A 57,671-nucleotide genomic window follows, 5' to 3' on the forward strand; every position below is an offset into this window, starting at 1 on the left:
CGGCGGACATGACGAAGATCTCGTTGATCAGTACCAGGGCCGCGGCCGCCAGGATCACCCAGATGAGCGAGCCGAACATGGCCGGGTCGATGAGCATGCCGAAGGACACGAAGAACACCGCGGCGAAGGCGTCCCGGAGGGGGGCGATCCTCTTCTCCATCCGGTCCATGACCTTGGTCTCCGCGAACACCATGCCTATGAAGAAGGCCCCGATGAGGGCGGGGACCCCGCACAGCTGGGCAAAGGCCGCGGACACGCATATGATCCCCAGCATGAACAGGACGAACATCTCGTCGCTCTTCATTTTGGCCAGCCGCGAGACCACCTTGGGGATTACGAACAGGGCCAGGACGGCGAAGAACGCGAAGAACGCGACCATCCCCACGACCATGCTTGTCAGCGAGAAGCTCCCGCCCGAGGGGACCACCAGCCCGCCCACGACGGTCAGGAACAGCATGGAGATGAACTCCTCGAGTATGATCATTCCCATTATGTACTCGGTCTCGGAGCTGTTCAGGCGGCCGAGCTCCATGAGGGTCTTCATGGCCACGGCGGAACAGCTCATCGCCATTACCGCGGCCAGGAATATGGCGTCCACCAGGGGCCACCCCAGCGCCGCGGCCAGGAGGAAGCCCACGAACAGGTTCATCCCCACATCTATGATGGAAAGGATCACCGCGGGGCCCTTGACCTTCTTGATCTTGTCGATGGAGAACTCCAGTCCGACGAAGAAGATGAGGAGTATGAGGCCCAGCTGGGAAATGGTGTCGATCAGGCCCACCTCTTCGATCACCCCGTTGTAGACGAACGGGCCGATCTCGAAGTGGATGTACGGGCCGACCAGAATGCCTGCGGCTATGTAGCCCAGAATAACGCTCTGCTTGCCCTTGTTGGCGATGGTCGCCCCTATGAAGGCGACCAGCATCAGGACCCCTATCTGTAGCAACAGGCTGCTATCGCTCATGACCACCTTTGAGGTGTTGGAGGTCTGGGTAAAGTGTCCTCAGGTGAGCCCGCCCGCGTTCGCGGAAACGCTCCGCTAACGGCTAATGGCTGATGAGGCGGCCGCCTACGGTCCACCTACTCGAATCCCGTGCATCCCGAGAGAAGTAATCCGGACGTGGCTTTAATAATTTTCGAACGATAGTGCTGGCCTGTCACTGGGGTGGCCCGTCGAACGTTCCATCGGCAGCGAAAAAACAAGCGGGCGCGGTGTGCGAAGATGGCAGCACCGGCAAAATGGATATATCCAGGACGGTCATTGGGCAGCATCCGGTCGGTGAAAGGGTGAGGTTCAAGCTGGCAGGGCGGAAGAGGGCCGAGGGTGCCGATGTCGATCCCAGAAGATGGAGCGAGCGGGCGGAGGCGAGGCTGCGCTCCCTCACATACCGCCAGAAGATCGCCGCGCTCGTCCTCGCCGCCATGGTCCTTTACGGCGGCTTCATCGCCCTGGACGGGCTGGGGGTCCGTTCCTGGCTGGACTCCAGTTTCGGCGAGACGCCCGACCTGAAATATTATCAGGAAAGGACCAAGGTCATCCTGAACGGCGGGATGCTGTACCGGGACCTGGACATAGAATCGCCGCCGCTGATCAACTATTTCCTGGTCCCCGCCCAGCTGCTCGGGGGGGAGTGGTGGTCGTATGAGATATACTTGTCATTGTTCCCGCTGCTGACCGGCCTGGTCATCTACACGGTGATGCGCCGCTGGGACGACTACTACGCCTTCCTGGTGGCGTTGATCTACATCGCCAACCCCTATTTATTGCCGGACGCTACTTGGGGGATCCAGGACGAGCCCATCGTGGCGTTCATATATATTCTCCCCATCCTGCTGTTCCTCCACGGCTATCGCCGTACGGCGGGGGCGGTGACCGCGGCGGGGTTCTGGACCAAGTTCCTTCCCATCGTGCTTTACCCGGTGTTGCTCATCAAGCTCGACAGCGTCAAGGAGAAGCTCATCAACATCGGAGTGGCCGTCGCCACGTCCCTCCTAATCGCAGCCCCGTTCCTGCTGGCCGCTCCCATGGAGTTCCTTCACTTCCCCTCCTACTATCTTCTGGAGCGGGAGGGTAGCGCGGGGTTGTCCGTCATCTCCCTGCTGTCGAAAGGCGGCCTGCATATCGACGGCCTCATAGGGGCGGGACTGACCGTCGCCGTCCTGCTGCTGTCCTACTACCTCATACACAGGTGGAAGCTGGATATCTGGAGGGGCGCGATGCTCACCACCGTCATGTTCCTCTGCACCTATCCCATGGCCCACCTGAACTATTTCGTGATGCTGTTCGTGTTCTTCCTGGTGTGGGCGGTGAGGGATAAATGGCTTATCGTCCGGCTCGCCCTCATGTACGTCCTGCTGCTGTTCAGCGAGGGCTTCTCCCTGAACTCCGTGCCGGGAATGGCCACGGAATGGAACTGGCTCATCGCCCTGCCCATGATGCTCGCGAACATAGTACTGATGGCGGACACGACCAGGATATGCCTCAAGACCAAGTGCTTCCTGGATCGGGAGCCTCAGGGCGAGCGGGACAAGAAGGGCGAGGGGGCCCCTGAATCAGCTTAGAAGGTCTCATCATACCCCGGCGGGTCCGCTGACCCTCTTATCATCACGGAGGGGTATCCCCCCTCCCCTTGACGACCGACTGGTTATATTATTCCTTGTGCGGAGCAACATTGAACTAGGCGTGGCTGCCAATGAGCATCGATGCCCGGTGCGGTGGTGCTCCTGAACGTGGAGGTGGGGAAGGAGAAAGAGGTCGCGCAGCGCTTATGCTCCGTCGAGGGAGTGGAGAGGGCCTACGCCGTCTACGGTGTGTACGACGTGGTGGTCATCGTCTCCTCGGAGACCCTCGAAGGGCTGGAGGCCCTGCTGATGCAGAAGGTGAGGAACTTCGCGGGGATCAAGAGCACCATGACCCTACTGATCAGCCACGAGTGCATCGTGGAATAGGTCCGGGGCGCTGGTCATGACTAAATAGCCGGCCGTTGTTGACAGGAACATGGAGGCGACCTCCGATCCGCTGCTGTTCCTGGCCATGGTGGCGTTCATCTCGATGTCCGGAGCGCTGATGCCCGGGCCGATGTTCGCCACGGCCGTCCACCGCGGCCTCGAGGACGGGCGTGCGGGGATCAAGATGGCCGTCGGCCACGCCATCGTGGAGATACCGCTGATCATCGCCATATTCTTCGGGCTGGAAGCCATATTGAGGAACGAAACGGTGTTCGCGGCCATCGGCCTGGTGGGCGGCGTGTTCCTTCTCCACATGGGCGCATCGATGTTCCGAGCCAAGCTCGACGAGCCGGGCAGGAAGGACTCGAAGCACGGCTCGGTGGTGGCGGGCATCATACTGACCGCGGCGAACCCCTACTTCATACTGTGGTGGGCCACCGTGGGCGCGTCCCTGGTCGTGCTGGCCTCCGGGTTCGGCCTATGGATCGTCCCGCTCTTCGCCGCGGTCCACCTTGCCTGCGATTTCGGGTGGTTCTTCGTCGTCAGCCTCGCCGTCAACAGGTCCAGGACATTCTGGACCGGAAATAGGTATAGGTATCTTTACGGGGCCTGCGGGACCATCCTCATCGTCTTCGCACTGTACTTCATCTATAGCTCCATCGCGGGGCTCGCCGGTTGAGGCCGGCTCAGGCCGCCCTTCCGCCGGCACGCACCGGGCGGCCGCCTCGGCGAGCTTTCTGCTCAGCCCCTCCCCTCTGGCGATTATGCCCGAGAGGTCCAGATTGATAACGGATAGGTCCACCGCGCTGTCGGCATCCAGCCCCTCCTTGTATGCGGGAAGGCAGTCGTCGGCCCCGAGGTAGCCGTGGGCGAGGGCGGCGTACAGCGAGGTGTAGCCGACCTTGTCCCTCTCCCGGACGCCGACCAGGGAGGGGCAGTCGGCCCGGTGCACCCGGCAGCCCCGGGAGTCGGCGATAAAGCTGGGCAGCGTGGACACGGTCTCGGGGATGTCCTTGAACACCACGTCGCCCACGATGATGAGTTCGCTGCCCTCGCCGGTGACCCTCTTAGCCTTCAGGTTCATGGGGATGGGGGCCCGCGACAGCACCCTGTCGTTCAGGATGGCCGTAAGGTCGACGGGCGGGAACCCTCCCTTGATCCTTCTCTCGATCATGTTAGTGATGGTGTCCAGGACGAACTTGGGCAGCGCCATGGGGAGGCTGATCTGCCTCATGTCGAAGTCCACGTCCACCGCCTTGACCATGAGCCGGTCGCCGTCCACGGCGAGTTCGGCGACCGCTCTCCGGAGGTCCACGTGCAGATACTGGTCGAATTCGTACAGGACGGTGTCGCGCTCCTTGACCTCGGGCTTCCTCGCCTTCTCTCTGCTGCCCATCCAGGCCGGGAAGAAGGGATTCATCCCCCTGGACGTGGTGGTGAGGAGCCTCGTTCGCGCGGTGGCCTTGACCCGCACGTCCACCATGGTGTCGAATATCTCGATGGTGCCCCCGTCGATAAGCCGGACGTTGGGCTTGTCGGGGGTGACCAGGGCGTCGTAGTCGACCCAGGCCCGGGCCACTTTCGTGGTCCTCCTCTCCAACCCCAGGGCTCTTAGGTGCGAGGGGAAGTCCAGCAGTCCCCGTAGACTGTCCAGGAGCTCCCTGGCGTCGTCGACGTCGACCCGCCCGCCCCCCCGGATGGTCCTGGGAACGGAAGGCCACACGTCGTCCAGGATGCGGCGGATGGACTCCTCCGACAGCCCGATGGCCATGTCCCCGTCCCCGATGAAATCTTTGATCCCCCGGGGGTCGCCCGGCGTCTCGTTCTGGAAGGATAAGGCCGCGGCGAGACAGCTGTTGTTGATGATCCCGAAGTGGCCGGCGGTGACGGTCGGCCCCGGGGCCCCGTCCGGTTGGCCGACCATTTCATGAGGGATCATGGATGCCAGGGGTACCTCGAACTCGGGCACCTCCAGCGTAACCCCGGGAAATCCGGGGAATAGCGACACCGGGATGTCCCTGTCCAATTTGACGATATCAGAGGATAGCATTGACGAGGGGAGGGAGAAGGTCGAGACCCCCATGGCCCTGGTGACCTCGCCGAGAAGGTTGGAGCGGATCTCCGCGGACAGCACCTGATTGACCAGCGGGAGCACCCATCGCGGAGGAGCGTGCCTGCCCCCCACGCGCAGTTCCTCCACCCCCATCTCCACGAGCTCGACGGACACCTGCCGGGACTCCTGATCAAGGAGGACCTTGGCGAGGATGTTGGCGGTGACGTTCACCGGCACCCTGACCTTGCCGGCTAGCGTCAGCACCACGGCGAAGCTGGCCCTCAACCGCACCCGGTCCTGGGGCACCAGGTCGATCATGGGCGGCTCTCTCAGCCGGATATCGTAGTCGACCCGGGCCAGGCCGGTGAAGGGGAGCTGGGAGCGCGGGACCACGGAGCCTTTGAACCTGGAGAAGAAGGAGGCGTGATAGGCGGCGGCGAGGGCCCTGTTCAGCATGCGTTCGTTCGCTTCCACCAGCACGTCGTAGCCGCCGGTCCTCATCTTTCGCCGCCCCTGTGCATGTCCCACCGCGAAGGGGGCTGCCATCCTTACTGAGAAGGACGTGCCAGCCTGTTCCGCTCCTCCGAATATCATGGGTCCCGGGAGTATATAACGAATGGGAGCGGAGAGTTCCGCTGCGCACGGTCGAGATGGCCAGAACTTACCTTGCAGGCAGGACTGTCTCTGCAGCCGCTCGGGGACGGTTGTAATTTAGATGAGCAAGAAGCTCTGCTCAACAGAAAAGGGCAGTCCGCATCTGGGAAAGAAAGGTTGTCTGGCCGGGGACTCCCCCGGCCATTTTTTAAAGCAGAACGGCTCGAGCTCGACCGTTCAGTCTCCCCGGCCGATCTCCATCATCCTCTCCAGCGGGGCCCTGGCCTTCGCGGCGATCTCCGGATCGACCTTGATCTCCGGGGACATGGTCTCCAGGGCGGCGAGGACGTTGTCGAGGGTGATCAGCTTCATGGTGGGGCAGACGGCCCCGGGCACGGGATAGAACGTCTTCCCGGGGTTCTCCTTACCCAGGCGGTACAGCATCTCTTGCTCGGTGCCGATGATGAACTCGGTCTTGTCCGATTCCTTCACCAGGCTCATCATGCCCTCGGTGGAGCGGGCCGCATCGGCGATGTCGATGACCTCAGGGCGGCATTCCGGGTGCACTACCACGAAGGCGCTGGGATGCTCGGCCTTGAGCTTCTGCACTTTATCCACGGTGATCGCTTCATGAGTGGGGCAGAAGCCAGGCCAGGGAATAATGTCCTTCTCGGTGGACCGCTGGACGAACGAAGCGAGGTTCTCGTCCGGGATGAATATGACGAGGTCCGAGTCGAGCTTGTTGACCACCTTCACCGCGTTGGAGGAGGTGCAGCAGACGTCCGCCTCGGCCTTGCACTGGGCGGAGGTATTAACGTACGCCACCACCTCGGCCTTGGGGAAGTCCTTCTTCAGCATCCTGACCCCCTGAGGGTCGCACATGGCGGCCATGGGGCACTTGGCCTTGGTCTCAGGGTGAAGCACGATCTTGTTCGGGTTGAGTATCTTGGCGCTCTCGGCCATGAAATCGACGCCGCAGAACACTATGACATCGGCGTCGGTCTTGGAAGCCTGCATCGCCAGGCCCAGAGAGTCGCCTACGAAGTCAGCGATGTCCTGTATCTCGGGGACCTGGTAGTTATGGGCGAGGATCACGGCATTCCTCTCCTTCTTCAGTTCTAGGATCCTATCCTGGGGCCGCATGTGCGGTGTGATGTTGGGTGGATTATAAAAAGTATCCTCTCCCAGAAGTCAGTTGGTAGTGTGCTGAAGGCGGCTCCTCGCTGTTATGGGCATTTGCATATGACTCGACATGAGGTGGATATCTTGAGCTAACTCACCCGACCGCTTCTTTGATCACGCGTCGAGGAACGGAAATAGGTGCTGGTCCGAGCGCTTCGGAACCAGGACGAGAAATGAAGGAAGACATCGGAGAGGGGGCGAGAGGCAACGGAAGATACAGGGGCAGTAACCGCGGTCCCGCGGATGCCTTCGATCGGAGAGTGATAGCGCTCCGATCACGGGACCTATGGACCTCCACCTTCAGGTGCTGTCCGCCCACATGGAGCATTTCATCCTCTATGCACGCTCAGGTCCTGCCTGACCTGCCCTCACTCATGAGGCGCGGCCGCCGGAGATGCCACATTTAATATCGATGAGCGCATGACCAGCTCCTGGAGGGCAGGACATGAAGGCGTCTCGGGAAGAACGGGCTGCGGATTATTTCAATTGCACTGCCAGGGAACGGGCCATTTTCGAAGCTGGCATCAAGCTGGCGGCGGTGTACCACCAGTTCATAGGCACCCCCGTCAGCTCGGCGAACGTGGAGAGCCTGGAGCGCGCCATCGAGGAGGGTGTGAAGGTCCAGCCGTTCGTGGAAAGCGTCACGGTCAGCATCAACAGGGAGCAGCTGCGCTCGAAGAGGAACGAGTACGACTATCAGTCTCTCACCGGCGACATGTTCGACGTGACGGTGACGATCAATATCGACGGGGTGTGCGCTACCGGCCGCCTGCGGTACGTGGAGGATATAAAGTACCCCCTCATGTACGTCGAGAGCATCGTTGACCGATGACGCAAGAATGACCGACTTGCTGATATAGCTGTCCTCCATTGTGGGGAGAGAAGGACATAACTCGGGGCGGTGTCGGGAGTGCTTTGCTTAACACCTTGCCGCTGCCTCTCGCCAACGAGGAACATGTTGAGAAACCTATTAAGAACGGAAAGCCATACGGGACGGCTCTGAATGGCAGGTTTGCTCTGATTATTGGGGAAAGACGCTCGGTGACATTGATGAACACTGGAATGAAGATCGGCATAACAGGTCTCCCAGGAGCGGGAAAGACCCACGCCTTGCTCAAGGTCATAGAGATGCTCGAGGCAGAGGGGGTGAAGGTCGGCGGGATGGTCACCGAGCCCATTGTCGAGGACAATAAGCGCACCGGTTTTGCCATCATCGACTGGTCCAACAAGTCCAAGGGCGTGTTCGCCCACGTGGACATACAATCCAAGTTCATGGTCGGGAAGTTCGGCGTGGACCTTCAGGTCCTCGAGGACGTGGGGGTCAAGGCGCTTATGAAGGCGTGCGAGGACGCTGACGTCATCGTCATCGACGAGGTAGGGAGGATGGAGGTCGAGTCGGAGCCGTTCATCGAGGCGGTCAAGTTCGCCTTGGACGTGGAGAAGCCGTTGTTGCTGACGCTCCACAAGAAGTCCCGGAACCCCCTGTTGCAGGACATCCGGAGAAGGGACGACGTGAGGATATTGGAGGTAACTCCCATCAACCGCAATCTTTTACCATATAAGATAATGAAGCTCATGAAAGGAGAGCTCCTGTGAGCCCGGAAGGCTCCTCCACCATCATCGAGGGTGCCACCGAGCTGGTAGTTCCCGCCGCTCATTCCGTTCACGGCCCTGGCAAAAGGGTCGGACATGTCTTTTACAATGAACAGATGGCGTTCAACCGGGACGTGTCGATCATGCTCCTGGCCGCCTGCCCGCAGGTGAGGAGCGCTCTCGACGCCATGTCCGGGACCGGCGCGCGCGCCACTCGCCTCGCCAAAGAGGCCCGCCCGGACCTGCAGATCGTCGCCAACGACCGTGACGTCGAGACGTGCGGCTACATCAATGCCAACATCCGGTTCAACGAGCTGTCGAACGTGCAGGCGAGCAACGAGGACCTCCGCTGCCTCCTCGCGCGGAGGGTGTTCGACTACATCGACCTCGACCCGTTCGGGACCCCCGTGCCGTTCGTCCCCGCGGTGATGCAGGGGCTGAAGCGCCGCGGCATGGCCGGGGTCACCGCCACGGACACCGCGCCCCTGGCGGGGACGTATCCCAAGAAGTGCCTCCGCCGCTATGGCGCGAGATCGGCGCGCTCCCCCTTCGGCCACGAGACCGGGCTGAGGATCCTCATCGGCCACCTGGCAAAGGAGGCGGCCAAGGAGGACAAGGGCCTGGAGTGCGTGCTGTCGTTCTACGCCGACCACTACTTCCGCACTTACGTAAGAGTGCTGGACAGCGGTGCGAACGCCGACACCACCATCGCCAAGCTGGGGTACATCGAATATGACCGGGACACCGGAGAGAGGGTTGTCTCGGCGGAGAGGCCGTCGGAGCGGTCCATCGGCCCGCTGTGGCTCGGTCCCCTGCATGACAAGGAAGTGCTCGCCGCCATGAGCGCGAGCGAGAACCTGCACACCCAGCAGCGGTGCGCCAAGTACCTGGAGACCTGGAAGCAGGAGCTGGACATCCCGTTCTTCTATGACAACGATGAGATCGCTTCCATGCTCAAGGTGTCCCCGAAAAGAATGGACCGCCTGTTCGAAGCGCTCTCCGCGTGCGGTAGGGTGTCGAGGACGCACGCCTCCCCAACGGGGTTCAAGACCGACCTTTCGCTCAGGGAGCTGTTGGACGTCTACAGGAGCGTCGCCTGACGCGGCGGCGCCTCACCCCTTCAACTTGTCCAGATCGCCGATGTAAAACGAAATCTCTCCGCATTGCGGGCATACTGCTACCTTGGGCTTCTTGACCGTGTCGCCGAAAACTCCCTTCTTAGTGATCTTGATCCCATAGCCCTGCATATCGACCTTCACGTCCAGGTCCTCGATCATCATGGTGTTGCATCTCAAACATGTCCTCATCGTCGCCCCTCCGGAGATCGTTTCCCGCGCACCATTATTGATGTCATTCGAGAGCGCGGTCTCGACCAAAAACGTGTATTTAAGATATAAAGATAGAATAAAAATTAATAATAGAGCACTGCAGGGCCAATTGTTTTTATAACTGAAACTACTGACAGTGCTAGTGACTTCATGCCTACTTTGGCGGTGATTGGATCTCAGTGGGGAGATGAGGGGAAAGGCAAGATCACTGACTATCTGGCCGAGGATGCCGATCTGGTAGTGCGCTATCAGGGAGGGGCCAACGCCGGACATACCATCAAGGTCGGGGAGGAGGTCTTCGCCCTTCACCTGCTGCCGTCCGGCATCATCAGGGAGAACGTGATCTCCGTGGTGGGCAACGGGCTCGTAATCGACTGTGATGAGCTGGAGGTCGAGCTCGAAGCTCTCAGGAAGACCGGACGCTCCGGAAAGGGGCTCAGGCTTTCCGATCGCGCCAACGTGGTCATGCCGTACCACCGCATCCTGGACGGAGCGGAGGAGAGAGCCCGTGGCTCCAAGACCGTCGGCACCACTGGCAGGGGCATCGGCCCGTGCTATTCGGACAAGATCGCCAGGGCGGGCATCCGTATCGGGGACCTCCTCGACGAGGAGCTTCTCAGGGATAGGATCGCCACTATCGCCCCGGTAAAGGAGCGGTTCGCCGAGTCCCTGGGAGCAGAGCTGGGCTTGGACCAGGAAGCGCTGGTGGCCAAGCTGCTGAGCTTCGGCAAGAAGTGGGAGCAATACATCACCGACACCTCTGTTCTGGTGAACGATGCCATCAAGGCCGGGAAGAAGGTCATGTTCGAGGGCGCCCAGGGCACCATGCTGGATATCGACTACGGCACCTATCCATATGTCACTTCGTCCAACTGCACCTCCGCGGGCATCTGCACCGGCGTGGGAGTGCCGCCGTCGGCGGTGGGCGAGGTCATCGGGGTCACCAAGGCCTACACTACCAGGGTCGGCGCGGGACCGTTCGTGTCCGAACTCACCGATGAGGTGGGAAAGCACCTCCAGACCAAAGGCGGGGAGTTCGGCACCACCACCGGCCGGGCCAGGCGGTGCGGGTGGCTCGATCTTGTAGTAGTGCGGCACGCCGTCCGCCTCAACGGGATGGCCTGCATAGCGCTGACCAAGCTGGACGTCCTAAATGATCTGGACACCATCAAGGTCTGCGTGGCGTATGACGTGGACGGCAAGCGGGTGGAGAACTTTCCCAGCAACGTGCGCCATCTCGAGAGAGCGAAGCCCATCTACGAGGAGCTGGATGGCTGGAAGAGCTGGGAGGGCAGCACCGCCGAACTATGCAAACGCGGGTACGAGGCTCTCCCCCAGGGCATGAGGTCCTACATCCAATACATCGAGAGGAGCACCGGCGTCCCCGCGGGCATCATTTCTGTCGGAAAGGGCCGCGACGAGACCATCGACCGACGCCACAAGAAGTGGTGAGAGGGCAGAAGGAAGGATAGAGGTCGGTTCTACCTCCGGCCCCTTCTCCATATCGCGTACAGCACGATGCCCAATATCGCCGCGGAGGATGCCGCCGCGATCGCCCATGGAGGCTCTGGATCGGTATCCTCACCGCGGTCGGCCACCGCCTTTCCTCCATAAGCCTGCCACGACTCGCTGTGTATGCTGAGGTAATGAACGGTCACGTCGGTGCGGTAGAAGACGTCCTCGCCCATCAAGGGCATATTGCCGTCGAAATAGATGTCCTGGAGCGATGTGCATTCTGAGAACGCGCTCGACCCCAGGGTCGTGACGGTGTCGGGGATGCGGATCGAAGTGAGCGCCTTGCAATCCCAGAACGTCCCTTCGCCTATAGATACGAGCCCTCTTCCGAGATCAATATGGGCCAGGGACGAGGCCTCATAGAACGCGTACGGGCCAATATCCGTCACCTTGCTCAGAGATATAGACCCCAGCGACGCGCACCTGTAAAACGCCGAGCCTCCCACGGACGTTATATCTCCCTTCATGGTCAGATCGGAGATCGACGACCCGTATCCGAATACCCGCTCCTCTATCGCCGATATGCCGCTGCCGACCACGACCTTCTCCACCGAGTTGCAGATGTAGAACGCCCCTCCGCTCATGCACTTGACCGTGTCAGGGATCATGATCTCGGTGAAAGAATGGCAATCGCGGAAGGACTCGAACCCGATGAACTCAGTGTTCCGAAGGTCTACATCGGTCAGCTTGTTGCTGTTCCTGAACGCTTCGTCGCATATCACCCTCAGGGACTCCGGGAACGCTACCGTCAAGAGCGACACGCAATCATAGAACGCCCGCACACCGATACTTTCCACGCCCTCTCCCACGATCAGGGACGATATGCCGGTCCCCCTGAACGCTTCATCGCCTATCGACTTCACCGGTACGCCTGACACCTCCGAGGGGATCGATATTTTAGTGCCTGCCACAAGGCCGTGGACCACCGCCTTCCCGTCGATCACGTAGTAAGAGATCGAGCTGTCCGCGTCGGAATATATCATGAGATCGAGCGCGGCCGGGAGGGAGCCCCATCCTTCCGCGCCTTCCAGCACGTATATCTCTACCCCATCGGGGATGCCGTCATCCCCCAGCGTCGGACGGTCGCCAAGGAAGTACACCCTCTCCAGATCGGCGCAGTCACTGAACGCCGTATCAGATATCGAAGTGATGGAGGAGGGTATGACCAGCGTATCGGCCGTACACCCGGACAGGGATGTCACCGTCCTCAAAGGGTATCCCTCTAGAGCGGATTGGATGAACACGGTCCCGGAGCCTCCCGTCAGGCCGAGGATCTCGGAAGCGTAGTCGGCGGACGTAGCCCCGGATGTTCTGTATTTATACACGCCACCGGGGGACGCGTACTCGGACGGCGATAGGCCCTCTGCAGGCACGGTGATGTGGACCACGGACAGCACGAGCATTGCCAGGACCAGGAACGCGAATACGAGGCTCCTTCTCGGCATACCCTTACCTTCCTTCCCGGCCGGAGGGACGATGTCTTCCGCGGGTCGGGCGCCTTTCCATGCCGCAGAGCGATCCCGGAACGAAGCTCCTGCCGCCCTTCGCGCCTGCGATCGTCTCGGCCGGGTCGTTCCATTTCTTCGATCTGCATCTGGGGCAGGACTTGGGAAGCGCGTCCCCGTACAGCTTCCATTCGTGCCCGCATCTGGCGCATTTTCCTAGCGAGATCATCTTATCCCACCGAGAGGATCTGCACGCGGGGCATGATGTGGGCGGGGACGACCTCGGCCTCCAGGTGTGGCCGCATTTCCTGCATGTGCACTGTCGGCTGAGCGACATCCATTTGGTGGACTTGCACGACGGGCACCTCTTCGGGGACGGAGATCTGGATATCCACGAGTATCCGCATAGGTGGCATTCGAATGAGTGGTACCCAATCTCGACCCATGTCGACATCCCGCAATGGGGACATCGCTCATCGCTACTCACCCAAGTGGTCCCGCAATCTGCGCATGTACGTTGCTCCAAGGCCGCCTCCGACCACCGTCCACTGTGGCACTTCGGACAGCGCTTCGGCGGATGGCTGCCCTTGGACAGCCAGGTATGGCCGCACCTGCCGCAGTGGAGGGTCCTGGCGCCTACGTTTTGGGACGGCCCGGGAAGATCACAGGAGAGCCGACCATCCACCATCATACAGCCCCAACCTTGTATCTTTTCGGCAGGATGTAGATCTCCCCGTCGGCATCCGTGCCCACGCGCGCTTCCACCTCGTACACGTCGCGGACGAGGTCCTCGGTTATCACCGTCTTGGGATCCCCGATATTGACGATCTCCCCCCTCCTCATGATGATGCAGGTGTCACAGTACCTCGCCATCAGCGATATGTCGTGCTCCGCCACCAGGACGGTCATGTCCGTCTTCGACATGGCCTGCAGATATTCCATCACCTGCAGCTTGTATTTCATGTCAAGATGCGACGTCGGCTCGTCGACTAGCATCAGCTTCGGCTCCTGGACGTATGCCTTGGCGATCATGGCGCGCTGGCGTTCCCCGGAGGACAGCGTGGACACGTGATTGTGCCTGAGCTGGTCTATCCCGAACGTGCGGAGCGCCTTGCGGACGATCATTTCGTCGTCCTTGGTCTCCCACCATATCCTGTTCCCGTACGGGTACCTGCCGAGCATGACCATCTCCATCACGGTCATGCCGAAGGTCGGCCCCGATTCCGCGGGGACGGAGGCAACGAGCTTGGATATCTCCGAAGGTCTCAGCCCGGCGATGTCCCTGCCGGCCACGTGGATCGATCCAGAGGTCACGCCATGTATCTTGGAGATGCACTTCATCATCGTGGACTTGCCGCACCCGTTCGGGCCTATCAGGCCGACCATGAGACCCCTGGCCAGGTCCAGGTTGATATCCTTAAGCGCCTCGAACCCGTCGAAGCTCTTATGAAGCCCTTTGATGCTCAGCGCCGCCTCATCCATTATACTCACGTCCTTTCTTCATGAGCATGTAGGCAAAGACCGGTGTACCGATCATTGCCGTTATCGCTCCCACGGGGAGCTCCAGCGGAGATATGACTGTTCTGGCCAGCAGGTCGGCGAACAGCATGAGCATGGCCCCCAATACGATGGATGCCGGCATGATCAGCCTATGGTCCCCTCCGAGCGCCATCCTGCAGGCGTGAGGGATAACGAGCCCCACGAAGCCGATGATGCCGACGAACGCCACGCAGACCGCCGTGAGCACGGACGCCACGACCATCATCGATCTCTTGAACCTCCGGACGTTCAGGCCGAGCTGCTGGGCCTGTTCCTCCCCGTTTATGAACAGGTTGAACTCCCGGGCCCACAGCATGGCGATCAAGGAGATCCCCATCGCCGGCACGAACACGATCCAGGCGTTCTCCCAGGTGATGTTGGCGAACGACCCGAAGAGCCACCACATCGCGTCGGTGAGGTAGTCTTTTCCCAATGACAGGAATATCGTCTGGACCGACGAGAAGGCAAAGCCCACTATCACTCCGGCGAGGATGTAATTGGTGGACGACCCCCCGGAACCTTCGGCGACGGTCATGGTCAGGGCGAAGGCCACGAGACCGCCCACTATGGCGGCCAGAGGTATGACGTACAATGAGCCGTTCCCGAGGAACGGCACCGTCGCTCCCAATGCGATGACCGCGACGGCGGCGCACCCTGCTCCGGATGATACTCCGGTGATGTAGGGGTCCACCAACGGGTTCCTTATGATAGCCTGGTACATGCATCCCGCGATGGCCAGGCCCGCGCCGACCCCGATGGCGGCGATCGCCCTCGGCAACCTCGCCACATATATGTACAGCTCGACGGTGTTGAGGTTATTTCCGCCCTTCATCAGCGCTGAGAACATCGCCGCGACGGCATCCGTGACCGGGATGATCCCGCCGGACGATATCGAGATGGATATCAGGAAGGCGACCAGCGCCATCAGGGCGCCGAACACCGTGATCACGATGAAGCGCCGTTTCTTGACATCGACATCGAAGACCTCATCCTCAGCGGGGGCGGCCCTCCTTTTCCTCGTTTTACGGGCGCCGCCCCTGCCCCCTTCGCCCTTTCCTCTCTTCAGTTTATCCAACGGAATCACCTCAATAGTATTTTCGCAAGAACAGGAAGCAAGCTATGACGAACACCAAGAGCGCGAGCCACGACCAATGGTATAGGCCATTCTCGAGGACGATCTCCCCGCTGTCGCCGTATATCTTGCCCGCCACCTCGGATATGCAGTAGACCGCACCGTAGTCGTTGCCGACGTAGATCTTCCCGTCAATGACCGTGGGGGAGACCATCGAGTACGAGTCCGCGGAGAAGGGAGTGAGCTGCAGCCTCCATATCTCGCTGCCATCTTCGGCGTCGATCGCCATCACCGCGCCGCCGGTGGGATAGAACGTCCCCGCCGAGTAGTCCATGGCGTAGAGTACACCGTCCGCTAGCGTCAAGGACGCCTTTATCATCTGGTACGCCTGGCTGGTCCAGACGACCCTCCCCTGGAGGTCGAACTTGTATATCGCGGAGACCGCATCGGACCCCGTCCCGTCGGCGCCCCTGAGCTTGGACGAGCCGGAACTCAGCGGAGATATGTACGCGTAAAAGCCGTCCTCGACCGCCACGGGATGATTGCATAGGACGTCCAGCTTCCAATCGTATTCGGAGCCGTCCGCGCCCTTCCCTGTGGCCGCATCGATAGAGATCACGTACCCCGTCAGCGACGACAGGCCCCCATCAGAGCAGCATACGATGAGCTTTCCTTCGCGCGTCACCGCGATGCTGCCCGCGGAACCGGGGGTTCCGGGGTGCGGCTTGTTTTCATCCCTCAGGTCTATGACCTTCTGGACCCATATCTCCTTTCCGGTGGAAGCATCCAATGCGTGGACGTTGCCCCCGTAGCTGCCGATGAACAGCATGCGCACGCCGTCCACATCGGCGATCACTGGGGGATGGTAGTAGAAGCAGCCCCTGGTGCCCGAATAATCGCCCTTGGAGCCCGTGGCCGGCGGGTCATAGTCCCAGAGCAATGAGAACTTTTTCTCAGGGGTCAGGGAATAGCACAACACGCGGCCGTCCGAGGTGCCGAAATATATCGCTCCCGAATCGTAGACCGGGGTGGTCCCGCCGGTGAGGAAGGTCCTGCCGTTCCAGATGATGTCGCCGTTGCCGTCCACGGGATAGCTCATCTCCAGTTTGAGCGTGTCCAGGAGCGTCCCGTCGTAGCGGTCCAGGCAGTACACATCACCATTGGTGGCGGTTATGACGAGCGTGTCCCCGACGATGAGCGGCGTGGTCACCTCGTAGCCCTGTCCGTATGCGTAATGGAACTCCCAGACCAGTTCTCCGGTGTATCTGTCGAGGCAGTACACCCAGGGGTCCCGGTCAGAGCCCGCGGCGCCGTATGATCCCCCCGTGGTGTGGTAGAGGAGGCCCCCGGCCACTACGATCTCGGAGTCCACGAACCCCGTGGAGTACGTCTTGTACCATTCGGGGGGAACGAGCGCGCCCACCGTCCCGTACGAATCAGACACGCTGGATGACGACGAGTCCCCGCCGGCGGATATCCATGCCGTGGGTTCGTCAGGCGTCTCCGCCGGGGTGATGGACCCATCGGGATAGAAGCCGATGGCGAAAGTCCCCCCATCATACTGCCCCCCCATGGCCTCTCCCGGCATCCAGGCCCCGTTCCCGGCATCCCAGACATACAAGTTCCACCGGCAGGTCTGGTCCCCCACGGAGTGCTCGGCCAGGCCGCCGACGGCGGTGATGCCGGACCCGGACACGGACACGCTCAGGCCCAGCTTGCCCGCGCAATCCTGGGCCACCGACGCATACGATCCCTGGGCGGATATGTCGCACCAGTAAGTGGTGCCGTTGCCCATGTCTATGAGCAGCTTCCCGTCCCCCGCATCGGCCGTCGTCATCGGGAGAACGGGTACCATCACCATTAGAAGCACGGCGGCGACCGCCAGCGGCAATGCCTTCATGCCGAGACCCCCCTGCTGTATTTGAGATAGTCGCGGTACGTGTCGTCGAAATATTTCGGGATCACGTCCAGCGGGTCCAGCGATATGAACTTCTCGGGGTTCAATATCTTGGCCATGAGCTCCGTCGCTTCCGCGAGCCTCGGCCCCGGCCTGGACAGTATGTCGTTCGCATCTCCGGAGAAGACATACACCTCCCCGTTCTGGAACGCGGGAGTGGCCTTCCACAATGGATCAAGGGAGTCTAGGAGGCGCTGGTATTCATCCTCCGTCGACACCGGGGTGCTCGACATGATCACGATCGCCTTCGGCTGCTTGGCATAGATCTGCTCCTTGGAGACCATGAACCATGACGAGGACTGCGAATCGAACGCTCCTACCCCTCCTGCGACAGAAATGACGTCAGACATGTACGTCTGGGAACCGGCGGTCCACGGCGACGGGTCGGAGGACAGCGCGACGAAAACCCTTTTATCGGTCCTGCCGGCAATTCCCGAGACCACGTCCACCGCTGAGCGCAGTTCGCGATTCCCGGCGTTGGCGTTCTCCGAAAGCCCCAGGGCGCACCCCACGATCCATATGTTGTCGTACAGCGTGCCCAGGTCGGTCCCGTCGTAGAGGACCACGCAATTTATTCCGGACTTGCGTAGCTTATCGGCCATGGTAACATGCTCTCCCGTGCCGCCGTCGCAGAGGACCAGGTCCGGAGCGAGCTTGATTATCCATTCGTAGTTGGGGTCGGTGTATCCCCCGATGATCGATATGCGGCCGTCCTCCTTGGCGTCGACGATCTCCTGCGGGTAGTTGCTGTACAGGTCCGTTCCGATGATGAGGCCGGCGCCGCCCACAAATGCCACCATCTCCGTCACCGACGGAGCCAGCGTGACCACCCTCAGCCCTTCCTCGCCGGCGGCGCTTCCGCGAGCATAGTTGTAATAGCTGTGCCCCGTGGCGTCCACGCCGGGGATCACGGTATCCGGACCGGACGCGCGCGCCCAGCATAAAATGTTATGCTCCGACGCGTCCACCGACGCCGGGTCCGCCTCGGCCCAGCCGTCCGTGGAGAGAGTGTAGAAAGCCCATTTTACACCGATGAGGTTTACCTGATCGTTCACCGAGTACACGGTGCCGTCGTCCAGTATGCCACATTCATATCCTTGGATGTCGCAGGCAGCCTTGAGGGCGTCATAGCCGTTCATTCCCCCGGTGAACGTCATCTCCGTCCACACCACGTCCCAGTATCCGAAGTCGATGATCATCCCCTGCCTCTGGTCGGCGGATGATGCGGTGAACCCCAGCATCGGTATGGTCGCCAGGACCGCCACCGCGATGACGGCGGATGCGACGAGCTTGACCGTGATGGCGTTCATAGTCTCATGCCAGCAATGACGGGGGAATGTCTTCGGGAGTTACGTCCCACTCAAAGCCTACGCTGTTCACCGAGGTTGTCTGACGGACCAGCGCGAAGTAACAGACCTTGGAGATGTCGAAACCGCCCATGACGGACTGGCTGTACACCCATTTATCCCCGTTCCAATGATACTGCGACCAGTATCTCCAGTCCTTTCCCACCCCCACGTCGGCGAGGCCGAAGAAGGACCATAGCCATCCGTTGGGAGTATTCTCCATGTCCATGTCGAGCTCCCAGCCGAGCCTCTCCGCTACATCCTGGAAAGCGTACGCCGCGTCAATGCCCTCGCCGCACACCCAGAACCCGGCCTGCCTCTCCTCGGCGGTGAGGTAGGAGGTCACGTGGCTGTTGGCATTGTAATCTTCATCGAACTTGATGAAGAACCATACTTTTTGTGCTATGGAGAAATCGGGAGCGGTGTACGAAGTTTTTCCGTCCTTGATCTCCACATCAGACAGCATCAGGGCGATGTGCGTGCGGCCATTCAGTACGATGGCATCGTTCACGGACGATAGCGGGGACCATTTCGCTTTCGACCATGTCCACATGACCCACTTCTGATCCTCCCCGGCCATCACGCCGTCAACGGAGGAAACTTGGCCCGCGGAGTTGAACACCACGTTCTCGATTGCGTTGTCGAACAGCTCCCTCAACGAGGAACCCTGGGCCTTTTTCTCAACTTTTTCCCCGTCCAGCATATAATAAACGGTGACCCTGTCGTCGACGGCGGGGTCCTCATTATTACCGGTGTCCCCATCGTTAAGGTTCCCTATCACAACATAGACGAGAGCCCCCGAAACCATGAGGGCCGCTATCACCAATGCGATCGTTATTTTTTATCCATGGCATTTCCCGCCTGGAAGGGCGGCCCATGATATCGTTCAGATAATGGGCGGCATTATCGGCTTCTCGCATTGGAATTATGGTTGTATTAATTAAAAGTATTGGATGGATAATCCAATATTAATATGAGTTGGATATTGCATCCAACTAATGCCTGAATAAATGTTATTTATCTTGGACCTCTGCCTGAAGGTGAGCCGTTCCCCAGCCGCCTAGAATGCCGGCGGGGTCATCTTTCGGGTGGGACGGACGACCGTCTGGCTAGCCAAGTTTTTATCCGCCCAAATGCGAGGCGTTGGCGCTCTTCGATCGATCGTCATTGCGATTTCATTTTTCTGTATCAATTGTACCGACAATATTTTAATAAATATCAATCGTTCAAGTGGAGGATACATCCATATCGCTTATTATATTGGATGTTACATCCAATCCGGTACGAATGAACATGGGAGAAGGCGGTTAAAATGATAGCATCAATTTGGAGAAAAACGGCTGCCATCGGCATGGTGGTCGCCATCATGGTCATGGCAATACCATTGATGGATCTCAATGCGGCGGCTGATGAAGAAGACTATTGGTTCTACGTTGACCTAACGCCTGACTATGAGCTGAACGGCGAGTGGATCCAAGGTACCGGGCCGACCCCGGCCGAGGCATTCATCAATGCTGTGAACGCTAGATATGGCGCAGAGAACAACGATATCGATCCAAGTGGTTGGATAACTAAGGTCGACGGTTTAGCTACAGAAGGTGTTTGGGGAGGTACCTGGGAGTACTTTAACTGGGCCCATTTTGGATATGTTGATGGCGTGTTCGATCTCGATGCGCACCTAATGGGGGGAGCGAAGCCAACTACCAACAATCAATATGCGATTTTCAGGACCCAGTACGTATGGGTTGAGATAATCTCGTATGAGGGCGCTAGTACTCTAACTGAAGCGGAGGTCCTCGGAACCGCCGAGTACGGTGATGCTGCCACATGGCCGCAGGTCATGGGCCCTGTTCCTGATGACTACACCCCTAAAGCTGTCTCCGCCACCTATGACGGAACCGAGTGGAATGTAGTATGGTATATCCTTCCTAACGCCCAGCTCAACCATGTTGACGAGTATGCTAAACTTACCGTTCCGGCATATGGATACGCGCAGCGGGATGAAGCGGCGGGGTTGGAGCCCTATGTCCCCGGAATATCCACAGACTTCATCACCGACGTCACCAGAGGCTACGCCCCACTGACGGTGCAGTTCACTGACAGGACCTTGGACGCCGGGGATTGGCAGTGGGACTTCGGCGACGGGACCAGCAGCACAGACCAGGATCCTTCGCACACATACAGCACGCCGGGCAGATACACCATTACTCTGACCACGACCAATGCCGGCGGCAACCACAATGCGAGCAGGACCGTGACTGTGGAGCAGGCGACCGAACCCGGTGCCCCCACCAATCTGGCGGCCGCAGCCGGTGACAGCCAGGTCGTCCTGACCTGGAACGCTCCCGCGAACGACGGAGGCGCCTCGATATCCCACTATGTCGTCTATAAGGACGGCGTCAGCATCGGCACGTACACGGGGACCTCCGCTGCCATAACCGAGCTGACCAACGGCAACCAGTACAAGTTCACTGTCGCCGCCGTCAACTCGGTCGGAGAGAGCGAGAGGTCCAATGAGGCTACCGCTACACCGAACGATGATGTCGAGGGCTTCACACCGGATACGGAGTTCCAGGTGACCGCCACATCCGATGTCAATGGCAGATTGAGCGTCACGTATGATCCCACCGTACTGAGATTCATGTCGGCCACCGGCGCGACGAGCATCGTCAACACGGAGGGAGCGGCACATATTACAACCGCAGGCGCGAACGGACCGGTGGAAGTAAAGTTCGCGGTCGTAGAGAACGCACCGATCGGACTTACCACGGTCACCCTGAACGGGGAGAGCAAGGTCTTCAACATCGTTCCCGGCGAACCTGCGATCTACAGCTCCTTCGTGATCGTCGAGCAGGACGAAGCGCGGAACATCGCGAACGTGTCTCTCTATAAGGTCTCCCAGATCGCCGGGTTCAAGCTGGTGTTCCACTACGACAGCGGCACTCCAGTCATGAACGATCTGGCCGGGCTCGGCTCCAGGGGCAGCGTTTCCACGGCGGTCGACGAAGCGGGTAAGACCATCACCGTGGTCTGGGCCAGTTCGGACAATGTCAACTTGAAAGGCATATTGTTCTCGATCAGCGGCGCCAGCGGCCTTGCGCTGTCGCCGGCCGAGGCCGATCTCAGGCACATCACGGATGACCTCAGTGTAAGCGTCCGAGTGGATGTCGGAGTAGCCAGCAGCTACGAGGACGCAGTGGCTCGTGATCCCAACCCCAGTACGGACCTGAACAATGATGGAGCGACCGATCTCGCGGACCTCATCCTGCTGATGCAGCACCTCGCCGGTTATGAGGTGAGCATCGACGGGGACAACGCGGACCTCGATGGCGATGGGGTCGTGGACATCCGTGACGCGATAGTCCTGCAGGACCTCATAACCGTGGCATGAGGAGCGGGGTGAGTTCAGACGATCGAGAAGATATTTAGAGGCTCGGCCTCAGGCGGTGGCTCCGGCCACCGCCAATCGTTTACCATAACAATGTCCGAGCGGAGCTCAGGACCGCAGAGAAATCATCACATGCGAAGACAGGGCAGAACACACTGGGCAACGATCGCCCGGTTCAGGAAATAAGAAGAGAACTGAGGAGGAATAAGATGACAGAACACAAAGTCGAAACAGTGCTCATATCATTGATACTGTTCGTTAGTATCATCGCTCCACTGGTCGCTGTCGATCTAGGCAGCGCCGCGAGCGATTGGCCCAGCGTACCGGGGAACAATGAGAATCCCTGGATCTCGGATGCATTGTCCCCCACTATCGATGAAGATCTCGCCATCAAGTGGAGCGTTATCGGGGCTACGTCGGGCATGAGCGGATGGGAAGTCCCCAGTACGGCGATTACGGTGGGCGACTATGCCTATTATTATGATCAGCTCAATAAAAAGCTAATGAAAGTCCACATCGAGGACGGCGCAGAGGCGGCTTCCGCGCCCCTGACGGCTAGCGGGTATAACTTGCCAGTAACCTATGGCAACGGCAAATTGTTCGTGCCCATGATCAATTCCAAAGTCAGCATCTACGACGCGGACACGATGGAAAAGATAGGGACCACGGATACGAAGTTAACGAAATGGAACGGCATGCAGGGACCCGTGACATATTATGATGAATACATATATCTCGGGACCTACGGCAGCACATATCCTGGTATCGACTTCGCGTGCTTCCATGATAACGGCACATTGGCATGGTCGTTGGACGGCGGAGGCTGGGGATACTCACTGGCCCCCCAGTTCATCGAGGTCGGCGATAAGACCTACTGCGTAGTAGCCTCTAAAGGCTACGGGCAAGCAGGGATCACCGACGGAGGTTCCACAATCTATGTCCTGGACCCTGCCACTGGATATGAGTATAGCAGGGTAAAGATCAGCGATGAATACAACCAGGGAGGCATCTCGCATTACGAAGGCCGCATATATGTGGCCACCCAGAACGATGCCGCGACGGCCACTCACATACATTCATATGTCGTGGGAGCGGACGGCTCACTGTCCGACGAGAAGGTCTGGACCTCCAGCCTCACCGGTGGCACCCAGAGCGCGCCGGTGATCTACAACGACCGCATCTACCTCGGAAGCGGCGGGGCCACCATGGGCGCCAACAGGAACATCGAGGTCATCAGCATCGGCAGCGACGGCAGCATGACCTCGGTATACGACATACCAATAAAAACGAAGGGTACGCTCACCCTGACAACCGCGTATGCCACCGCCGAGAACGACTACACTGTCTACCTGTATGTCACGCCGTACGACGGCACGAGCACAAACCCAGACATATACATCATTAAAGACAGCGCACATCAGACGGCCGCGCATTACAAGGGGATCGAGCTGCCCGGAGAGGGGGACCAGTACTCCTTCAACAGTGTGACCATATCCAGCCAGGGGTATCTCCTGTTCAAGAGCGACGTAGCTCTGTGGTGCGTGGAGGCGGTACGCGAAGAGTCCACACCAGGTACGGAGTTCCAGGTGTCCGCTTCGTCCGATGCCGATGGAAAACTGATCGTCACGTACAATCCCTCTGCATTGAGGTTCGTATCGGCCACTGGTGCGACGAACATCGTCACTGCTGAAGGAACGATCACCATCACGACAGCGGGCGCGAACGGACCGGTGGACGTAACGTTCGAGGTCGTGGAGGACCCGCTTGTAGGACCTACTAAGGTAACCTTGAATGGGGCCGATGAGGTCTTCAAGATCGTTCCTAGGACCTTCGCACCCGGCATTCCCACCAACCTGGCGGCCGCCGCCGGCAATGGCCAGGTCACCCTGACCTGGAACGCCCCCGAGAACAATGGGGGCGAGGCGATAAGAGGATACATCATATACGTGAACGGCTACAAGTTCAGCACTTACACCGTCGGCGAGTACAACGAGACCGCAACAACCATAACCGGGCTGACCAACGGCAGAGAATATACTATCACCATATCTGCCTTCAACCCGACGGGGGAGAGCGGCAGGTCCGTCGAGATCAAGGCTACGCCGACCGATGTGGTGATCGTTCCTGAGGTCCCCAGTGCCCCCACCAATCTGGCGGCCGCAGCCGGTGACAGCCAGGTCGTCCTGACCTGGAACGCTCCCGGCAGCAACGGGGGCGCCGCGATCACTCACTACGTCGTCTACCGGGACGGCACCAAGATCGACGGCATGTTCACCGGGACGACAGCGACCGTAACCGGGTTGACCAACGGCAACCAGTACAAGTTCACTGTCGCCGCCGTCAACTCGGTCGGAGAGAGCGAGAGGTCCAATGAGGTCTCGGCCACGCCGGTCGCTCCGGCCTCCACTTACACTTATAAAATAAGCGGAGGCACAGTGGAGATCACCAAATATACTGGGTCAGGAGGCATAGTGGAGATACCCAGCACGATCGAGGGATTGCCCGTTACTGCCATCGGCACCAACGCGTTCCAGAACAAGGCCACTCTGACCTCGGTCACGATACCGGACAGCGTGACCAGCATCGGCACCCAGGCATTCATGGGATGCTCTGGCCTTATCTCGGTGAGCATAGGCAGTGGTGTGACTAGCATCGGGACCAACGCATTCTACAAGTGCGCCGCCCTGACCTCCGTTACCATCCCGAGCAAAGTGATCAGCATCGGTACCAATGCGTTCCGGGACTGTACCGCCCTGACCGAGATCAACGTTGACGCCGACAACACCGCATTCAAAAGTGTCGATGGCGTGGTGTACAACAAGACCGTAACCACCCTGATACTGTGTCCTGCGGGATGGTCCGGTTCGCTGACCATACCTAGCAGCGTGACCAGCATCGGCGACAGCGCGTTCATGGGCTGTGCCGGCCTGACCGAGGTGATAATGCTAAGCAGTGTGACCAGCATCGGAACAGGTTCGTTCAACGGTTGCACTGGCCTGACCTCGATCGCGATACCAGGCAGTGTTACGAGCATCGGGAACAACGCGTTCAGCGGATGCACCAAGCTGGCCGCGGTAACGATACCGAACAGCGTCATTAGTATCGGGACTAGCGCGTTCAGCGGATGCACCAAGCTGGCTTCGGTCACCATAGGCAGTGGTGTGACCAGCATCGGAGACTACATGTTCCGGTATTGCTACGCCCTGACCTCGGTCATTATCCCGAACAACGTGAACACCATCGGCAATAACGCGTTCCAAGGGTGCAACAACCTGACCACAGCGACAATAGGCAGTGGTGTGAACAAGATCAGCAACAGCGCGTTCAGCGGATGCACCAAGCTGGCCGAGATCATCGTTGACGCCGACAACGCAGTATACAGAAGCGTAGAGGGCATAGTATACAACAAGACCGTAACCACTCTGATACTGTGTCCTGCGGGATGGTCCGGTTCGCTGACCATACCTAGCAGCGTGACCAGCATCGGCGACAGCGCGTTCAGCGGATGCACCAAGCTGGCCGCGGTAACGATACCGAATGGCGTGATCACCATCGGCGAAGACGCATTCACCGGCTGTATCGGTTTGACCACGGTCACTATTCCAAGCAGCGTGACCACCATAGGTGAAGATGCGTTCACTGGCTGTACCGCCCTGGCCGAGATCATCGTTGACGCCGACAACGCAGTATACAGAAGCGTAGAGGGCATAGTATACAACAAGACCGTAACCACTCTGATACTGTGTCCTGCGGGATGGTCCGGTTCGCTGACCATACCTAGCAGCGTGACGAGTATCAATAGCGAAGCGTTCCTTGGCTGCACCGGTCTGACCTCGGTCACGATACCGGGCAGTGTGACCAGCATCGGCGCGAAAGCGTTCCAAGAGTGCACCGCCCTGGCATCTGTCACGATAGGCAACGGGGCCGGCACCACCATCGGCACGCAAGCGTTCTCCTACTGCCCGGTCCTGAGCATAGTGACCATAGGCAGTGGTGTGACTAGCATCGGGAACAGTGTGTTCAGGGACTGCCCCGCCCTGACCTCGATCGTCATACCGAACAGCGTGACCAGCATCGGTACCAATGCGTTCGCATACTGCACCGGCCTGACATCGGTCACAATCGGCAACGGGGTCGCCAGCCTTGGACAATACACATTCCAAGGGTGCACCGCCCTGGAAAGACTGGTCATAGGCAGTGGCATGATCAGCATCGGCAACGACGTGTTCTATGGATGTACCGGTCTGATCACGGTCACGATACCGAACAGCGTGACCGGCATCGGGAACAACGCGTTCTACGGATGTACCGGTCTGACCAAGGTCATCATAGGCAGTGGTGTCACTACCATCGGCAGCTCTTTCTCCGGCTGCACCGCCCTGACCACCGTGGTGTTCACCGGCAATGCACCGACATCGGTCAGCAGCGCTTGGGTCAGAAATGTTCCCAATCCGGTAGTTCACTACCATCTGGGTGCCGAAGGGTTCACCACGCCGACCTGGAATAACGTCGCGTGCTATCCTCTGGCCATACCTGATTTCGAGGCCGACGTAACTTCGGGCAACGCCCCGCTGACGGTGCAGTTCACCGACAAGAGCCTAGGCGCCGCATCGGTGCAATGGGACTTCGGTGACGGAACCACCAGCACCGCCTGGGACCCGTCGCATACGTACAGTGCACCGGGCACATACACGGTCACCCTGACCACGATAAATGCCGGTGGTGGCAGCACCCAAACCACCATGACCGTGACCGTGATCGCGCCGCCCGTAGAGTTGCCCGTAGGGACCGAGGTCATGGTGTCTGCTTCGTCCGATGCCGATGGAAAACTGATCGTCACGTATGACCCCACCGTACTGAGGTTCGTATCGGCCACTGGTGCGACGAACATCGTCACTGCTGAAGGAACGATCACCATCACGACAGCGGGCGCGAACGGACCGGTGGACGTAACGTTCGCGGCATTGGCGAACCTGGGACCTACCACGGTCACCCTGAACGGGGAGAGCAAGGTCTTCAACATCGTTCCCGGCGAACCTGCGAGCTATAGCTCGTTCGTAATCGTAGAACAGGACGGCCAGCAGAACACCGCGGATGTCTCGCTCTACAAGGTCCCCAAAGTCGCCGGCTTCAAGCTGGTGTTCCACTACACTGGCGGAACTCCGGTCGTTAGCGACCTGGCCGGGCTCGGTGCCAAGGGTATCTTCTCGACAGCGGTCGACGAGGTTGGCAAGACGATAACCATAGTATGGGCCAGTTCGAGGAACATGGTCCCGAGCGGCATCTTGTTCTCGATCAGCGGAGCTGACGGCCTGACACTATCGCCGGCCGATGCCGAGCTCAGGTACATCGCGGACGATGTAAGTGTCAGTATCCAGGTGATCGTCGGAGTGGCCAGCAGCTACGAGGACGCTGTGAGTCAGGATCCCAACCCCGCTCCCGCCGCTGACCTGAACGGGGATGGGGAGACGAACCTCGCGGACCTCATCCTGCTGGTGCAGTTCCTTGCCGGTAACGAGGTGAACATCGACGAGGACAGCGCGGACCTCGATGGCGACGGGATAGTGGACATTCGTGACGCGATAGCCCTGCAGGAGATCATAACCGTGGCATGAAGGACGTGAGCTCGAAGGGCTAAACATCTTTGAGGCTCGGCCTCAGGCGGTGGCTCCGGCCACCGCCAATCGTTTACCTCGAAGGTCCCGAGCGGATCTCGGAGCTATGGAGAATCAGATACATGCTAAAACAGAGCAGAACGTTCCGAGCGATGACCACGCCCCCCATGGTCACTCTCGTGCTCAATGTAAATACGCAGTTCAGGACAAGAGAAGAATTTGAAAAGGAGGATTCTTATGACAAAGCACAATGATAGAGCGGCGATCCTGTCGCTGATACTGGCCGCATGTTTCATCGCTCCGCTGTTCGCTGCCGGCCAGAGCAGCGCCGCGAGCGATTGGCCCAGCGTACCGGGAAGCAACGAAAGCCCCTGGATCTCGGATGCATTGTCCCCGACGATCGATGATGGTCTCGCCATCAAGTGGAGCGTTATCGGAACTACGTCTGGGATGAGCGGATGGGAAGTCCCCAGTACGGCGATTACGGTGGGTGACTATGCCTATTATTATGACCTCCTCGCAAAGAAATTATTGAAAGTCAACATCGAGGACGGCACGGAAGTAGCTTCCGACGACCGGACCATAGTTGGGATGTACAATGTGCCGCTGACTTACGCCAACGGCAAATTGTTCGTGCCCCAATACAAGGCCGGTGTGGTTAATGTTCTGATCTACGACGCGAACACAATGGAAAAGATCGGGGAAACGCCGTCGTCCAACAGGCTGCTTAAGGGGAACGGCATGCAGGGGCCCGTGACCTACTACGACGGGCGCATCTACCTCGGGACCTACGGCGGCACCGCCGTGGGCATGGACTTCGCGTGCTTCACCGAGAACGGCGAATACGTGTGGGGAATGGACGGCGGGAGCTGGGGATACGTGATGATCCCACAGTTCATCGAGGTCGGCGATAAGACCTACTGCGTAGTAGCCTCCAAAGGCTACGGGCAAGCAGGTGTCACCGACGGAGGCTCTACGGTTTACGTCCTGGATCCAGCCACCGGGCAGGAATACAGCCGGGTTAAGATCAGCGACGAATACGTACAGGGAGGCATCTCCAGCTACGAGGGCCGCGTGTATGTGGCAACCCAGAACGATGTCGCGTCGGTCACGCATATACACTCTTATGTCGTAGGAGCGGACGGCTCGCTGTCAGATGAGAAGGTCTGGACCTCTAGCCTCACCGGCGGAACGCAAAGTGTACCGGTGATCTACAACGACCGCATCTACCTCGGAAGCGGCGGGGCCACCATGGGCGCCAACAGGAACATCGAGGTCATCAGCATCGGCAGCGACGGCAGCATGACCTCGGTATACAATATACCGATCAAAACGAAGAGCTCGCTCTCTCTGACCACCGCCTATGCCACCGCCGAGAATGACTATGCTGTCTACCTGTACTGCACGCCGTACGACGGCATGGATGACAATCCAGAGGTATGTATTATTAAGGACAGCGCACATCAGACGGTCGCGAAGTATAAGGAGATAGAGCTGCCCGGCGAAGGGGACCAGTACTCCTTCAACAGCGTGACCATATCTGGTCAGGGATATCTCCTGTTCAAGAGCGACGTAGCTCTGTGGTGCGTGGAGGCAGTACACGAAACGGACCCCATATTGAGAGCTTCGTCCGTTTCGGGCACAGTGGGCGATACGGTCACCGTCAATGTCAGCATCGAGAACAATCCAGGGATCCTGGGCAGCGTGCTCAATGTGACATATGATCCCAACGTGCTCGAAGTACTATCCGCGAAGGCGGGGAATATCAGTTCCAACGTGCTATTCTATGCCAACACGGAGGAACCGGGCAAGGTCAAGATGAGCTGGTTGCCCAGCGAGGGAGTCTACACTGACGGCTCGATAATGGTGATCGAGTTCAAGATAAAAGAGACGACGGCAGGGTCTACATCGATATCGATCAAGGACGGTGGAACGTCCGATCTGGACAAGAACCTCATCTCTGCACGGATCGTCAACGGGACCGTCACGATCGCCTCCACGCCGCCGGCTGAGAATCCTTCGACGGACGATGACGCCCCAAAGTCGAACGACGACCCGCTGCTCATCGCGATCACCCTGGTCGCCGCAATAGCGGTGATAGGGGCTGCGTTCGCCTTGTTCTGGAAAAAGAAGAGGAACGGCGGAATGACTCAGAAGTGAAGGATCGCTTCCCCAACAACCGGCGGGGACTTGCCGACCCCGCCTATTTTTTTCTATCGACCCCCGGCAAGACCTATCGCGGATCATTATGCACAGCGACGGAAATGCTGCCCCCTGATCCAGCGCATCGACAAGAGCGGGCGGAGATGCGGCCCGGCGCTGCCGGGGCCCCCACGCGGACACGGCGGTACGGATCCGGGCCGGCCGATCGACCCCGATATAGAAGTGAGCTTCGGATGCGGATAAGGGAGCTGACCTATGCCAGCTTGGCCCGGTCGAACCCTTTTGCCCCGAACGGTTTGGTGGCGTCGATGGCGACCTTGGAGGTTGTCCCCTCGGACGATGGGTCCAGGGAGGAGCCGGCGGCGTTGTTCACCACCATCAGGGAGCGGGAGGCCTGGAACCTAGTGGCCTCGGCCCACTCCACATCCCGGTCATCGAAGATGTCGATGTCCTCGTCCACGATGGTGACCTTCTTCATGGAGGGATGCCCGGAGAACGCCGCCATGGCGGCGTTGATCCCGTCCCCCTCCTTGTTCTTGGTGATCGATACCACGCCGTGGAGCCAGCAGCAGCCGCCCTCGGTCAGCCGCACCCCGTGCACCTTTGGGACGACCTGGTTCACGGTGCGATAGATTATGGGCTCCCGGGGAAGGCCCATGAGCATGTAGTGCTCGTAGCCTCCAGGCAGAAGCAGGTGGAACAGGGGGTCCTTGCGCATGTAGAGGCGGTCGACCTCGAATATGGGCGCCTTCCTTACCGAGTCGTAGGTCCCGGTGATGTCCATGAAGGGGCCTTCATCGACCATGCGGGAGGTGATGCGGCCCTCGAACACTATCTCCGAGGCCGCCGGGACCATCAGCCCGTTGTTGAGCTTGGCGACCTCCAGCCCGCTGCCCTTGGTCCTCTCCCGGAGGGAGTTGGCGATCCTCATCTCGTCGGTGCCGTAGTCGGTGGAGATGGCCGCTGCCAGCAGGACCGGCGGGCACACCCCCATGCAGAACGCCACGGGCAGCTCCTTTCCCTGGGCCTGCGCGTTCTTCCACATGGTGTAAAGGTGCCGGGGGACCAGCCTGAGCGCGAAGCTCCTCTCATCGTGCAGCTTCATGCGGTGGAAGGACAGGTTCCTCTTGCCCTCGTACTCGGCGACCGCCACGGCGGAGGTGATGTACCTGCCCTGATCGCCGGGGAAGTACTTGGGTATCGGCAGCTTGGTAAGGTCGAACTCCGTCCTCACGTCGTCCATGAACGCTCCCTCCTTGGCGACCTTTGGTTCAGAAGGGTTGGCCATGGCCTCCAGCATCTTGGGGATGAGCTGCTCCTTGGTTATGTCCAGAGCGCCGGAGATCCTCTCCCTGGTGCTCCATATGTTGCCGGCGGCCCGCATGCCGGCGAGGTTCTTGAATATGACCGGAGTGGTCTGGTTCTCCGCGAGTATCTTGGATACCTCATACTCCAACGGAACATCGCGATCGATGGTTATGGTGTCCTTCATTTTGGCGAGAACGTCCCTCACGGCCATGGCGGGTAATCGCCCCCCAGCTTATAAATACGGATGGGGGCCGGGCGCGACGAGCACATCCGGAATATGGCCGCTGAGCGAGGGTCGCCGGAAGAGCCGGTTCGTGCTGCGCGGACGAAATCTATTTCGTGGCATTGCCCATCTCTTTTTCGGCACCGTGAAAAGATGAAGATAGAACGCCTGACCATCCGAGGGCCGGATAACTGCATCCCGGCCGTCATCATCTTCCCCTCAAACCCGCTGGGAGGAGCGGCCATCGCTCATGGCTACGGCGGAAGCAAGGAGGAGCAGCTGGGATTGGCATGGCGGATCGCCGAGGCCGGCCTGGTCGCCTGCGCCATCGATCTCCGAGGACACGGCCAGAACCCCATGCCGCTGGACGAGAACGTCATGGGGGATATGGAAGCGGCCATCCGCTACCTGCGAAAGTACGGGAAGGTCGCGGCCGTCGGCCATTCCATCGGAGGCCGCCTGGCGCTCACCAGCAGCGCCGACCATGCCATAGGCATTTCTCCCCCGCTCGATCATACATACTGCGCCAGGACCCAGGAGCAGCTGCGGAAGTTCAGGAGCTACCGGGTGCGGCCGGACGACCCCATGGTGGTCTTCGACATCCTCGCTAAGATGCCGGAGTGGCAGGCGAACAGCGATAACAGGGCCATGATCATTTATGGCACCAGGGACGTTCCAGAGATCGCCGAGGCCTGCGGGGCGCTGGGGCCACATCAGGCCAACGTGGTCAGGGCGGATGACGCGCTGCATGGCGACACCTACCTACTGGAGGCTGCCTTCGACGCCGTCACCAAGCAGATCTCCAGATGGTTCGGCGATGGAAAGGTGCGCGCCGCGGACGCCCCGATCGAGGGCTCATGCGGCGGGGCCGGAACGCCGAACGACGCCGGCGCGTGATCCGACGAGCGAGCGGCGCGATGCCGCGCTGGTCCAAGAACGCCTACCATATGCTGACCCTGCCCGCCTCCACAGGGAGATGCTTCACGAACTCCCGCAGCATCCTTTCCGTTAACGACCTGGGACCCGGATCGTCCTGGTACCCCACGGTGATCGACATGCGGCCGTTGAACGTGGAAACGACGAAGCAGGCGCCGGGCATGTACAGGCCGGGATAGCATACGTATGCGTCGACCAGCCCGTCGACCGGCGGGAGCTCCAGGCGGCCGGGGTTGGACAGGAAGATGTTGGCCAGGCCATCCTCCCGCATCTGGGCCATTCTCTCCACCAACCTTTGGACGGCCGTGCCTTCCGGGTCGCAGCTCCTATCGAACTCGACCTGCTCCGGGATGCCGAGAGATCCTTCCTTCAGCTTCCTGGTGGCGCCGATGACCTTGTCAAGTATCTCACCCGCGCCTTCCTCCGGCTCCCGGTTCAGCTGAAAGCAGACGTTCGCCGATTGGTTCGATAAGAGCTTTGGATCGCCATTCAGGTGCTGCCTCAGGTTCACGGGGAAGCACACCGTCCGCGGCCCCACATGGCCGGTGATCTCGCTCATGGAGAGGAAGTAGGCGGCGAGAAGGGCGTCGTTCACCGTCCCCCCGCGGGCGCGGACCACCTGTCTTATCCTATCCACTTCGTCCGGGCCGATGACCGCGCGGTGATATGTGGACGGCGCCTTGGACGGGCCGCAAAGAGCGGGCCACATGGCTTTGGTTATATCCGAGCTGACCGGCCGCTCCTCCGGTCTCCCGTCAAGCAGGCCGGCCGTCCAGAGGGTATCCCTCTCCGGGAGGCCGTCTTCCGCCGCCTCTATCGACGAGGGATCCCGGTACGCGCCCATCAGCGCACGGGCCAGTCCCATCAGCCCAAAGGCATCGGAGGCCGCATGCGCCATGCTCAGCACCGCCACGTCCCTCTTCGGGGAGCGCAGCAGCCGGAGCTCGGCCTGCCGGGGAAGGTACGGGTCGATCCCTTTAGCCACCAGGGGCCGGTAGTCGCCGCTCACCTCCAGCAGGGGCACGTCGCTATCCTCTTCTCGCCTTCTGATATGCTCCCAGTAGGCCGGGCCGTTCCCCCTGACCATCCTGGAAGACAATATAGGAAAAGCATCCAGGCATCCGGAGAAGGCTTCCTCCAGCCTCTCGCGGTCCGCCCGGCCCTCGAACTCCAGGACCGCGATCATGGTGGCGTCCCCCATCAGCCGCAGGGAATCGGTGAACATGTCCAGGGACGAGGCGGGGCGGCGGCGCATGGCCCGAGAATACCTGGTCCGACGATAAAACGTCCGGTCGAGGCCGCCCGCCCTCTTTTCCGCGCCCGCTCGCAGAAAGGCTAAAAAGAATGATGCCCCATGGGCGGGATGATGTCCGCCGATCTGAGAGAGGTCGTCAAGAAGTACACGCTGCAGAACGCCGCCCTGTTCGGGGGCAAGGCCAATCCCAAGGCCGTGCTCGGCAAGGTGCTGGCAGAACAGCCTGAGCTTCGCTCCAGGGCCAAGGAAGTGGCCGCCGCGGCGGAAGAGGCCGCCCGCGAGGTGCAGGCCATGCCCTTCGATGACATCTGCAGGATGGTCGGGGACATCGACCCGAACCTACTGAAGAAGACCAAGTGCGAGAAGAAGCATGTCCTGCCCGACCTGCCCGGCGCGGAGGAGGGCAAGGTGGTCATGCGCTTCGCGCCCGGTCCCTCGGGACCTTTGCACCTGGGCCACACCAGGGTGGCGATCCTCAACGATGAGTATGTCAAGAGGTACAAGGGAAAGTACATCAACCGCCTGGAGGACACCAACCCCGACAAGATCGATCCCGACGCCTATAAGATGATCCCGGAGGATCTGGAGTGGCTCGGCATACACGTGGACGAGACGGTCATCCAGAGCGACCGCTTCGAGATCTACTATGACTATGCGGGCAAGCTCATCGACCTGGGCAAGGCGTACGTGTGCACCTGCCAGGCCGACACCTGGAGAAAGCTGAAGGAAGAGAGCAAAGCATGCCCGCACCGTGACCAGTCCCCGGAGGAAGCGCACGCTCTGCTGGACAAGATGCTCTCCCGCGGGTTCAGGGAGGAGGAGGCGGTCCTCGTGGTCAAGACCGACCTGAAGCATCCCAATCCCGCGGTCAGGGACTTCATCGGGCTGAGGATCGTGGACTCGGTCCCCCACCCCCGGACCGGGACCGAGTACACCGTGTACCCCATGATGAACTTCTCGGTCGCCATCGATGACCATCTGCTCGGCCTCACCCACGTCATCAGAGGCAAGGACCACCTCAACAACACCCTGAGGCAGGAGTACATCTTCGATTACTTCGGCTGGAAGAAGCCGTGGTACTTCCACTACGGGCTGGTGCGCATACCGGAAGCGATCCTCAAGACCTCTACCGTGGGCAAGGGGATCAAGAGCGGCGAGTACTCGGGATGGGACGACGTGCGCCTGGGTACGGTGCGCGCCATGGCCAAGAGGGGCATCTCGGCCGAGGCCATACGCAGCTACTGGCTGGACGTGGGCATGAAGGAAGTGGACATAGAGTTCGCCTGGGACAACCTGTACGCGTTCAACAAGCAGATCATCGACCCGGTGGCCGACCGCTACTACTTCGTGTGGGACCCCCAGGAGCTGGAGATCGTCGGGGTGGATAAGCTGGAGTCCCGCTCGCCCCTTCATCCCGATCACCCCGAGAAGGGCGTCAGGCACCATGTCCTCGCCCCGCCCCTAAAGGTCTACATTACCGGCGACGACCTGGCCGGGTTCAGGGAGCGCGGCACCGTGCGCCTGAAGGACCTGTGCAACCTGCGCTGGGACGGCGAGAGGGGCGTGTACACCGGCAACGACCATAATGTGCTACGCGAGGGAGTGAAAATAGCGCATTGGGCCCCCGTCGACGGCGTGGAATGCGAGGTGATGATGCCCGACGGCACCGTCAAGAAGGGCATCGCCGAGAAGCTGCCTTCTCAGGAAGAGGGGAAAGTAGTACAGTTCGAGCGGTTCGGCTTCGCCAGGATAGAGACGGTGGCCCCGATGATCAGGGCCTACTTCACCCAGAACTGAGGTCGAAGCGGAACGCCCGGGGCGCGCCCCGGGCTCAGCCCCTGATCTTCTGGATCTGCCTGCTCTCCTCCGCCTCGAACTCCTTGTCGAGCTTCTCCTTGTCCTCGGCGGCGATCATCTCGTCAAGAAGCGGGAAGATATTCCCTTCCTCGATCTGGAAGTGCAACGAGATCATGTTGTTCAATACCACCAGCTTGGGGAGCCAGGTCTCCTCGTTGACCTTTACGTCGGCCAGGTCCCTCATCAAGTTCCTGATGACCCGGTGCTCCTCCATTGACTGCAGGGCGATGGGGCGGACGTCGAGGTCGGTGGAGATGGCCTGGTAGATGGAGGCCTCCTCGCCCTTCTCGTGGGCCTCCACCTTGGCCATGAGGTCGAGGTATTCCCTCGCGTATTTGTCCACGTTGTCTATCGGGCCGTTCAGAAGCTCGTTCAGGTCCCCCAGTATGCCACGGTGCTCCGACCTTATGCGCTCGATGATGTCCATTGGTACACCTTCTCCTTAGCAGAATTCGTGGGAGAGCGGAGTATATGTGAATATCGGCATCGATGGCTCTGGATGCGCCTAGATGTCCCTGAACGGGACTATGTCGCAGCAGGTGCACTCGTGGCACATGGTGTGGAACGTCCTGGTGTCAAGACCGTGCTCCTCCAGTATGCGCTTGTGCCCCTTGGCCAGGCGCAGGATGCGGTCCGGCGATATCGGCTCCAGGGGGCCGAGGGCCTCGATCATGGGCCCACGGTTGATGTCGTTCAGCCGCAGGGGGCGGAGGGTGGCCACGCACCCCAGCTGGGCCAGCGCCCTGACGCCGTCCAGCACGTTCTGGTCGCTCTCTCCCATCCCTACGATAATGTTCGAAGCCACCTTTCCCTTCCCAAACACCCTGCCGGCGTGGGCGATGGCGGCCATGATGCGCTCGAAGTCCTGCTCCCCGCACACCTTCTCGAAGATGCCGCGGTCGTAGGTCTCGATGTTGATCTTGATCTCGTCGGCCCCGGCGCCTTTCAGCTGGTCGATCTGTGCCAGGTCGTCAACGTACGGCTCCACCCCGATGGGCACGTCGGGGTGGGTCTTCCGCACCTCCGAGATGACGTAGGCCATCCTGTCCACGGTCCCCTGCGGCGCCGCCACCACCGCCGAGGTCAGCGCCACGGCCCTGAAGTCAGGGCGGGCCGCCGCGCGGCGTATCAACGCCACGATCTTATCGGGGTCCAGGCCCTTGTCCATCCTCTCGTCCAGCCGGGGGGAGGCGCAGAACTTGCAGTTGTAGATGCACCGCGTGCCAAGGTTGAAGAACGCCTGCTCCGGCGCGTGGAACACCACCGGCTCGATCTCCACGCTCTCGATGAACATCTCCCCGTTCCTCAAGAGGGAGTACACCGGACCTGCCCCGACGAGCTCGAACTCCCCCTCCTCCGTCGATATGGCCTTTTTGACCCTGGCGCCCTCGAACGCCAGCACTATGGCGGCAGAGCCGGCCCCGGGGCCGGCGGTGGACCTCGACAGCGGGAACGGGGGGCGGAAATCGGACGATACTTTGACGGGCCCGCCGGCGAGCAGAGCGGCCTTCTTCCCGGCCCTTATCCAGAGCTCCTCTTCCATTTTACCCCCTCCGAGGTATCCTGGAGCTCGATCCCCTTCTCCTTGAGCCTGTCCCTTACTTTATCGGCGAGGTCGTACTGCTTCCGCTTCCTCAGCTCGTTGCGCACCTCGATCAGGATCTCGATGATCTCCCCGGACCGGTCCTCCTGCGCTGCCTCCTCGGAAGGCAGGATGCCGAACACAGTGTCCACTTCCCCCAGCACGTGAAGGATGTTCTCCACTCCTTCGTTGCTGAGCTTTCCCTCGGCCAGCAGACGGTTCGTCTCCCTGACGAGGTCGAACATGGCGGAGACCGCGGCCCGGGAGTTGAAGTCCTGGTCCATGGACTCGATGAACTGCCCGCGGAAGGTGCTCACCAGCGCCTCGGCGTTATCGTCCCCTTTTGTTTTGCCGAGGGCGGCACGCAGCTCATGAACGGTGTTGTGCAGCCTCTTCAGGCTGGCCGCGGCCTCTTCCAGCGCCGCTTCGGAGTACACCTGGGGCCCGCGGTAATGGGCCGACAGCACGTAGAACCTGATCTCCTGCCGGGTGCGCTTCTTCAGCACGTCCCTCAGGGTGAAAAAGTTCTTCAGGGACTTGGACATCTTGGCGTCCTGCACCTGCAGCATGCCATTGTGGACCCAATAGTTGGCCAGAGGCTTACGGTTGGCCGCCTCGGACTGCAGGATCTCGTTCTCGTGGTGGGGGAAGATGAGGTCATTGCCGCCCCCATGGATGTCGATCGTCTCCCCCAGGTACTCGGTGCACATGGCCGAGCATTCGATGTGCCACCCCGGGCGCCCTTTCCCCCAGGGGCTGTCCCAGGCTATCTCCCCGGGCTTGGCGGCCTTCCACAGCGCGAAGTCATAGGGGTTCCTCTTCATCTCGTTGACCTCGACCCGCGCCCCCGCCTGCATGTCCTCCAGCTTCTGGCCCGTAAGCCGCCCGTAGTCCTGGACCTTGTCCACCGAGAAGTACACGCTCCCGTCCTCGCTGACGTACCCGAAGCCGTTATCGATGATCCTCTGGGTCATCGCTATGATCTCGGCGATGTTCTCCGACGCCTTGGGGTAGTCATCGGCCCTGTTGACCCCCAGCGCGTCGACGTCCTCGAAGTAGCGCTTTATGTACATGCTGGACAGGGCCAGGGGGTCCATGCCCATCTCCGCAGCGCGATTGATGATCTTGTCGTCCACATCTGTGAAGTTGGTGAGGTGGGTGACATCGTACCCGCGGTAGCGCAGGTACCGGGCGATCATGTCGAACACGATGATGGAGCGGGCATGGCCCATATGGATGTCGTCATACACGGTCACGCCGCACACGTACATCTTGACCCGCTTGTCGTCGATAGGCCTGAACTCCTCTTCCCGCTTGGTGAGAGTATTGAATATCCTGAGAGCCACTGGTTCCCCCTCGCTCATTTAGGTTGACAAGAACAACTATGGCTTATTGAGCTTTTCCTCAAGCTCGCTGACCCGGCGCTCCACCCGCTCGATGGAGGCGCATATATCGTCGAGCGCCTCCACCAGGGGGTCTGGCAGATTCTCCCGCCGCACCTCGATGCGCTTCTCTTTCTCCCCATTGCGCTTGACCACTTTCCCGGGGATCCCGACCACGGTGCTGTTGGGCGGGACGTCCTTCACTACCACCGACCCGGCGCCGATCTTGGAGCCGGCCCCGATGACGATGTTGCCCAGCACGGTGGCGTGGGCTCCCACTACGACGTTGTCCTCCAGGGTCGGGTGTCTCTTCTCTTTTGAAGTGCTCACCCCTCCCAGCGTCACCCCCTGGAAGATGGATACGTTGTCCCCGATCTCGGCCGTTTCCCCGATGACCACGCCGGTGGCGTGGTCGATGAAGAACCCCTTGCCGATGGTCGCGCCGGGATGGATGTCGGCGCCGGTTAGGACCCTCGCCCAGTAGTTGACGGCCCGGGCGGTCTTGTAGTGCCCGTTCATGAAGAAGCGGTGCGACACGCGGTGGAGGATGATGGCGTGAAGGCCGGGGCTGAACATCAGCGCCTCGCCGAACGACCTGGGCGCGGGATCCCGTGCCAGGACCGTGTTAACGTCGTCCTTCCAGCCCATAAGCATGTGCATGAGCTTGTAGACTATGATATATTTTGCCCCGTGACCGCCCCTCCGCCCGCATGCTCCAGTCGCCGATGCATAGCGATTTATAGCAGCCTCGTAATTACTATGCAAAAAATGGTGCATATGTATGTTTAACATTATGCATATTAAAGAGAGCGCCCCGGGAATCGGGGCGGCCATTACCGCCATGGCGGACCGTTTCATCGAGAGCGGATTGAGCAAGATCGTGACCTGGAGCGGCTGGGAGTCATATGGCAGAACGGGCGAGGCGGCATCCCAGGGCGGGGTCAAGATAGTCCTAACCGCATCGAGCATCGAGATGAGCGATTTCAACCTCAACCCCTTCCTGGCCTTCGCCGGAGGGTTTCCCCAGGTACTGGTCCAGAAGAAGCTCTATCCCCCTGTCCCGTCGAACGAAGATGGCTCGGCCAAGTTCGCGCCGTATGGACTGAGGAAGGTGGAGTCCCTTCTGATCGACGAGTTCGGAGAGGAGAACGTTGTTGTCACGCACCCCCACAACCTCCACCGCTTCATCGGGCCGAACACCGAGATAATCGGGATCACCACCATGGACCCACTGGGGACGGGGTTCGTGAGCAGGACCTACACCAGCATCCTCGGCCTGAACGGGAGGTCGGCCACGCTCGCCGAGTTCGAGGACCTGATGAACGATCCCAGCATCAGGGGCTCGAAAGCGAAGGTCATCGTGGGAGGCTCCGGCGCGTGGCAAATATCCGAACTGAAGATGCAGGACGCCTTGGGCGTGACTTCCGTTCTGATGGGGCAGGCCGAACGCTCGCTCCCCGCGATCATGCGGGACATCCTTCGCGGGAGCGTGCCGGACCGCACGATCCCCATGGACACGCCATCCCCTGACGAGGTTCCGCTGATAAAGAAGCCGGCCATATACGGCACGGTCGAGATCATGCGGGGATGCGGGCGAGGATGTTCCTTCTGCTCCCCGACGCTGCGCCATTGCCATTCCTTCCTCCTCGACCACATCGTAAAGGAGGCGGAAGTGAACGTGCGGGGCGGGACCAGGATGATCATCCTCCAGACGGACGATGTGTTCCTGTACCGGGGAAAGGAGCGGTTCCTACCCAATAAAGAGGCCATCGTGGGCCTGTTCAGGGCCATGGGGATGATCGAGGGCATGGAATACCTCCAGGTCGCCCACGCCTCGCTCGCTCCGGTCGTATACGATCCGTCCATCGTCGAGGGGATAGCCCCTCTTCTGGTGGACAGGTCCACCTGGACATGCCGGAACAAGCGCTGCGCGTCCGTGGAGGTGGGCATCGAGAGCGGGAGCCCCCGCCTGATGCGGCAGCACATGCGCGGCAAGATGCTACCCTACCCGCCGGAGCAATGGCCGGACGTGGTGGTCAGGTCCATAGAGATACTGAACGATCACGACATTTACCCACTGGCGACATTGATCCTCGGACTGCCGGGGGAAACGGATGAGGACATCCATGCCACCGTTGAACTCCTGGAGCGGCTGGACGGCTCGAAGCTGTTCTACGTCCCCCTCCTGTTCACGTCGGAAGAGGAGTCCAAGCTCAGACAGCAGCGCCATGGGGCCCTCAGAGATCTCGACGAAGATCAATGGGGCATCCTCTCCAGCTGCTGGAAGCACAACATCGATGTGTGGAGCCCCGAGAGGGCGAGGTCGATCTTGCTGGCCAGCACCATGTCCGGCCCCTATTTTTGGATGAAGCATGGGAGCAAGGTCCTCGCACCGATCCTGAGGGTCTCCGGTCTCGAGGACCGGCTGATCGGAAGGAAGGCCGCGATCCCGTGCCAGCCCAACTTTTGCACGCCGGAGATCCAACCCATCGAGGATGCCATGTACGAGAAGACCGAGGAGTGACCTCATGTCGCATATCGAGACGGGGGAGGGGCGGAAATGTCGCTGAGAAAGGTGCTCCTCGTCAAACCCTCGGGCCGGCACGGCCTCTCCTTCGCTTTCGACCTCATACCGACCGGGCTGGAGTACATGGCCGCTGCCATCGAGCACTCCGCGCGCGAGGTGACGATATTGGACCTCGAGATGGAGCGAAGGCCGTTCCAGGATGTCATGAGAGAGCAGTTGGACGATCTGGACCCCGACGCCGTGGGGATTTCCATGTCCGCCACCGACCACTGCGAGGGGCTGGTCATCGCCCGGATGGCCAAGTCAAAGGGGGCCATGACCATTCTGGGCGGATATCACCCCACCGCCATGCCGGACGAGCTGCTGTCATGTCCTGAGGTCGACGTCGTGGTCCGGGGAGAGGGGGAGCTCACGCTCAAGGAACTGGTCGTGAGGGGGCACGCCCGGGGCGTCCTCGGAACGTCCTACAAAGAGGGCCGCGACATCGTCCGCAATGCCGACCGCAGGCCCATCGAAGACCTTGACCTCCTCCCCTTCCCCGCGCGTCACCTCCGTAGGCACCAATATCGGGCCAGGGCCATGCCGGGTCGGGAGCATGATGTCCTGACCACATCCAGGGGATGCTTCGGCCAATGCACCTTCTGCTGCGAACCGTACATGAGCGGGGGCCGTCAGCGGTATCGTTCACCGCGGAACGTGGTGGATGAGATCCTGAACATGGTCTCCTTCCACCGCGGCCGCCCCCTCTCCGTAGAGGTCACCGACCCCAACTTCCTGGGACGGCCCGAACGCGTCGACCAGATCTGCGATCTCCTGGCACCCTATGAGCTGGATGTCCAGTTCGGTATAAAGGCCCGGGCTGATGCCGTGGCCGGCCACCCCGCCCTGATAAAGAAGATGATATCGGCAGGTTTCGAGAGGTTCGAGATGGGCATTGAAAGCCCCGACATGGAAGACATCCGGTCCGTCTCCAAGGGGATGAGCGCGAACGTGCACGCCCAGGCGGTAAAGAACATCAAGGCTTGGGGCGGCAACGCCGGCGGCACCTTTGTCATCGGCCTTCCGGGCCAGACCGAAGAGCAGATATTGACCTTTCCGGATTACGCAAAGAAGATCGGGCTGACCAGCGCGGCGTTCGGCATCGCTACCCCTTTTCCGGGAACAGGGTTCTACCGGGAAATGGAAAGGAAAGGGACCATTGCCGAGACGGACTGGGGCATCTACGACGAGATGCACTCGGTGTTCAAGCACGAACATGTCCCCAAGGAAAGGCTTGAGGAGCTGGCCTCGATATGCATGGCCCGCTACTGGACGGTGGACACTTTCTTGGAAAAGGAGAGGATGCGCGTTATCCGCTATGGGAGCAAACGTTCGCTGGCCGAGTTCATTGACGAAAAGGTGCAGGAGCTGGGGTTCTCCCTGGACATGGGCACGCAGCTGCAGGGAAGGGCCTTGGAGGGGCACGTGGAATCGATGTTGGCCGCATCCGCCGACCCCAGCGTGGAGAGATATACCGAGGATGTCCAGCTGCACGACCTCATCGAGATGACGATGTTCCTGAGGCTGCTGGGCCATCAGAACATACAGCTCACGGCTAGAAGGCGGGACGCCGGCTCGACCAGTTGGATCATGGAGGCCGCTCCGGGTGGTGTCGAGCGCATCAGGGCCATCCCGGGAAGGTCGGACCTCAGCACGATCGACCTCGAGGTCGATCTGGAGGATCTCAAGATCGCACGGGGGGAGGACCTTGACCTCATTGACAAGATCAGGATCGTGAAAAAGATCATGGCACCGAACCGGGGCCTCGAAAGGCGGTGGAACCTTACGCGGCTGCTGACCGCAATCGCCTTCGAGGGTTTTGGTTACCTGTCCTCGAACATGCTGTCCAGCGCGTCAAAGACGCTCAATGGCGCTCATTTATCCAGGGAGGCGGGCTCGAAGAGGATTCCATCACGACGCCGATCTCGTCGATTATCTTATTGATGTTCGCTTTCACCTTCTTCCATGCCTCGGGGAGCGAAATGGAGCGATACACGTACTTCAGGCGGTTCCCCTGCTCCACCGTCTTGGTGATGAGCCCCTCCTCATCGAGCCTCTTGATATGCTTCCGTATCGACCTTTCGGAAACGTCCAGCTGCTCTTCGATCTCCTTGATGGTAAGGGACGCGTTGAGTAGCAGGTTGTATAACTTGATCTCCATCGTCTCGAAGTTGAAGAACGACAAGACCAGGCTGAATGTCTCGATGGGGTCCTTTTTCATGCTCAAGGTCCTCTTTAGATCGTTGAAGTATAGCCCTTTTCCCACATCAACGATAATAGGCCTCCCTCTATTAAATTCATACGTAGGCAGAGAAGAATACTACGGTGGGCGACCTATCAGCCGCCGATCGAGATGGACGTGGGAGATATCCAGTTCTTGCGGATTTTTTCGATCATGCCTCGGCCCTTGAACACACCGCATCGTTAGCCCTGCTCACCCAGTTCCTATCGCCCTTCATAAGGTATTGTATGTCCAATTAATTTCATATATATATGCAATATTATGTGCATATAGTCTGGGGAGCCATGTCGAACGTTCAAACTCTCAATAACGATGGGCAAGAGGACGAGAGCCCTCGTGATCAAGGGCCGCCGCATCTTCGGGACAAGAAGCTACGGGAGCGAGAGGGGGCACGGGGTCGCCGGATAAGCTGGCTTACCGTTTCCGCCGGCCTCTTTTCGCTGTTCGCGCTATTCCTGATGAGGGACTATCCATCCTTCCTCGCCTGCTCGGTCCTCGCCGGCGCGATAGCCGCCATCTTGGACTATGTGGTTGAGCGCATCGGGATCACCAGAAGATTGTGGGACTACCCAGGGGAGCGAATGCCCATAGGCCAGGTCCCCCTGAGCGTGCCTCTTCTATTCTTCTTCTGCGGGATCATCGCCACGCTAATCGTCTTTCTATTGTATCAGCAACAGCTTGTATCTCTGGACCACCCCGCCCCCACCGTGCAGGTCGGACTGGTCCAGGCAGGCCTCGTCATCCTTGCGTGCTACTTCATCGTCCAATATGCGGTGGGCCGGGTCAGGTCGCTTACTTTCTGGGCCCTTCCCCTGAGCATCGCTCTATACCTCTTCTTTCCCGAGCCGATGTTGCTGGCGATAGCGGTCCTGACGGTGTATGTCGACTACTATCTGGAAAAGAGCCTGGTCAAGAGATCGAACATACGATACGAAGGGTACAACGACCAAACGGCCATCAACATAGCCCTGAGCTACTTCGCGACAACTCTCCTCCTGCTGGAAGTGGTGACGGCCCTGGCCGTCGTCCTGTAGGGGAAGACGTCCTCAGCGGAAGGACATCCTTTGTCTTTGCTGGTGCTTCCAGGTCCTGCTCCGTATCCCGTACGCGCGCGGCCACTTTTCCATTACCAGCCTCTCTGCCTTCGCCTGGATGGCGTGCTCGTAGAGGGCCACGGTCCTCATCGCGCACTGCTGGACCGAATACTCCTCCGCTTTCTGCCTTGCCCTGATCCCGATCTCCGGACCCGCGTTCAAGGCCGTCGCCGTGGCCACGGCCCAGCATTCAGGAGTCTCGTAAAAGGTGAACCCATTAACGCAGTCATCGATGATCTCCCCCACCGCCCGGTAGTTGATCCCGCTGACAGGCTTCCCCGTGGCCATCGCGTCAAGCAACGCCAGGCCCTGGGTCTCGAACTTCGATGCGATGGTGAAGGCGTCGCATGCGGAGTACAGCCCAGGGAGGTCGACGTCCGGGACGAACCCGGGGAAGCACGTGCTGTCATCGATCCCGAGGTCCCTAGCCGTGCCTTTTATGTGCGTTTCGGCGGGGCCTTTCCCGGCGATGACGAGCTTGGTCCCCTTATCGGCGGCATGCAGGAGCCGGAAGCCTCTCAGAACGAGGTCCAGGTTCTTCTCCCAGGCGATCCGGCCGACCGTAAGGACGACCTTGGCCTCATCGAGGCCCAGTTCCCTCCTCATCGCGGAACCGTCATTGAGGGGGCTGAACCTGTTCGTGTCCACGCCCGTGGGTATCACCTCAACGCGCCTCATGCCGGGCGCGAATTCGTTCAGCACCCCCTTGGTGGCGTTGGTGGGGGCGATGACGGCATCGGCCCTCTCCAGCAGCTCGCGCATGTAGAACCATAGGAGGTGCTCGGCCGTCCGGTCCGGGATCGGAGTGAAGTTGTAGTAGCGCACGGCTTCGGAGACCATCGTGTGGAAGGTCACTACGACCGGGATGCGAAGGTCTCTGGCCGCCAGCATGCTCCGGAGGCCCATGAACATCATGCCATGGGAGTGAACGACATCGACGCCCAGCTTTCTGAGCAGCGAGCAATTGTCGGCGGGGAAGATGGGCACATAATAGCCTGGGTAGGAAGCGAAGCTCTTCGATTTGAAGTAGTGCACGCCGTCCTCCCGATCCTTCCGGTCCGGGGGTTCGGGGGCAAGTATTATGACCTCATGGCCCAGCGCCTCAAGCCCTTTGCGGGTCAGCAATATCGAGCTCACCACCCCGTCCCTCGACGGAAGGTAGGTGTCCGTGAACATGGCGATCCTCATAAAGTTACCTCACGAATGCGGTGGCCCCCGCGAATTTTCGCCCGTCCACTTGCCGAAAGAGGTCCATGGTCCTCAAAACGTTCGTTCTCTTGATGCCCATCCAGCTCCTGGCTCCCTGATGGAAGATAATACATGGACATAATCATACGTATGTATTATTTTCTTCATAGCATCGATATAGACGTATAAAAAATGTCCGCCCCCCATAGTGTCCCCTGCCCGCAGCGAGGGGTGCCGGAAGAGGTTTACCTATTAGCAAGGAGAAGGATGTGGGGCCGGGACCGTGATTTGAACACGGGTATGCGGATATCCGCCAAAAGTGACTGCATCAGTTCATGCCTGCAGTCCGCCACATGGCCGCTCTGTCATCCCGGCGTCGCTGGATAATTTAAGTCCTTGTATATTTAGCTTCGTGTGACCAAAAGAAATCCAGATTTATAGAAGCTGAGCATAAAGATGCCAAAGGCCGCGAGGGCGATGTGCGTCCCCGGAGCAAAATATCGGCGTCCTGAGCGGACCGCGGCGTCGTCAGCAAGATTTATGAGCCGCCACCCCGTGCCGTGAGGCATGCTCCCAGGGCACTGCAAGGACGTCGCGGTCAAGGAGGTCGACTTCCCCCTGACCAAAACGAGCATAAATGCGGCCATCAAGGGCAAGAAGGCCTACACCAGGTGCGACCACTATGTCCTCAGGAACGGGGCCGATATGGCGGTGGTCCGGGTGGCCAAGGCTGATGGTATGGAGCTTTTCCGCCCCATCGTGGAGCATGAGGTCATCGCCCTTCCCCGGGACGTTGTTTTCATAGAGGACGACAGCGTCGACGTGATCAACCCCTCCATGATGGCGAGAGTGGCCAAGAAGCACCCCGGCAAGACCGTGGTGGTCCAGGGGCTGTTCGGCCATGTATCCTTCTTCAGCCCCCAGGAGCTGCTGGAGCTCAGCGTTCTCGACGTCATTCCTCCGTCCCCGTCCAAGCTTTCCGTTCTGGTCGAGAGGGCGCTGTCCTCAGGCATGGTGGACCTGCCCATAGTGCCCACGTTCGAGAATATCGACCTCTCCGAGCTGGCCAAGGGCGTCGCCACCGATGCGGTGGTGTTACCCTGCAAGGCCTCGGGATTGCGGTCGGACAGGAAGATGTTCTACCTGGACCAGGTTCCGGTGATCGACGCCGAGGCCACGCTGGTAGGGTGCGACCTCTCGGCGCGCATCTACCGCTCTCTGTACAATGAAAAGATCGAGCGCATCGAGATGTGCCCGCAGGAGCTGGCCCCCAAAGATGGCAGGAAGCGCCTGGTCAAGTGCTGCAAGGTCCGGGAGGGCTTCCAGATCAAAGGAGATTTGGCCGTGGTGCCTTGGGGGGCGACGGTGCAGGAAGTGGCGCAAGCCATCACTGCACTCTTTTCCCGCTGAGCTCGGACAGGTCCCTCGCTCGCGACATGGCCCTGAAGCCGTCCTCCGGCTTCCCCAGCTTGAACAGCACCTCCGCGGTGACGTACCATGCCTCGGCGTCGTCCTCGTGCTCGATGAGATGCTCTTCCAGTATCTTCAGGGCCACCTTGGTCCGTCCCGCGGCGATGTGTTCTCTGGCCCTCTGCGGCACGCTCTTGGAGCGCTCGATGTGATCGGACATGGCCGCCTGGGCCCCCTTGACCACATCATCCAAGGCGTACTTCGACAACCATGGGTAGCGGGCCTGGAGGGTCTGCCGGAACGCTTCCACCTCGGAGGGCACCAGCTCGGCAGTGCCCTGCCTGAACATCTTCCGGGGCACGTTGATCTCCAGGTTCCCGTGGAACATCTTGATGAAGTTGGGGTTGGACTGGGACCTGGCCGCGCTCTTCACGGCGGTTAAAATGAGGAGGGAATAGAAAATCGTTTTCCCGGCCCAAACGCTCTGTGACCATCTCGCAACCCCCGAGCATCGACGGGGAAGTTCCCACAACCCTGGGAGAAGGCGAGATATGTGGGGTCAATAAAAAAGAGCGCGAAATGGTTTGTTCGCGCCGTTTTAAGGCGCTTTAGGTTTTCTCGATTGGACGAAGACGAGAGCGATCGCCGCCAGCCCGGCGATCAGGCCTGCTGTTCCGAGGACAAGCGGCAGGGGATCGTTCTTGACATCGCCGAGCTCCTTCTCCGTGAGGCCCAGATCGTCTTGCGTTGCATTGCCCTCGTTCCAGGCCAGCCTCAGGTCGTGCTCCAGGTTCCGGATCCACGCCCTGGCGGACTCCAGCTGGGCCGTGACCTCGGCAAGCCGGGACCGCGCGTCCTCAAGGTCCTGCTGCGGCTGGTCGACGTAGGTGATGGTGACGGAACCGCTCGCCTCCAGGAACAAGGCCGTCGACCTCGCCTCGATGGTGTTCTCGCCTTCCGGCAGAGAGAGGACGATGGAGAAGGTGCCGTCGTCCTTGACGTTCACCAGGAAGCCGTTGACGTCCAGCCAGTATCCCGGGGCCGCGGTCCCTGTCACCAGCACGTTGGAGGTGTAGACCGTCGTTCCGTTCGCCGGCGAGGTTATTTCGACATCAAACGACGAAAGGGGAATCGCCAGTGGATACATGTCCTGGCTGTCGCCGTCGATCACGTAAGGCGAATCGACGATACCGTCCTTATCCAGGTCGGGCGAGGTCCAGCCGCCCCAGTAGTTGCCGTAGTACGGGTACGATGGGGAGGTCCAGGAGTTCGATCCGCCGTCACGTGCCTGAACGGAGTTGCTCATGAAAGTATTGCCGTAGATGTTGTTTGCGTATGGGGACGAGGAGTTGGGGACGAGGAGTCCAGGAATATGCCGTAGTTGTTCCCGCTGGCATTGTTGTTCGCTACGGTGTTGTTGCTCGCATAGAACAGGTATATGCCGTGTCCGCCGTTCCCGTCGGCAGTGTTGTCCTCGGCAATGGCATTCGTCACGTTGTAAAGGTACAGGCCCACCCCGTTCATCCAGGGATCGGATATATATTGGGCGCCGTGCAGGTAGCAGTCGCGTATCACGACATGCTTAGTGGTGTTACCGATGTAGATGGCGGCAGCAGGGCCGGCAGCGTCGATGTCCAGGTTCTCGATCACGTACGAATCTCCGGCCACCCCGTTGCCTTCCCAACCATTATCCGCTATGAGCTGCGAGAGCTCGGTATCGTTGTTGACGCGTATGGAATCGTGTTCAATGAGCGCTTCGTCCGCCTGCACCGTGGTGGACAATCCCGGCGACGCGAAGATCGTCGCGATCATGGCCATCGCCAGAAATATGCTTAGCCTTCTGTTCCGGTCATCCCTCATGTCGAATCCCTCTCTTTGAAAGACCTGTCGTCCAAATAAAAATTATAGGTACTTATAGAATTAAGCATGGGGGCGGTCAGCACGACGGCTGCGCTGAGACGGATAAGTGCAGGCGAGAGGTCCGGGATCTGATGCTCGAGCCTTGACCCAGTAGAATGGATCAGGAACGGCCTGCTGCCGACGCGCCCAGGGGGCCCTCAAGGAGAGGACATATAGCAAAATTGATGCCCCTTTACCTACGCTAGAGCATCGTGCACTCGATGACGAAAGCGGCCATGGCGGCCTTGGTGTTGTCCGCGTTCCTGCTCCTGGCGGTCCCGGCCCCGGCCTCTGCGGACTGGCAAGGCAGCGCGACGTTGGAGGACGGGCCGTTCCGCGTGGACGGAATGGAGAGGTTCGAGGTCACCGTGACCAACACCGGGACGGAGCCCATGGAGGTGACGGCCGTCTCGGCGACAGTGATGTGGCCCCATGCCACGTACTACCAGGTGTTCGAAGGCTCCGCCGTCGTTCAACCTGGCGAATCGAAGACATTTGCCAGCGAGCCGACGCGCATGCCCACCACCGATCCGAGGGCCTATCCTGTCTCCATCACGGTCACCGCACACGGCGCCGACGGCGCGGAGGTGGAGAAGCAGTTCTCCGGCACGGTGGAGTTATACGTGTTCAGCATCGATGTGGCGGGGATCCCGGAGGAGGTCCTCGTGCCCCTGGCCCTGGCCGGCGCCGTGCTCCTCATCACCCTCCTCCTGTTCAGGTTCGAGCGGGCCCCGGGCTGGCCGCCCTTCAGGTCGGTGCCAAGGTGGCGCCGGCGCTCATAGGTCCTGCCGCACGTATGCGTACACCGAGTACACGCAGAAGAATATCAGCAGCAGGAGACCGGGACCGGCCAGGACCGCGGTGTTGGTCACAATGCCGGCCGCGAAAATGACCAGCGACACTGCCGTCATCGCGAGGTTGAACTTCAGCTCGTACCTTCTCCACCACGGCCTCTTCGGCGCTTCCGATGCTTCCGTCATGATGACGGGGCGATATCAGTACCGCACTAATATTGAGTGGCATAGCTCGCAGCGGTATCCTTCCATGTAGCAGTAGCCGTACGCGTCCGGCTTGGATACCGTTTCCTTTCCGGGCGACTTCCTGCTCCTGTCCTTCACCCACTTCACCCCGCCCATGAAGCTCTCCGCTCTCAAAAGGCCCAGCTCCATCTCCATTCCGCATTCGGGACAGTTCATCGATTCCCCTCTTCGAACTCATCACCGCAGGGGTTTAAACACATGTTCACGTGAGTTCTTCCCGCAAAGATTATGCCCTGGCCCAGGCGGGCCGGCGGCATGGTCTGGCAAGGGCCGCGACAGGGCGAAGCACTGCCGACAAATGTTATATCTGGAACGTCCCTTAGCCCTGCCCATGGACAAGGTCGCGCTCAGCCCTCACAATCCCCGCATTAAGGATGCCAAGGTCATAGTGTACGACTCTACCTTGCGCGACGGCGAGCAGACCCCCGGGGTGGCGTTCTCCCGGGAGCAGAAGATCGAGATCGCCCGCCTGCTCGACGAGGCTAGGGTGCACCAGATAGAGGCCAGCTTCCCGGCGGTCTCGGAGAACGAGGCCCGGACGCTCAAGGAGCTATGCTCCCTCGGCCTGGACGCCGATATCCTCGCCCTGTCGAGAGTAATGAAAAGCGACATCGACGCGGCCGTGGACGCGGGAGTGGACCTGGTCCTTTTATTCGTGGGAACGTCCGACATCCACCTCAAGTACAAGATGAAGAAGACCCGGGAGGAGGTCATGGCCATGACAGTGGATGCCTTGGACTATTGCCGCTCCCGCGGCGTGCCCGCGTCGGTGAGCGCGGAGGACACCACCCGCACGGACCTTGATTTCCTGATGGAGTTCTACCGCACCGCCGAACAGAACGGGGCGGCAAGGGTCGGCGTGACCGATACTTTGGGCTGCGCCACTCCGGAAGCGATCGCCGCCATCGTCGAGCGCGCCAGGAAGGAGGTCAAGGTGCCTCTCGGACTTCACCTTCACAACGACTTCGGGCTCGCGTTGGCGAATGCGTTCGCCGGCGTGAAGGCCGGCGCCGCCGCGGTGACCACCACGGTGAACGGGATGGGGGAGAGGGCGGGGAACGTTCCCCTGGAGCAGTTCGCCACCGGCCTGAAGTACCTTTACGGGCTGGACATCGGCATCGACTGCACCAAGATGATGGGGCTGTCGGAGACAGTGTGCCGCCATTCCGGCCTGCACAAGGCCCGCAACCACCCGCTGGTCGGCAGCAATGTGTTCGCCCACGAGTCCGGCATCCACGTCGCCGCGATGCTGAACTGCCCCCTGACCTACGAATCCATACCGCCGGAGTCGGTCGGCAATGAGCGCCACATCATCATGGGCAAGAAGACCGGGGTGAACTACGTCAAGAAGAGGCTGGAGGACATGAAGGTCCAGGCCTCTGACGAGGAGGCCGCCGAGATCTGCCGCCGGGTGAAGGAGCTCGGGGAGAGGAACGGACGGGTGGGAGATCAGGAGTTCAAGGACATCGTGGACCAGGTCATCGTCAAAGCTTGACCTTCAGTCCGGCGTCGTCCCTCTTGCACTTCCCGAACTCGGACATCCTCTCCACCTCGTGCCCGAAGAACACCGGCCCGTCGGCGCAGACCCGCAGGCCATCGATGACGCAGGAGCCGCACAGCCCGGAGCCGCACTTCATCAGCCTCTCCAGGGACAGCTGGCACGGTACCTTCGCTTCCTGGCACGCCTTTAGCAGATAGTAGTTCATGACCTCGGGGCCGCACCCCAGGACCATATCGTACCGCTTCTCCCTTATCATTTGCGCTGCCACCGCGACTGAAGTGCACTTGACCCCGTAGCTGCCGTCGTCGGTGGTGATCCTGACGTCATCGGACACGCGCCTCGCGCGTTCCTCGAAGATGACCTCGCCCCGGTTCCGGGCGCCGATGACCACATCCACCCGGGAACGGTCGCTGATGCCTTCCGCCGCCGCGGCTATGGGGGCCATCCCGATGCCCCCGCCCACGCACAGCACGCGGCCTTCCTTGGGAAGCTGCCAGCCCCGGCCGTAGGGGCCGCGCACGCCGAGCCTGTCGCCGACCTTCAGGGAGGATAGCGCCTTGGTGGCCTCCCCGACCTCCTTGACGGTGATGCCCGCCATCGGCCCGGCGAAGGACAGGGACATCGGGATCTCGTCCACCCCAGGGATCCAGACCATGACGAATTGCCCCGGGGTGGAGGGGGCGGTGAACTTGAACCGGAGGGAGGTGATGATCGGCCCTTCCTTGACCACCTCTTCCACGGTGACGGCCTCACTGGCCATGGGCCACCCCCACCAGCTCGGCGATGGCATCGGCGCCGTCCTTCTCCATGAGCTCTTCGAGCTCGGAGCACACCGCCTTGAAAACTCCCAGTCCCCTCCGGCCGACCCCGCTGCCGATCTGCACCGAGGAGGCGCCGGCCATAATGTACTCCATGGCGTCCCGGCCCGTTTCCACGCCCCCCACGCCGACAATGGGGATCTCCACGGCCTCGTACAGGTCGTAGACGGCCCGCAACCCCACTGCCTTGATGGCCGGGCCGGACAGGCCCCCGAACTTGTTCTGCAGTACCGGCCGCCTCATCTCTACCGAGATGGCCATGGCCTTGACCGTGTTCACGGCCACGATGGCGTCCCCGCCCCCCGCCTCCACGGCCTTGCCGACCTCCACCAGGCGGTGGGTGTTGGGAGTGATCTTCGCCAGCACGGGTATGGTGACGGCCTCCTTGACCTGCCTGACGATCTCCCTGACGGCCTCGGGGTCCACCCCGATCTCCATACCGTATCCCTTGGCGTGAGGGCAGCTGAGGTTGAGCTCGACCGCGGCCGCGCCGTAGTCCTGCATCCTCGCTGATAGCGTAATAAAATCCTCGGGGATGGCAGCGAAAAGGCTTCCGATGATGGGCACGCCGCTCTTCTTTGCCTCGGCCATCTCCTCCTCGAAGGCATCGATGCCGGGGCCCGGCAGCCCCATGGCGTTGATGTAGCCGTACGGCAGCTCCACCAGGGTAGGGTTGGGGTAGCCTCTCCGGGGCTGGAGCCCCACGGACTTGGTCACTAGCGCGCCGGCGCCGGCCTCGGCCGCCTTGAGCAGCGAGCCCCCCGTCTCGCCCATGATGCCAGAGGCGAGCATGGTCGGATTGTCCATCCGCAGCCCGGCGAAGCGTACCTCTAATGAAGTCATGCTATCGTCGGCGATGTTCGAGCAGGGTGATAAGCCTTAGCACTACCGCTCACTAATGGCCAGTATGCAAACCAAAGACATGTGCCACCCTCCGCGTTCAGGGCAGTTTGACAAGAAAACCTGAATGCAAAGAGCGACCCCTGGATAGTACACTGTAAGGGCCTACGCGCGGAAAAATATAGTGGAGCGAGCTATCACGTAGTTAGGTTGAGCCGTATGATCTCAGATCGCGAGCTGTGTGCTGGAAGAGGCCGCGGCAAACGCTTGCTCACCAACGTTAGGCGCGGAAAGTTCGCTCGACTGGAGCGCCCTCTCAAGAAGGCCAGGGGCGTTCGTCAGCCCGTGGTGGGCAGGTTCGTCTGTCCGAGCAAGGCCAGGAATCTTGACATGAACTCCGTGCTTCAGGCTCCGCTCATCAGGAACCGAGAAGTCCTGGAAGAGCTGGCCAAGCATTAAATCCCTTCCTTTTTTATGCCGAATATGCCAAGTACAAGTTGGATGAGGTCTTGGTCACCCATACCACTCTGCTACACGTCGCAGGAGAGATAGAGTTCGACGGCCTCCTCAACCGGGCGATCTGGAGCTGGCGCCTGAAGCTCCATTGATGAGAATATATGAGCAGAGATCTATCCGGAAATCGTTGACAAGATCGGAGCGACGATGTACGAGATAGCAACCCTCTACCCCTTTGTCGAGGATAACAAGCGGACCGACTTCACCCTGACTGATATGCTCATGATCAAGAACGGAATGTACATCGACGCCACCAAGGATGAGAAGATCAAAGTATCTCTGAAAGTAGACCGGATGGATATGGATCGTGACGCCCTGATCCAGCGGATGGCAGTCCATTCTCATGAGATTATCCGCCTGAAGTAGGCTGACTATAGAATATGTCTATCGCCCAGTGCTCCCTGGCGTCCTCTCCCCACCCCATCAGCGTCCCCTGCTGCCCGGTCCGCTGCGGCCGATCTCCCGGCGCAGATCCACGCTTACCGCGGCATTCTTCTGAGCTCTTCCATTACCATCTCCAGCCGATGCTGGGGATCCCCGTCGTCGTGGTAGAGGACCTTTATGAGATCAACCTCGTTCATTGACATCACTTCACGCTCAATCCCGTCTTGCGGGCGATAGTCATCCCACCGCTTGAAGAACTGCAGCAGCTCCTCGGTGGTGATCTCGCGGACCTTGGACGGTCCGGGCACGATGCAGATGATTCTCCGGCCAGTCATCTCCTCCAGGAGCTTGGCGGGCTGGAACTCAAGGTACACGTACTCCCCCAGAAGGATCAGGCGTTTTCCCTCCAACCAGGAGATATCGTCGCTGGTGACGGCGAACAACCTGGGCACGTACATCGCCCTCTGGAGATACCATTCATAGCGTGCCATTATCATGGATCCATTGAATAAGATGCATGATATTAATATCCGCTAGTCGCCGTGGACCGGGGGCGGGGATTATTCGCGTTGCGGGGGGAGGCGGGTGAACATCTACAGCATCCAACACATCAAAGCAGGGTGAAAGTGACGCTCATATTATATCCCGTCGCGGCGATATCTCTCGCGGAGCGGGGGGCGATTCATCTCCAGTCCCCACCGGTTTTGAGGCCCCCCGCTCCTCGCATCTTATTGTTTCCTGCCCGCCGGGGCGTCCCCCCACCCCGCCAGCGTCCCCTGCTGTCCGGTCCGCTGCGGCCTGTCCAACCGGCGTCCGCATACAGAGCAGGTATAGCACATCTGGCCGGTCTCGCGGTCCGGGCCGTACGACAGCTTGGCATTGGGATGATCAGCGCACTTCATGCCTGCGGCGAGCGGGGAGGTTGGATAGATAGTTGTGCTTGGGATTCGCTGGCGATAGGTCCCCGAAAATGCCTCATGGATCGATCCATGCCACCAGCACTTCGCCGTAGGGCGCGCGAGTGCTGTCGCCGGTGAGCACGTGTCCGTCCAACGTCTCGATGCTCACCGTCAAAATGCCGAAGCCCTCATCGACCTTCTGGACAGCCGCCCCGGCATGCATGCTGTCGCTGTCCCGCTGTATGTTGTACGATGCCAGCCCGGTTCCCTTATATATGGCAGAATCGGCGCCGCCGAGTGAAGCGATCCAGCTGCCGTCGTAGTTGATGACCACCTTGACCTGCATGATCTTGCTGTCGCCCCCATCGGACAACGTGACCGTATCGATGGCACAAGCGGCGATGATGACCCAGGCTACCACCATCAATACAAGTGTAAGGATTGCCAAGCCTTTGGCTTTCCCCTTTGTAATATCCGGCTGCGTGTCGGTCATTGATGATGAAATAACTACTTGAATAAAAATAATTTATTGATTATGATGCCTGCAGAAATGCGCTGAGAAATAGATGCATATCCATTGGGTTCGCCGGGGAGACGTCGGCGATGCTGTTTTGTTATATATTCACAGGATGATGTCGGCGGCGGGGGCGACATGAGCGCGTCGAGAGAGGATCGGGCATGGCGGGCGGTGCTGGTCGTGGCGCTGGTAGTGATCGCGATACTGTCGGCCGCCATATGGCAGGACATCGCGCAGGCCAACGAGCCGATCGACGGGGACAACAAGAAGTACTCTCCCCAGACGCTCCCGGCTGGCTCCAACAGCAACAGCGCCTCCAAGGTCGAGGTCCACGAGCTGCGGGGGATCGAGGCCGGAGATACTTTCCCCGTCGACCTCACTGGGTACAACGTCCCGGAGGGGACGAAGCTCCTGGCCCTCAATGTCACGCTGACCAACAATCTCAGGGTCGACGACACGGTCTACAGCTTCCTGCTCATCACCGACGACGGGGGCAGGCACTACCGCACCATCCTGGAGCCGGACAACGTCCCCGCGACCATTGGGAGCAATAGGACCTCTGCAACGTTCTGGCTAGTATATGAGGTGGACGAGGATGCCACGGCCGCTCAGCTGGAGTACGCCAAGCCATCCTTTGAGATCCTTGTCCCACTGTGACCATGGCTTGTTGATCATCAAGGCCTCCGGATTTGAGAGCCCGCTCTCGGTAGATGCCTGCATCCCGGGCAGCTGCCGACCGAGGCAGCCGCTCGATGTCAGCACGTCCCTGCCGCCCAAGGCTCAAAGGTGCTCGGGTCCACCCCGGTCGCAATAGGGCTTAGCGCTTCACTGCTCCTCGGGAGGCTTGTCGCCTATCGTTATCGGGGTGGGGGTGTCGCAGAGGGCCTCGTCCTGCTCCAGCTCGTGGTCATGGTCGTCGTCGCCCTTCTTGGCGCCCGGGGGCAACGGTGGTTCCCTTCCCTGCTTCCGGAGATAGTCATGAATGGCCTCGTGCAGTGCGTCGGCCGCCAGGTTGGAGCAGTGCATCTTCTGCGGGGGCAGTCCGCCCAGCTCGCTCGCGACGTTCTGACGGGTTATCTTAAGCCCCTCCTGGATGGTCTTGCCCCTCGCCAGCTCGGTGACCATGCTGCTGGTGGCGATGGCCGCGCCGCAGCCGAAGGTCTTGAACTTGACATCGGTCAGAATGTCGTCCTTGACCTTGATGTAGATCCACATTAAGTCGCCACAGATCGGGTTCCCTACTTCGCCTATCCCGTCGGCGTCCGGTATCTCTCCTACATTGCGCGGGTTGGTGAAGTGGTCCATCACCTTCTCAGTGTACTGTGGGGACATTGTATTTCACCTCGTCAGACAGTGGGGACATCTTCCTCAGGTTCGCGATGATGGGCGGGAGGACCTTGATGAACTCCTCCGCCTCTTCCATCGTGTTGAATTTTGATAGGGACAGTCTCAGGGAGCCGTGGCACTGCTCGTGCCTCAGGCCCAGCGCTCTCAGCACGTGGGACGGCTCCAGGCTCTTCGTCGAGCAGGCGGAGCCAGTCGACGCCGCCACGCCCTTCATGTCGAGGTGCAGGATCATCCCCTCGCCCTCGATGTAATCGAAGCGGAAGTGAGCGTTGTTGCACAGCCTCTTGCCGCTCTCGGGCCTCGGCCCGTTCAGGTACGATCGCGGCACCGCGGCCAGCACACCCTCGATCAGGCGGTCCCTGATCTTGATCATCTTGGCCACGCTCTCGTCCATCTCGTTCATCCCGATCTCGATGGCTTTTCCCATTCCCACGATGCCGGGGACGTTCTCGGTGGACGACCTGAGCCCGCGCTCGTGCCCGCCGCCATACACTATGGGGCGGAGCTTAACCCCCTTGCGGAGGTAGAGGGCCCCCACGCCCTTGGGGCCGTGGAACTTATGGGCCGACAGAGCCATGAGGTCGATGCCCAGCGCGTCGACGTTGACCGGCATCTTGGTGATGGCCTGGACCGCGTCGGTGTGGAATATCGCGCCGCCCTCGTGGGCGACCGCGGCCAGCTCCTTGAGCGGCTGGACGGACCCAATCTCGTTGTTGGCGGCCATGATGCTGACCAGGGTGGTCTCCTTGGTCATGGCGTTCTTGAGGCTTTCGACGGGCAGAAGGCCCTCGCTGTCCGCTGGTATGTAGGTGACCTTGAATCCCTGCTTCTCCAGGAACTGGCAGGTGTGCAGTACCGCGTGGTGCTCCACCGCGGAGGTGATTATGTGCTTGCCTTTGGCCGCATTGGCATAGGCGGCCCCCTGCAGGGCAAGGTTGTCCGATTCCGTTCCCCCGGACGTGAATATGACGTCCCGGGGCTGGGAGCCGATGGCCTTGGCCACCTCCTCCCTGGCCGCTTCCATGCCGTCGTAGGCCTCATGGCCGAACGAATGCAGCGAGGAAGGGTTGCCGTACTTCTCCAAGAAGTAGGGCATCATGGCCTCGATCACCCGATCGTCGACCTTGG

The 57,671-nt window shown here is 60.3% G+C and carries 51 protein-coding genes and 1 tRNA gene (2 of these 52 running past the window's edge); 21 read left to right on the top strand and 31 right to left on the bottom strand.

Features of this window, described 5'->3' with window-relative positions; genetic code table 11:
• A protein-coding gene (locus WYS_RS05195) for a cation:proton antiporter (RefSeq protein WP_019177107.1) crosses the window boundary here: on the bottom strand, positions 1-964 show its 5' portion. Its footprint begins 809 nt before the window's first position; only the first 964 of its 1,773 coding nucleotides appear in the window; its start codon is at positions 962-964; its stop codon lies off the left edge, out of view.
• Between the two features lie 323 nt (positions 965-1,287).
• Between WYS_RS05195 and WYS_RS05200 the strand changes: the two genes are divergently transcribed.
• The 3 genes from WYS_RS05200 (at position 1,288) to WYS_RS15610 (ending at position 3,628) form a co-directional block, all read left to right on the top strand.
• Positions 1,288-2,562 carry a hypothetical protein gene (locus WYS_RS05200; protein ID WP_147654446.1) on the top strand — a complete coding sequence of 425 codons (1,275 nt, stop codon included), beginning with the start codon at positions 1,288-1,290 and terminating at the stop codon, positions 2,560-2,562.
• Between the two features lie 141 nt (positions 2,563-2,703).
• Positions 2,704-2,949: an Lrp/AsnC ligand binding domain-containing protein gene (locus WYS_RS05205; RefSeq protein ID WP_019177109.1), complete on the top strand. Its 246-nt coding sequence runs from the start codon at positions 2,704-2,706 to the stop codon at positions 2,947-2,949.
• A 49-nt stretch (positions 2,950-2,998) separates the two neighbouring features.
• On the top strand, positions 2,999-3,628 hold the full coding sequence (locus WYS_RS15610) for a LysE family transporter (RefSeq protein ID WP_081579840.1): 630 nt from the start codon (positions 2,999-3,001) through the stop codon (positions 3,626-3,628).
• Positions 3,629-5,833: 2,205 nt separating this feature from the next.
• Here the strand turns inward: WYS_RS15610 and nadA are convergent.
• A complete protein-coding gene (nadA, locus tag WYS_RS05220; RefSeq protein WP_019177112.1) occupies positions 5,834-6,739 on the bottom strand; it encodes a quinolinate synthase NadA in 906 nt (301 codons plus the stop codon).
• A 484-nt stretch (positions 6,740-7,223) separates the two neighbouring features.
• On the opposite strand from nadA, the gene WYS_RS05225 reads away from it, so the two are divergent.
• The 3 genes from WYS_RS05225 to WYS_RS05235 all read left to right on the top strand — a co-directional run bounded on the left by WYS_RS05225 (position 7,224) and on the right by WYS_RS05235 (position 9,471).
• A complete protein-coding gene (locus WYS_RS05225; RefSeq protein WP_019177113.1) occupies positions 7,224-7,610 on the top strand; it encodes a dihydroneopterin aldolase family protein in 387 nt (128 codons plus the stop codon).
• Positions 7,611-7,828: 218 nt separating this feature from the next.
• Positions 7,829-8,374: an NTPase gene (locus WYS_RS05230; protein ID WP_019177114.1), complete on the top strand. Its 546-nt coding sequence runs from the start codon at positions 7,829-7,831 to the stop codon at positions 8,372-8,374.
• Positions 8,371-9,471, top strand: coding sequence for a tRNA (guanine(26)-N(2))-dimethyltransferase (locus WYS_RS05235; RefSeq protein WP_019177115.1), 1,101 nt, complete (start codon positions 8,371-8,373; stop codon positions 9,469-9,471). Before WYS_RS05230 ends, WYS_RS05235 begins: the two co-directional genes overlap by 4 nt.
• 12 nt (positions 9,472-9,483) lie before the next feature.
• Here WYS_RS05235 and WYS_RS05240 read toward each other — a convergent pair whose 3' ends face one another.
• Complete coding sequence (locus tag WYS_RS05240) at positions 9,484-9,678, bottom strand: hypothetical protein (RefSeq protein ID WP_026068838.1); 195 nt, start codon at positions 9,676-9,678, stop codon at positions 9,484-9,486.
• A 171-nt stretch (positions 9,679-9,849) separates the two neighbouring features.
• Here WYS_RS05240 and WYS_RS05245 point away from each other — a divergent pair, with 171 nt between their 5' ends.
• Positions 9,850-11,151, top strand: a complete 1,302-nt coding sequence (locus WYS_RS05245; RefSeq protein ID WP_019177117.1) for an adenylosuccinate synthase — start codon at positions 9,850-9,852, stop codon at positions 11,149-11,151.
• A gap of 29 nt (positions 11,152-11,180) precedes the next feature.
• Here the strand turns inward: WYS_RS05245 and WYS_RS05250 are convergent, their stop codons facing one another.
• From WYS_RS05250 to WYS_RS05280, 7 genes are all read right to left on the bottom strand, one after another.
• Entirely contained in the window at positions 11,181-12,659 is a 1,479-nt protein-coding gene (locus WYS_RS05250; protein WP_019177118.1) for a leucine-rich repeat domain-containing protein, read from the bottom strand.
• A gap of 230 nt (positions 12,660-12,889) precedes the next feature.
• Positions 12,890-13,015 (bottom strand): hypothetical protein, encoded by a 126-nt coding sequence (locus WYS_RS16515; protein WP_272898444.1) that lies wholly within the window; start codon positions 13,013-13,015, stop codon positions 12,890-12,892.
• Positions 13,016-13,346: 331 nt separating this feature from the next.
• Positions 13,347-14,141 carry an ABC transporter ATP-binding protein gene (locus WYS_RS05260; RefSeq protein ID WP_019177121.1) on the bottom strand — a complete coding sequence of 265 codons (795 nt, stop codon included), beginning with the start codon at positions 14,139-14,141 and terminating at the stop codon, positions 13,347-13,349.
• Positions 14,134-15,273, bottom strand: a complete 1,140-nt coding sequence (locus WYS_RS05265) for a FecCD family ABC transporter permease (protein WP_019177122.1) — start codon at positions 15,271-15,273, stop codon at positions 14,134-14,136. Before WYS_RS05265 ends, WYS_RS05260 begins: the two co-directional genes overlap by 8 nt.
• A gap of 10 nt (positions 15,274-15,283) precedes the next feature.
• Positions 15,284-17,170 (bottom strand): outer membrane protein assembly factor BamB family protein, encoded by a 1,887-nt coding sequence (locus tag WYS_RS05270; RefSeq protein WP_020424287.1) that lies wholly within the window; start codon positions 17,168-17,170, stop codon positions 15,284-15,286.
• The gene (locus WYS_RS05275; protein ID WP_019177123.1) at positions 17,167-18,537 is read right to left on the bottom strand and encodes an ABC transporter substrate-binding protein; all 1,371 of its coding nucleotides are present in this window, start codon (positions 18,535-18,537) and stop codon (positions 17,167-17,169) included. The genes WYS_RS05270 and WYS_RS05275 overlap by 4 nt, the downstream gene beginning before the upstream one ends.
• A gap of 4 nt (positions 18,538-18,541) precedes the next feature.
• Positions 18,542-19,381, bottom strand: coding sequence for a hypothetical protein (locus tag WYS_RS05280; RefSeq protein WP_147654447.1), 840 nt, complete (start codon positions 19,379-19,381; stop codon positions 18,542-18,544).
• Between the two features lie 504 nt (positions 19,382-19,885).
• Here WYS_RS05280 and WYS_RS16225 point away from each other — a divergent pair.
• The 3 genes from WYS_RS16225 (at position 19,886) to WYS_RS05295 (ending at position 29,736) form a co-directional block, all read left to right on the top strand.
• Complete coding sequence (locus WYS_RS16225) at positions 19,886-21,964, top strand: PKD domain-containing protein (RefSeq protein ID WP_081579841.1); 2,079 nt, start codon at positions 19,886-19,888, stop codon at positions 21,962-21,964.
• Between the two features lie 206 nt (positions 21,965-22,170).
• Positions 22,171-27,576, top strand: coding sequence for a leucine-rich repeat protein (locus WYS_RS05290; protein ID WP_081579842.1), 5,406 nt, complete (start codon positions 22,171-22,173; stop codon positions 27,574-27,576).
• A gap of 237 nt (positions 27,577-27,813) precedes the next feature.
• Positions 27,814-29,736, top strand: coding sequence for a cohesin domain-containing protein (locus WYS_RS05295; protein ID WP_081579843.1), 1,923 nt, complete (start codon positions 27,814-27,816; stop codon positions 29,734-29,736).
• Between the two features lie 256 nt (positions 29,737-29,992).
• On the opposite strand, the gene WYS_RS05300 is transcribed toward WYS_RS05295, so the two are convergent.
• Positions 29,993-31,258, bottom strand: coding sequence for a UbiD family decarboxylase (locus tag WYS_RS05300; RefSeq protein WP_019177129.1), 1,266 nt, complete (start codon positions 31,256-31,258; stop codon positions 29,993-29,995).
• 165 nt (positions 31,259-31,423) lie between these two features.
• Between WYS_RS05300 and WYS_RS14490 the strand changes: the two genes are divergently transcribed.
• Entirely contained in the window at positions 31,424-32,167 is a 744-nt protein-coding gene (locus WYS_RS14490; protein ID WP_019177130.1) for an alpha/beta hydrolase, read from the top strand.
• Between the two features lie 43 nt (positions 32,168-32,210).
• On the opposite strand, the gene WYS_RS05310 is transcribed toward WYS_RS14490, so the two are convergent.
• Complete coding sequence (locus tag WYS_RS05310; RefSeq protein WP_019177131.1) at positions 32,211-33,461, bottom strand: hypothetical protein; 1,251 nt, start codon at positions 33,459-33,461, stop codon at positions 32,211-32,213.
• A gap of 99 nt (positions 33,462-33,560) precedes the next feature.
• Here WYS_RS05310 and WYS_RS05315 point away from each other — a divergent pair, with 99 nt between their 5' ends.
• A complete protein-coding gene (locus WYS_RS05315; RefSeq protein ID WP_019177132.1) occupies positions 33,561-35,258 on the top strand; it encodes a glutamate--tRNA ligase in 1,698 nt (565 codons plus the stop codon).
• A gap of 34 nt (positions 35,259-35,292) precedes the next feature.
• On the opposite strand, the gene WYS_RS05320 is transcribed toward WYS_RS05315, so the two are convergent.
• The 4 genes from WYS_RS05320 to cysE all read right to left on the bottom strand — a co-directional run bounded on the left by WYS_RS05320 (position 35,293) and on the right by cysE (position 38,936).
• A complete protein-coding gene (locus WYS_RS05320) occupies positions 35,293-35,745 on the bottom strand; it encodes a hemerythrin domain-containing protein (RefSeq protein ID WP_019177133.1) in 453 nt (150 codons plus the stop codon).
• Between the two features lie 78 nt (positions 35,746-35,823).
• Positions 35,824-36,861 (bottom strand): radical SAM protein, encoded by a 1,038-nt coding sequence (locus tag WYS_RS05325; protein WP_019177134.1) that lies wholly within the window; start codon positions 36,859-36,861, stop codon positions 35,824-35,826.
• Positions 36,840-38,264, bottom strand: a complete 1,425-nt coding sequence (cysS, locus tag WYS_RS05330; RefSeq protein WP_019177135.1) for a cysteine--tRNA ligase — start codon at positions 38,262-38,264, stop codon at positions 36,840-36,842. The genes WYS_RS05325 and cysS overlap by 22 nt, the downstream gene beginning before the upstream one ends.
• Before the next feature lie 18 nt (positions 38,265-38,282).
• Entirely contained in the window at positions 38,283-38,936 is a 654-nt protein-coding gene (gene cysE / locus WYS_RS05335) for a serine O-acetyltransferase (protein ID WP_026068840.1), read from the bottom strand.
• A 139-nt stretch (positions 38,937-39,075) separates the two neighbouring features.
• On the opposite strand from cysE, the gene WYS_RS05340 reads away from it, so the two are divergent.
• Together WYS_RS05340 and WYS_RS05345 are read left to right on the top strand one after the other, a co-directional pair.
• Positions 39,076-40,806: a B12-binding domain-containing radical SAM protein gene (locus WYS_RS05340; RefSeq protein ID WP_019177137.1), complete on the top strand. Its 1,731-nt coding sequence runs from the start codon at positions 39,076-39,078 to the stop codon at positions 40,804-40,806.
• Between the two features lie 36 nt (positions 40,807-40,842).
• Complete coding sequence (locus WYS_RS05345; protein ID WP_019177138.1) at positions 40,843-42,792, top strand: B12-binding domain-containing radical SAM protein; 1,950 nt, start codon at positions 40,843-40,845, stop codon at positions 42,790-42,792.
• On the opposite strand, the gene WYS_RS05350 is transcribed toward WYS_RS05345, so the two are convergent.
• On the bottom strand, positions 42,713-43,114 hold the full coding sequence (locus WYS_RS05350) for a helix-turn-helix domain-containing protein (RefSeq protein WP_019177139.1): 402 nt from the start codon (positions 43,112-43,114) through the stop codon (positions 42,713-42,715). The two genes, WYS_RS05345 and WYS_RS05350, sit on opposite strands and share 80 nt — an antisense overlap.
• 260 nt (positions 43,115-43,374) lie before the next feature.
• On the opposite strand from WYS_RS05350, the gene WYS_RS05355 reads away from it, so the two are divergent.
• Positions 43,375-44,124, top strand: coding sequence for a hypothetical protein (locus tag WYS_RS05355; RefSeq protein ID WP_019177140.1), 750 nt, complete (start codon positions 43,375-43,377; stop codon positions 44,122-44,124).
• Between the two features lie 12 nt (positions 44,125-44,136).
• On the opposite strand, the gene WYS_RS05360 is transcribed toward WYS_RS05355, so the two are convergent.
• Positions 44,137-45,372, bottom strand: a complete 1,236-nt coding sequence (locus tag WYS_RS05360; RefSeq protein WP_019177141.1) for a glycosyltransferase — start codon at positions 45,370-45,372, stop codon at positions 44,137-44,139.
• Positions 45,373-45,642: 270 nt separating this feature from the next.
• Positions 45,643-45,747: transfer RNA gene (locus tag WYS_RS05370), tRNA-Cys, on the bottom strand.
• A 192-nt stretch (positions 45,748-45,939) separates the two neighbouring features.
• On the opposite strand from WYS_RS05370, the gene WYS_RS05375 reads away from it, so the two are divergent.
• On the top strand, positions 45,940-46,782 hold the full coding sequence (locus WYS_RS05375; protein ID WP_019177143.1) for a DUF7714 family protein: 843 nt from the start codon (positions 45,940-45,942) through the stop codon (positions 46,780-46,782).
• Here WYS_RS05375 and WYS_RS05380 read toward each other — a convergent pair.
• From WYS_RS05380 to WYS_RS05390, 3 genes are all read right to left on the bottom strand, one after another.
• Complete coding sequence (locus tag WYS_RS05380) at positions 46,760-47,215, bottom strand: hypothetical protein (protein WP_019177144.1); 456 nt, start codon at positions 47,213-47,215, stop codon at positions 46,760-46,762. The genes WYS_RS05375 and WYS_RS05380 overlap by 23 nt on opposite strands.
• Before the next feature lie 165 nt (positions 47,216-47,380).
• Positions 47,381-48,088, bottom strand: a complete 708-nt coding sequence (locus tag WYS_RS05385) for a hypothetical protein (RefSeq protein WP_026068841.1) — start codon at positions 48,086-48,088, stop codon at positions 47,381-47,383.
• Positions 48,085-48,642, bottom strand: coding sequence for a right-handed parallel beta-helix repeat-containing protein (locus WYS_RS05390; RefSeq protein WP_026068842.1), 558 nt, complete (start codon positions 48,640-48,642; stop codon positions 48,085-48,087). The genes WYS_RS05385 and WYS_RS05390 overlap by 4 nt, the downstream gene beginning before the upstream one ends.
• A gap of 260 nt (positions 48,643-48,902) precedes the next feature.
• Here WYS_RS05390 and WYS_RS05395 point away from each other — a divergent pair, with 260 nt between their 5' ends.
• A complete protein-coding gene (locus WYS_RS05395) occupies positions 48,903-49,463 on the top strand; it encodes a hypothetical protein (RefSeq protein ID WP_019177145.1) in 561 nt (186 codons plus the stop codon).
• Here WYS_RS05395 and WYS_RS05400 read toward each other — a convergent pair.
• On the bottom strand, positions 49,458-49,661 hold the full coding sequence (locus tag WYS_RS05400) for a hypothetical protein (protein ID WP_019177146.1): 204 nt from the start codon (positions 49,659-49,661) through the stop codon (positions 49,458-49,460). The two genes, WYS_RS05395 and WYS_RS05400, sit on opposite strands and share 6 nt — an antisense overlap.
• A 15-nt stretch (positions 49,662-49,676) precedes the next feature.
• Entirely contained in the window at positions 49,677-49,877 is a 201-nt protein-coding gene (locus tag WYS_RS15945; RefSeq protein WP_026068843.1) for a PF20097 family protein, read from the bottom strand.
• A 175-nt stretch (positions 49,878-50,052) separates the two neighbouring features.
• Here WYS_RS15945 and WYS_RS05410 point away from each other — a divergent pair, with 175 nt between their 5' ends.
• Positions 50,053-51,216 carry a homocitrate synthase/isopropylmalate synthase family protein gene (locus WYS_RS05410; protein ID WP_019177148.1) on the top strand — a complete coding sequence of 388 codons (1,164 nt, stop codon included), beginning with the start codon at positions 50,053-50,055 and terminating at the stop codon, positions 51,214-51,216.
• Here WYS_RS05410 and WYS_RS05415 read toward each other — a convergent pair.
• The gene (locus WYS_RS05415; RefSeq protein ID WP_019177149.1) at positions 51,206-51,982 is read right to left on the bottom strand and encodes a dihydroorotate dehydrogenase electron transfer subunit; all 777 of its coding nucleotides are present in this window, start codon (positions 51,980-51,982) and stop codon (positions 51,206-51,208) included. The two genes, WYS_RS05410 and WYS_RS05415, sit on opposite strands and share 11 nt — an antisense overlap.
• Positions 51,972-52,883 carry a dihydroorotate dehydrogenase gene (locus WYS_RS05420; protein ID WP_049796252.1) on the bottom strand — a complete coding sequence of 304 codons (912 nt, stop codon included), beginning with the start codon at positions 52,881-52,883 and terminating at the stop codon, positions 51,972-51,974. The genes WYS_RS05415 and WYS_RS05420 overlap by 11 nt, the downstream gene beginning before the upstream one ends.
• Positions 52,884-53,147: 264 nt before the next feature.
• On the opposite strand from WYS_RS05420, the gene WYS_RS15950 reads away from it, so the two are divergent.
• Together WYS_RS15950 and WYS_RS05435 are read left to right on the top strand one after the other, a co-directional pair.
• Positions 53,148-53,339: a hypothetical protein gene (locus WYS_RS15950; RefSeq protein WP_147654449.1), complete on the top strand. Its 192-nt coding sequence runs from the start codon at positions 53,148-53,150 to the stop codon at positions 53,337-53,339.
• A gap of 204 nt (positions 53,340-53,543) precedes the next feature.
• Positions 53,544-53,762, top strand: a complete 219-nt coding sequence (locus tag WYS_RS05435; RefSeq protein ID WP_019177153.1) for a hypothetical protein — start codon at positions 53,544-53,546, stop codon at positions 53,760-53,762.
• A 113-nt stretch (positions 53,763-53,875) separates the two neighbouring features.
• Here the strand turns inward: WYS_RS05435 and WYS_RS05440 are convergent, their stop codons facing one another.
• The 3 genes from WYS_RS05440 to WYS_RS05450 all read right to left on the bottom strand — a co-directional run bounded on the left by WYS_RS05440 (position 53,876) and on the right by WYS_RS05450 (position 55,103).
• Entirely contained in the window at positions 53,876-54,271 is a 396-nt protein-coding gene (locus tag WYS_RS05440; protein WP_147654450.1) for a hypothetical protein, read from the bottom strand.
• 237 nt (positions 54,272-54,508) lie between these two features.
• Positions 54,509-54,682: a hypothetical protein gene (locus WYS_RS15955; protein ID WP_155897734.1), complete on the bottom strand. Its 174-nt coding sequence runs from the start codon at positions 54,680-54,682 to the stop codon at positions 54,509-54,511.
• Positions 54,683-54,755: 73 nt separating this feature from the next.
• Positions 54,756-55,103 (bottom strand): hypothetical protein, encoded by a 348-nt coding sequence (locus WYS_RS05450; RefSeq protein WP_147654451.1) that lies wholly within the window; start codon positions 55,101-55,103, stop codon positions 54,756-54,758.
• 228 nt (positions 55,104-55,331) lie between these two features.
• On the opposite strand from WYS_RS05450, the gene WYS_RS05455 reads away from it, so the two are divergent.
• Positions 55,332-55,853, top strand: a complete 522-nt coding sequence (locus WYS_RS05455) for a hypothetical protein (RefSeq protein ID WP_019177156.1) — start codon at positions 55,332-55,334, stop codon at positions 55,851-55,853.
• Between the two features lie 168 nt (positions 55,854-56,021).
• On the opposite strand, the gene nifU is transcribed toward WYS_RS05455, so the two are convergent.
• Positions 56,022-56,528, bottom strand: a complete 507-nt coding sequence (nifU, locus tag WYS_RS05460; protein ID WP_019177157.1) for a Fe-S cluster assembly scaffold protein NifU — start codon at positions 56,526-56,528, stop codon at positions 56,022-56,024.
• Positions 56,509-57,671, bottom strand: the 3' portion of a protein-coding gene (nifS, locus tag WYS_RS05465) for a cysteine desulfurase NifS (protein WP_019177158.1). 34 nt of this gene lie beyond the right edge of the window; 1,163 of the gene's 1,197 nt are visible here — the last part of the coding sequence; its start codon lies off the right edge, out of view — the gene reads right to left on this strand; the stop codon is at positions 56,509-56,511. The genes nifU and nifS overlap by 20 nt, the downstream gene beginning before the upstream one ends.

The sequence above is a fragment of the Methanomassiliicoccus luminyensis B10 genome, from assembly GCF_000308215.1.
GTDB classification, from domain to species: domain Archaea; phylum Thermoplasmatota; class Thermoplasmata; order Methanomassiliicoccales; family Methanomassiliicoccaceae; genus Methanomassiliicoccus; species Methanomassiliicoccus luminyensis.

Excerpts from the sequence above, each read along its gene's own strand:
- WYS_RS05205 (WP_019177109.1), top strand. The coding sequence starts at position 2,704 with ATGCCCGGTGCGGTGGTGCTCCTGAACGTGGAGGTGGGGAAGGAGAAA.
- WYS_RS15610 (WP_081579840.1), top strand. The coding sequence starts at position 2,999 with ATGGAGGCGACCTCCGATCCGCTGCTGTTCCTGGCCATGGTGGCGTTC.
- nadA (WP_019177112.1), bottom strand. The coding sequence starts at position 6,739 with ATGCGGCCCCAGGATAGGATCCTAGAACTGAAGAAGGAGAGGAATGCC.
- WYS_RS05225 (WP_019177113.1), top strand. The coding sequence starts at position 7,224 with ATGAAGGCGTCTCGGGAAGAACGGGCTGCGGATTATTTCAATTGCACT.
- WYS_RS05230 (WP_019177114.1), top strand. The coding sequence starts at position 7,829 with ATGAACACTGGAATGAAGATCGGCATAACAGGTCTCCCAGGAGCGGGA.
- WYS_RS05240 (WP_026068838.1), bottom strand. The coding sequence starts at position 9,678 with ATGAGGACATGTTTGAGATGCAACACCATGATGATCGAGGACCTGGAC.
- WYS_RS05245 (WP_019177117.1), top strand. The coding sequence starts at position 9,850 with ATGCCTACTTTGGCGGTGATTGGATCTCAGTGGGGAGATGAGGGGAAA.
- WYS_RS05250 (WP_019177118.1), bottom strand. The coding sequence starts at position 12,659 with ATGCCGAGAAGGAGCCTCGTATTCGCGTTCCTGGTCCTGGCAATGCTC.
- WYS_RS05260 (WP_019177121.1), bottom strand. The coding sequence starts at position 14,141 with ATGGATGAGGCGGCGCTGAGCATCAAAGGGCTTCATAAGAGCTTCGAC.
- WYS_RS05270 (WP_020424287.1), bottom strand. The coding sequence starts at position 17,170 with ATGAAGGCATTGCCGCTGGCGGTCGCCGCCGTGCTTCTAATGGTGATG.
- WYS_RS05275 (WP_019177123.1), bottom strand. The coding sequence starts at position 18,537 with ATGAACGCCATCACGGTCAAGCTCGTCGCATCCGCCGTCATCGCGGTG.
- WYS_RS05280 (WP_147654447.1), bottom strand. The coding sequence starts at position 19,381 with ATGGTTTCGGGGGCTCTCGTCTATGTTGTGATAGGGAACCTTAACGAT.
- WYS_RS16225 (WP_081579841.1), top strand. The coding sequence starts at position 19,886 with ATGATAGCATCAATTTGGAGAAAAACGGCTGCCATCGGCATGGTGGTC.
- WYS_RS05290 (WP_081579842.1), top strand. The coding sequence starts at position 22,171 with ATGACAGAACACAAAGTCGAAACAGTGCTCATATCATTGATACTGTTC.
- WYS_RS05295 (WP_081579843.1), top strand. The coding sequence starts at position 27,814 with ATGACAAAGCACAATGATAGAGCGGCGATCCTGTCGCTGATACTGGCC.
- WYS_RS05300 (WP_019177129.1), bottom strand. The coding sequence starts at position 31,258 with ATGGCCGTGAGGGACGTTCTCGCCAAAATGAAGGACACCATAACCATC.
- WYS_RS14490 (WP_019177130.1), top strand. The coding sequence starts at position 31,424 with ATGAAGATAGAACGCCTGACCATCCGAGGGCCGGATAACTGCATCCCG.
- WYS_RS05310 (WP_019177131.1), bottom strand. The coding sequence starts at position 33,461 with ATGCGCCGCCGCCCCGCCTCGTCCCTGGACATGTTCACCGATTCCCTG.
- WYS_RS05315 (WP_019177132.1), top strand. The coding sequence starts at position 33,561 with ATGGGCGGGATGATGTCCGCCGATCTGAGAGAGGTCGTCAAGAAGTAC.
- WYS_RS05320 (WP_019177133.1), bottom strand. The coding sequence starts at position 35,745 with ATGGACATCATCGAGCGCATAAGGTCGGAGCACCGTGGCATACTGGGG.
- WYS_RS05325 (WP_019177134.1), bottom strand. The coding sequence starts at position 36,861 with ATGGAAGAGGAGCTCTGGATAAGGGCCGGGAAGAAGGCCGCTCTGCTC.
- cysS (WP_019177135.1), bottom strand. The coding sequence starts at position 38,264 with ATGAGCGAGGGGGAACCAGTGGCTCTCAGGATATTCAATACTCTCACC.
- cysE (WP_026068840.1), bottom strand. The coding sequence starts at position 38,936 with ATGCTTATGGGCTGGAAGGACGACGTTAACACGGTCCTGGCACGGGAT.
- WYS_RS05340 (WP_019177137.1), top strand. The coding sequence starts at position 39,076 with ATGCATATTAAAGAGAGCGCCCCGGGAATCGGGGCGGCCATTACCGCC.
- WYS_RS05345 (WP_019177138.1), top strand. The coding sequence starts at position 40,843 with ATGTCGCTGAGAAAGGTGCTCCTCGTCAAACCCTCGGGCCGGCACGGC.
- WYS_RS05355 (WP_019177140.1), top strand. The coding sequence starts at position 43,375 with ATGTCGAACGTTCAAACTCTCAATAACGATGGGCAAGAGGACGAGAGC.
- WYS_RS05360 (WP_019177141.1), bottom strand. The coding sequence starts at position 45,372 with ATGAGGATCGCCATGTTCACGGACACCTACCTTCCGTCGAGGGACGGG.
- WYS_RS05375 (WP_019177143.1), top strand. The coding sequence starts at position 45,940 with ATGCTCCCAGGGCACTGCAAGGACGTCGCGGTCAAGGAGGTCGACTTC.
- WYS_RS05385 (WP_026068841.1), bottom strand. The coding sequence starts at position 48,088 with ATGAGCAACTCCGTTCAGGCACGTGACGGCGGATCGAACTCCTGGACC.
- WYS_RS05390 (WP_026068842.1), bottom strand. The coding sequence starts at position 48,642 with ATGAGGGATGACCGGAACAGAAGGCTAAGCATATTTCTGGCGATGGCC.
- WYS_RS05395 (WP_019177145.1), top strand. The coding sequence starts at position 48,903 with ATGACGAAAGCGGCCATGGCGGCCTTGGTGTTGTCCGCGTTCCTGCTC.
- WYS_RS05400 (WP_019177146.1), bottom strand. The coding sequence starts at position 49,661 with ATGACGGAAGCATCGGAAGCGCCGAAGAGGCCGTGGTGGAGAAGGTAC.
- WYS_RS15945 (WP_026068843.1), bottom strand. The coding sequence starts at position 49,877 with ATGAACTGTCCCGAATGCGGAATGGAGATGGAGCTGGGCCTTTTGAGA.
- WYS_RS05410 (WP_019177148.1), top strand. The coding sequence starts at position 50,053 with ATGGACAAGGTCGCGCTCAGCCCTCACAATCCCCGCATTAAGGATGCC.
- WYS_RS05415 (WP_019177149.1), bottom strand. The coding sequence starts at position 51,982 with ATGGCCAGTGAGGCCGTCACCGTGGAAGAGGTGGTCAAGGAAGGGCCG.
- WYS_RS05420 (WP_049796252.1), bottom strand. The coding sequence starts at position 52,883 with ATGACTTCATTAGAGGTACGCTTCGCCGGGCTGCGGATGGACAATCCG.
- WYS_RS05435 (WP_019177153.1), top strand. The coding sequence starts at position 53,544 with ATGTACGAGATAGCAACCCTCTACCCCTTTGTCGAGGATAACAAGCGG.
- WYS_RS05440 (WP_147654450.1), bottom strand. The coding sequence starts at position 54,271 with ATGGCACGCTATGAATGGTATCTCCAGAGGGCGATGTACGTGCCCAGG.
- WYS_RS15955 (WP_155897734.1), bottom strand. The coding sequence starts at position 54,682 with ATGAAGTGCGCTGATCATCCCAATGCCAAGCTGTCGTACGGCCCGGAC.
- WYS_RS05450 (WP_147654451.1), bottom strand. The coding sequence starts at position 55,103 with ATGGTGGTAGCCTGGGTCATCATCGCCGCTTGTGCCATCGATACGGTC.
- WYS_RS05455 (WP_019177156.1), top strand. The coding sequence starts at position 55,332 with ATGAGCGCGTCGAGAGAGGATCGGGCATGGCGGGCGGTGCTGGTCGTG.
- nifU (WP_019177157.1), bottom strand. The coding sequence starts at position 56,528 with ATGTCCCCACAGTACACTGAGAAGGTGATGGACCACTTCACCAACCCG.